Origin of the sequence: Acinetobacter sp. WU_MDCI_Abxc222, from assembly GCF_025514755.1 — a bacterium.
In the GTDB taxonomy this organism is placed as follows: domain Bacteria; phylum Pseudomonadota; class Gammaproteobacteria; order Pseudomonadales; family Moraxellaceae; genus Acinetobacter; species Acinetobacter geminorum.
Window position 1 is genome coordinate 115,344 of the sequence record NZ_JAHPVG010000008.1, and the last position, 57,671, is coordinate 173,014.

Consider the following 57,671-nt stretch of genomic DNA (forward strand, 5'->3'; position numbering starts at 1 on the left):
TGCTACTAAATTATTGAGCGTCGGGCAGGGTAATCCATATTTAATTATGCTTTATATTGGAAGTATGGCTGTGGTTGCAATTATATCGACGACATTTATGCCACGCGATTGGAGTCCTAAAACTGATGAAGCTTATTATAAAAAGTCGAATTTAAATTTAAAAACCAAGATTGATTGATAGTCCTTAAGATTCTTGGTCATATTGCTACGTGACTATATAAAAATTGGGACTCATGCAGAAAATATGTAGGAGTCCCAAATAAGCAATTAAACATCTATCAGGCATGCAAACATAGAATATCCATCAATCGTCATGGGTGGGCCCGCGCGATGGGCCCGAAAACCCGCAGCACGTAATAAACGTTCTACACCAAGAGGAGAGGTCGTAATAAGTTTTTTTGCGCCTTGTTCTCTTGCAAAGTTAATAGCTTCTTGCAGAATGGCAATAGAAACTGGCGATGACACTGCTTGGCTCGCTGTGGTAGATGGATTCGAGAAATCTACAGCTGAAAACCTTGAGAGTTCCCAAATTTCTGGCGAGCAGGGAATAGGCATTCCATTCATTAATTGAGGAAATATTTCACCCAGTAAATAGGGTTGAGTCGTGGGTAGTAATCTGGCACAACCAATAATATTAGATTCTCTATCTTGAGCGACGACATAAGCTGTGTCGACTTTATCAAATTGATCTAGTTCTTCATTGTTTGGACAGTTCAACTCCCATCCCAAATGCTCAACAAATACCTTGTAACGGTAACTTTTAAATTTGGTATACAAGCCTTCTGAAAAATTGTTTTGAAATCCAGCAATAATATTCATTACAAGTGCTTCCACTTATTTTTCAAGCGACTTTACTGAACAGGTGGAAAGGCGGTAACTGTAAGAATTTACAGGTTTCTAAGAGATGGTTTGACTTAATTAAGACTGGATTAATGACGTATTGATTTGGGCATAAATAAACGGTTCCCAGAATAAAGTATCTATTTTTTTCTTGAGGAATGTTTCATTAGTATCAAACCCGATATCTATACCAGATATATCAACAATCATGATATTGCTTCGAGGCAAACCTACTCGTTTTACGGTAGTGATGCCATTGTACTCAATAAATTCCCAATCCCATCCGGTACTTAAAGCTGGAGTTTTTAACGTTGCCCATTCGGTAAAACCATAATAGAGAATTTTAGAATCTTCAATTTGTGTTGATTCAACAATAGAGATGATGTGTTGGAGAGGATAACTCATGAGTTGGTTTTCGTTCATTCGAATAAAACCATCTGTTGAGATAGAGAAATGAGGGAGTATGCTAACCATGCTACCTGCTTAAGTACCCTAAATTAAGATTTAGTGAATAAATAACATAAATTTTTGCCAATAAAATACTGTTATATTTAACAGGTTAACTATAATTTGATGGTGCACCTTTAAGCTATTCTTATCAGAGATGTTTTTGGGTAAAAACTCTTTTTTTAAAGAGACTAGCTCGATAGAATCTATTAGATAGTCAATAATTTTAATACTAAAATAATAATTACAAGTATGGGGAGTTTTGCTGTAATTGTTTGGTTTTTAAAATATTATAATTATTTTTAGTTTTTTTATATAAAAACAGGGGAATTGGAGGTATTGAATAATTGAAAGGCAATATTATTTAATTAAATTAATAAAAACATGCTCTCAAGATTAAGTGATCGAGTTCTCTATAAATTAAAAAAATATATATTTTGGAATAAAATGCATCCTGTAAATTTTAATTTTTAAAGCATAATCTGCGCATGAAATATAACAACCTTGAAAGCGTTCAGACATATAGTTTATCTGAATAATTTGCAATCATTCCGGGCTTAAAAGTGTTGTTAATTGGATAATGAATTCAAAATCTGTAATTGAGGGCTCTAATAGAAGAGCAGGTGCCGAAAATATATTTAGTAACCTAAGAGTGTTTTAGATTATTGATGATCTTTATTGAAATTACGGTAAAAGATTAGGCTTACACTTCAATTTGATTACTTTGGATTCACAATATGCAACCGAACAAAAAATAGTTTGTGAATGGAGTCTAATGAGAGCAAATGGAAAGTTGGCAAGAGGATTTATTATCAGCATTTTTGGTGGTAAAAAATGAATACCAGTTGTTTGAGATCGTTAAATCTACAGCATTAAAGCTCGGATTTGACTATTGCGCTTATGGTATGCAATCACCCTTATCTATTGCTGAACCAAAAACGATTATGTTGAATAATTATCCAGAAGCATGGCAGAAACGTTATGTGGAACGGCAATATGTGAAGATAGATCCGACAGTGCAGCATTGTATGGTATCACTTCAACCTCTTGTTTGGTCGAGTCAATCTGCAAAGACACAGGCCGAAAAAGATTTTTGGGAGGAAGCGCGTTCTTATGGTTTAAATGTCGGTTGGGCTCAGTCAAGCCGTGATTTTATTGGGACCAGAGGAATGCTAACACTAGCAAGATCCAACGACCAATTATCAGAAAAAGAGCAAAAGGCACAATATACGAATATGTACTGGTTGACTCAAACAGTGCATTCTAGCATTGCTAAAATGGTGAATGATGCAGAGTTTGCTCAATTCAATCTTTATTTAACGAACAGGGAAAAAGAGGCGCTACGTTGGACTGCTGAAGGTAAAACGTCAGCTGAAATAGCTCAAATTCTTGGAGTAACTGAAAGAACCGTAAATTTCCATCTCAGTAACTCCATGCAAAAGTTAAATGTAAATAATAAAATTTCAGCAGCTATTCGGGCGGTAATGCTAGGGCTTTTATAGAGATTATAGAAAATAGAGGAATTTAATATTAGAATTAAGAAAAAATAAATATTTTAATATTTGTATGTTTGGTTTAAGGGAGCTAAATTTTATTATTAAAACATAATATAAGTCTTTTTGTTTATTAATATCTATGTTGTGCTATTATATAAATATAATAGTTTTATTTTATAATTTTTATAAAACAATTTAATCTAAAGTTAAAAACAATAAAAAAGAAACTTTTAAGAGTAAAAAGCCTTTGAATCTTGGCTTATGAGTATCTAAATTAGAAATGGGTGAGGCTTTAATTTAAAATAATTATAAGAAATTAAAAATATATAGTTGCTCAAAAAATGATTTACATAAAGGATTTAGCTTATTAATTTTCGATAAGTGACCACTTACCTGTAAATCCTTACAGGTGTAACAAATAACATTCATAATTAAAATATAATGTGAATTTATATTTTAAACAAAAAGTATATTCATTTTATTAAAAGCCCTAGCTAGAAATGTAATTTCTGAATTAGCGAATTTCAAGGGTGAATTATAATTAATCGGAGTAATTTATGGCTGTAATGGATACGGATAATATCATTGCAACATTGGAATCCCACGCAAATTTAAATGGAAGTAAGGTTGCTTTCGAGTATTTAGGGCGCCAATCAGGTGGCATTCATTCTCTTACGTATGAAGATTTGAATACGCGGGTTCAACATCAAGCTCAGATATTAATGAACCTTGTAGATAGTGGTGATCGTGCAGTGTTGTTGTTCGAGCCTGGGCTAGACTTTATCGTATCGTTCTTTGCTTGTCTAAAAGCTAATATTATCGCAGTACCAGTTAGTTTGCCGTTTAATCGTAATGGTTTTTCTAATATTTTGAATATTATGAATGACTGTGAACCAAAGATCGTACTCACAACAAAAAAGATTCTTGAGCTATCGGGTCTAATCACATTAAAAGCTCAAAATGAAAGTTTAATACTACATGCTGTTGACGCCGAATTTCAGCGTGACTTGGTCGAAAAAGATTTCCCGTATATTGATGCAGATGATGTTTGCTTCCTTCAATACACTTCAGGATCAACGGGTTGGCCTAAAGGTGTAATTGTCACCCACAAAAATATTATGGCAAATGAAGCCATGATTGCTGAAGCCTTTTGTACACAACCTGATGATATTGGCCTGACATGGCTGCCTGTTTATCACGATATGGGATTAATTGGCTCAGTTTTGCAAACCGTTTATGTAGGGCTGACTTGTTATGTCATGTCGCCGCTGGACTTCATTCGAAGACCTCTTAAATGGCTACAATTTATTAGCGAAAGAGGCGTCACGATTAGTGGTGGGCCAAACTTTGCCTATGAATTGTGTCTGCATCGCATCACTGATGAGCAGGCCGCATCGCTTGATCTAAGCCGTGTACGTGTCCTGTTTAACGGAGCAGAGCCAATCAAAGCTCACGTCATGCAGCGTTTCATGGAGAAGTTCAATACTCAATCGAAATTGAAGCTAGATACTTTCTTGCCATGCTATGGCTTGGCAGAAGTGACGCTTTTAGTTAGTGGTGTGACAGGCCCTCTCAATGCGATTTCGCTTGATCGTGACAAGTTAAATGCTCACTTGGTAGAGAAAAGTCAGGATCAAACTGCGGTACAAGTGGTGAGTTGTGGCAAGATCTCGGCACACATTGATTGCCGCATTGTTAATCCACATACTCGTAAAGAAGTAGCGGCTCATGAAGTTGGTGAAATCTGGCTAGCAGGAGAGAGCGTTACAGCAGGTTACTGGCAGAAGCCAGAGGTCAATCAAGAAACCTTTGAAGCAACTATCCTTGATGAGGCAGGTCAGCCGAGTAAAGAATATTACTTAAGAACGGGTGATATGGGCTTTATTAAAGATGGAGACCTGTATGTAACTGGCCGTCTTAAGGATGTGATTATTATCCGTGGTAAGAACTATTACCCACAAGACATTGAATGCTCTGTTGAAACGGCACATCCTGCCGTCCGTAAAGGCTGTGTTGCAGCAGTAAATTTTGCTGATTCTGATGGCGTTACAGTTGTACTTGAGATTAAGAAGAAGTCCTTAGACAAGACACTTAATTTTGAAGCCATCAGAACTCAGGTTAAAGAACAAGTTGCAGCTGATATTGGCTTACCTGTAGATGGCGTCTATTTATTGCATCAAGGCCGAATAAATAAGACCACTAGCGGCAAAATTAGAAGAAGAAAAATTAAAGAGCAGATCGAACGCGGTCAACTGGTCTGTTTAACCCATCCAAACCGTAGAACGGTGATTGCTCGAAACTATGTCAAAAACGGCTTAGAAGTCATCCGTGATCGTGAGCAGCGGGGGCAGCTGATTCGTTATAGCTCCAATCTACTCAACTCAATGATCAAGGAACGTGAAGTACGCACGCTGATTTTTAATCGTCTGAAAAGTGCTTTGTTTTAACCCTTACCCTTTAATCATTTGAGTGAAAATTCATGTCACTTACGTCCAATTTGCGGCAGTTTCAATCTGCTGCTCGTCTGGAGCAAATTTTAGGCTCCGTACACGATACCAATAATGATTTTTCTTGGTCCGCTGCCATCGAGCGTGATGAGAAAGAGCAGTACCCTCAGCGAGCTGTTGATTTCCTGAATGCGGTGGGTATGAACCGTTTTTATGTACCTTCAGAACTTGGAGGTCGTATGGAAATTGGTGAGGAGTTGCTATATCTGCATCGTGTGTTAGCACGACGTGATCTAACCATCAACTCGACCTATAGTACGAATGCTTGGTCTGTGATCGTATGGATCGGTGGTAATGCGAACCAATGCCAAAATATCGCTAGTCGAATTTTGAGTGGTGCTGCTCCAGCGCTGGCTTATAGCGAGAAAGCCCATGGTGCCGATCTGCTATCTAGTGAAGTAACTGCACAATCTGCCGAGAGCAAATATGTCTTAAATGGTGAAAAATGGTCGATCAATCGTGCCACTTTAGGTGACTCTTTAAGTCTGATTGCTAAAACATCGAATGATCGTGGACCACGTAGTTTAAGCGCATTTTGGCTCGATAAGCGCCACATGGCTTCTAAAGGAACTTATAGCCTGAACCGTCTGCCAACAGTTGGTATGCGTGGGCTAGATATCAGTGGTATTGGCTTTAACAATGCTGAAATTCACAAAGATGCTCTAATCGGTGAAGAAGGCCAAGGGTTAGAGCTTGGTCTCAAGACTCTACAGGTAACGCGTGCATATTGCAGTAGTTTCTCTCTGGGAGCAGGCGATACGATGCTACGCATCGCGACCGAGTTTGCTATTGAACGCGAGTTATATAACAAAAAAGTAATAAGCATTCCGTTAGTACGTGAGCAACTCGCTACAGCCTATGCTTATCTTTTAGCGGCTGAAGTGTTATCACTCGTTGGTGCGCGTGGGTTACACGTTTGTATCAATCAGTTCAGTACATGGTCACCAATCGTGAAGGTGCTAGTACCTGAGTATGTCGAGTCGCTTGCAAAGATCACTTCCTCGGTGCTTGGGTCACGTTTTTTCTTAAGAAATGCCTATGCTGATGGAATGTATCAGAAAGCATTCAGAGACCATCTAATTGTTAGTGTGTTTGATGGTAGTAGTACCGTCTGTCTAGATAGCCTGAGTTTCCAGCTCAAATCTGCCAATAAAGGCCGTAGCAAAAAAGCCGAACATCTCAACCACGTCCAAGCTAAAGCGCGTTATCGCCAGTTGTATGACTTGCAGGTAGAGACAGGCGCTATTGATTTTCGTGAGCTTGAGATTTTCAACCGCGATGGTGACTTGGTGATGGAGTCACTAGGAACAATCATCGAAATGCTCAACGATGCTGATGTCACGGCTGGGTTGTCTGCTGAGACACTCACTACGCTACGTGAACAGGCAAACCAACTTCTGGTTGAACAGCATTCTTTAGATCAAAAAATTCAGGATTACTTCTCAAATTCTGAGCAGAGCAAAGAGTTTGAAACGTTGCGCTTTAGTCTTGCTCGTAGCTATGCCGAGTTATTTGCTCGCATTGCTGTACTGGGTTTCTGGGTCTTCAATCGTCATGGCTTAAGACCTGCTTTACAGGATGGTGCATGGCTGATCATTTTTTTAAATGCCGCTGAAGGGCAGACAGCTCCTCCTATAACGTCATTACGTGAAAGCACATTGGCAGATTTGCTAGACCGAATTTCAAACAATCACATGTTATCTGTCATCGATTTTGCACTGGCACCACGTGATGCCAAACCCGTTAAAGAGGAGATTATCCCATGAATAAAGATAAAGCTTACTGGAGCGCAATTATTCGTACGCTAGTAGCCAAAGAAATGCGCGTAGAGCCTGAGACGATTGATCCAGACCAAAAATTTACCAGTTATGGTCTTGATTCAATCGTTGCTTTGTCTGTATCTGGGGATCTAGAAGATCTGACAAAACTGGAGCTTGAGCCAACACTGTTATGGGATTATCCAACAATCAATGCTTTGGCTGAATATCTGGTTTCTGAGTTGCAGCAGGGAGTTGCTTCATGAACAACCTTGCACGACTAGAACCAGAGGTTCTGTCGCGTCATGCGATTTCTGCAGAGCAGCTCGGCATTTGGTACATCCAGCGTCTTGAGCCAGCTTGCAGTGCTTACAATATGGTGGTCGCCTTTGATGTCAAGGTCAACCAACCATTAGGCAACAAGCCGATGGAGATTCTGGAAGCAGTAATGCATGATTATCCGCTGTTGCGAGTAAGCATGCCTGTCAATGATCAGGGGATTGAACAACTGATCTGGGACCGAGTTTATCCGAATATTATCTTTTCTGATGCTCGTCATATAGAAGCTTCTGATTTGACGCAATTGGTTGAACAGGACACTAAGCAGCCGTTTGACCTGACTCAGCCACCGTTGTGGCGTATTCATTGTTATGAGCGTGGCCAAAATCACTATGTGATTGCAGTCGTGATTCATCATGCCCTCATGGATTTCTGGTCGATTGGTCTCTTGCTGCGCGATGTCGGCAAACGTTTTGGACTAGTTACAGAGTCGGATACAGTGAATGGAATCGAGTTCGCACAGTATGCCGATAAGCAGCAGAGTACTGCTATTGAGGATGCTGATGAGAGTCTACTTTTCTGGAAAAAAGCGTTACAACATGCACCACACGTGCATAGCATTCCGCTTGATTACCCTCGACCAGCTGTGCAGCAACACAAAGGTAGCTCACTGGTGTTCCGTGTGCCTGAATCAGTGTCGTCTGGACTTGTGAACTTAGCGAAAGATTATGAGATCACATTGTTCGGACTTGTGCTATCTGGCTTTTATGTTCTGCTGCATAAACTCTCTAATGAAAATAATCTAGTCATTGCTACACCTGTAGCTGGTCGACTTGAACGTTCTTTGCGTAATGCATTGGGGCAGTTTGTCAATACGATTGCTATTCCCATGGATATCGATGCTGACCAGACTTTACGTCAATTTACACAGCAGGTGCAGGAACAATTAAGACAGAGCCTCAAGCATCAAAAAATTGCCTTTTCCAGAGTAGTTGAAGCTGTTTCACCAAAGCGTGATGGCAGTATTAATCCATTAGCTCAGGTGGGAATGTTTTGGGAACGTCTAGGTGGCATGGATGAGTTTAAAGATCTACTCTTGCCAATCCAGACCCCAGCGACTTTGGTCGGCCAAGACCTGAGCTTAGGAAGTTTTCCAGTTCGCCAGCAAGAGGGTCAATTAGATCTTACGTTGGAAATGGGCGGTGAATACCAAGGCGAACTGGTTGGTGTGTTGAAATATAACACTGAGCTATTTTCTGCACAGTCTGCCGAAAATATGGTGCAACTGTTGCAAGCTGTACTATCAGAGATGGTGGCTCATCCTGAACGTAAGATCGTTGAGTTAGATATCGCACCTGATTATAAGGATGGTATCCAGTTCGAGGCTCTCCGTGGACAGGCTACAGATTATGCTCAGCATGATCTATTCGCAATGATTCTAAAGCAGATTGATGAGCGTGGTGAAAATCATGCTTTAACCTCAAAAGATCATACAATTAGCTATCGTGAGTTAGGTCAACATATTGCTGGTATTGCTGAATATTTGCGTGTACACGGTATTGCACGTGGTGATCGTGTAGGTCTGATGTTAGACCGCACGGCGTTATTACCAGCAGCAATCCTTGGGGTCTGGGCGGCAGGTGCAGCTTATGTGCCACTGGATCCTAATTTCCCAACTGAACGTCTACAGAACATCATTGAAGATGCCGAGCCTAAAGTCATCTTGACTCAAACCGAGTTAATGGATGCTCTTAACGTGTCTGTGCCAAGCTTAGATATCAATCAAGCTGGTGTTGTATCCCTTGAGCAAGTGCGCGAGAAGCTTGCCTTTGGCGACATTGCTTATGTGATGTACACATCAGGCTCGACAGGTAAGCCTAAAGGTGTCCGTATTGGGCATCCTTCAATCATCAATTTCTTGCTATCTATGAATGATAGATTGCAAGTGACTGCTGAGACTCAGCTATTAGCAATCACTACTTATGCTTTTGATATTTCAATTCTTGAGTTGCTCATTCCGCTGATGTACGGCGGTGTAGTACATGTTTGCCCACGTGAGGTATCACAAGACGGCAATCAATTGGTGGATTATCTAAATACTAAATCTATCAATGTTTTGCAGGCAACACCAGCTTCTTGGAAAATGCTCTTAGATAGCGAGTGGAGCGGCAATGCAGGATTGACTGCACTATGTGGAGGCGAAGCGCTAGATACTATTCTTGCAGAAAAACTATTGGGTAAAGTCGGCTGTCTATGGAATGTGTATGGACCGACTGAAACTACAGTGTGGTCTAGTGCGGCTCGTATCACTGATGCAAAGTATATTGATTTAGGTGAACCCTTAGCGAACACTCAGCTTTATGTTCTTGATGAGCAGCAGCGTTTAGTTCCGCCAGGTGTTATGGGTGAGCTTTGGATTGGTGGTGATGGTCTGGCAGTTGATTACTGGCATCGACCTGAGCTGACAGATGCACAATTTAGAACATTGTCATCTCTACCAAATGCCGGTCGACTCTATCGAACAGGAGATAAAGTCTGTTTGCGTACAGATGGACGCTTGACTCATCACGGACGTCTGGACTTTCAGGTCAAGATTCGTGGGTTCCGTATCGAACTAGGCGAAATCGAGAATGTCCTCAAACAGATCGACGGTATCACAGATGCAGTAGTGCTGGTTAAGACCACAGCTGGCAATGACCAGAAACTGGTGGCGTATGTCACTGGACAAGAGCTTGATATTGCTGGTTTGAAAAAGACCATGCAAATCCATCTTCCAGCTTATATGGTGCCAAGTGCGTTTATCCAATTGGATGAGTTTCCAATGACGGCCAACAATAAGTTGGATCGTAAGGCATTTCCTGAACCGATCTTTGAGCAGAACAATGATTATGTTGCACCGCGTGATCCGATCGAAATCGAATTGTGTACTACATTTGAACAGATCTTGTCAGTCAAGCGAGTTGGTATACATGATGATTTCTTCGAACTAGGTGGGCATTCACTATTAGCTGTGAAGCTTGTCAACCATCTTAAAAAGGCTTTCGGTACCGAACTGTCAGTTGCTTTGTTGGCACAGTATTCGACCGTAGAGCGTTTGGGTGAGATCATTCGTGAAAATAAAGAAATTAAGCCATCCATCGTAATTGAACTGCGCCGTGGAACCTATGAACAACCGTTGTGGCTGTTCCATCCAATTGGTGGCAGTACTTTCTGTTATATGGAGCTTTCGCGTCATCTGAATCCGAACCGTACCTTACGTGCTATTCAGTCTCCTGGTCTGATTGAAGCAGATGCTGCGGAAGTGGCGATTGAAGAAATGGCGACGCTCTATATTGCTGAAATGCAAAAGATGCAGCCTCAAGGCCCTTATCTCCTCGGTGGTTGGTGTTTTGGTGGAGCGATTGCCTACGAGATTAGTCGTCAGTTGCGTCAAATGGGACAACAGATCACAGGTATTGTCATGATCGATACTCGTGCCCCAATTCCAGAAAATGTGCCTGAAGATGCCGACGATGCGATGCTTTTGTCTTGGTTCGCCCGTGATTTGGCTGCACCTTATGGCAAAAAATTAACGATCCCAGCGCAATACTTGCGTGAATTGAGTCCAGATCAAATGTTGGATCATGTACTTAAAGAAGCCAAGGCCATCAATGTTCTGCCTCTAGATGCAGATCCATCAGACTTCCGACTTTACTTTGATACCTATTTGGCGAATGGCATCGCACTTCAGACCTATTTCCCAGAACCTGAAGATTTTCCGATCCTCTTGGTTAAGGCCAAAGATGAGCCGGAAGATTTTGGGGAAAGCTTAGGTTGGGATCAACTGGTCAAAGAAACGTTTACACAGGTGGATTTGCCTGGTGACCATTCATCAATTATGTACGCTGAGAATGTCGTGGCTGTAGCCCAGACCATTGATCAGCTGTACCCAATTCCTGCATAAGAAATATAAGAAGGTAGAACCAATATGGTGACCATAGAACATGCTTTCCTCATACCAGCCGAGATTGACAAGGTTTTTAACTACCTTGCAAACCCGGCCAATGATGCAGGTTGGCAATTGTCATGTAAGCATTCTGAGCTTCTAGACAGTACTCCGCGTGTGGGTAGTAAGTACGAAATAGGTTTTAGCTTTATTGGTCGTGAAATGTCCTTTAAAGGTGAAATTACACATCTAGTACCGAACGAATTGTATGCGTTTAAAGTAGTGGAAGGACCCTTTCACTACACCGGTACTTACCGTTTCAAACCACATCCGGAAGGTACATGGATTGAATGGGTGTTTGAGGCAGAACCAGGTAGTTTTTTTGGTGTATTGCCGTCAGCGCTGCTAAAAAAGATGGTGCTCGCTCAGTTCAAAAAAGATGTCGATAATCTTGAGGCTCTGGCTCAGAAGGGTGAAGCTTATGAGTCGGTTAGCAATGAAAATAAACCAACTATCGAGACCAATAAACCACCTCGTAAGACTCAACAAATGATGGAGAAATACGCGCGTTGGATTCTTAGCAATCGTCGTATTGTCTTGACTGTGGTGATGCTCTTAACACTTGCTCTAGCGTATCTGGCATCTGGTGTAAAAATTATTATTGACCCAGATGCACTTGCGCCTAAAGGGCATCCTTATATCACCTCGACCAAGCTGATTGAAAAAAAATTCGGCTCCAAATATATGGTCGTGATCGGTATTACACCGAAGCAGGGTGATATTTATCAGCCGCAAGTGTTGGAAAAGGTCAAACGCATTACTGAAGAAGTGGATAATGCGCCTGGTGTAGTTCGCTCAACTATGATGAGTCTGGCTGCACGGCAGGCAAAGGGTATCGAGGCGAATGCAGAAGGATTCGATGCCAAGAAACTATTGCCGACCAGTTCAGTCACTCAAGATGATATTGCTCAGCTGAAAAAACTATTGGCACTGAATCCAACCTATATGAATTCAGTGGTATCTAAAGATCAACGAACTGCTGCGATTTTGCTTGAGCTTGAGGAAAGTCCAGAGGGCTTCCAGAAAATGATGGGCCCGATCAACAAAATCGTAGAGAGCGAACAATCTAAAGATATGACCATTAGTGTTGGTGGCAATCCTGTATATCTGGATAAAGCTGAAGACTACTCTAAGCGTATCAATATCTTGTTCCCGATTGCTGTATTAGTGATTGGTTTATTGCACTTTGAAGCATTCCGCAGCAAGCAAGGTTTGATTCTGCCACTCGTTACAGCTTTGTTGGCTGTGGCATGGGGTATGGGCATGATGGGCCTGTTCAAACAGCCGATGGATATTTTTAACTCGCCTACACCAATTCTGATTTTGGCCATTGCAGCAGGGCACGCCGTGCAGTTGCTCAAGCGCTACTATGAAGATTTTGATCGTCTGATTGCTCAAGGAATGGAGCCTAAAGCTGCCAATAGCGAAGCTGTGGTGCAGTCTTTGGTTCGTGTTGGTCCGGTTATGGTATTGGCAGGTGGTATTGCAGCGGCTGGCTTTTTCTCTCTGTTGACCTTCAACATTCCAACTATTCGTTCATTCGGTATTTTTACTGGTATCGGGATCATCAGTACTCTGGTGATTGAGATGACTTTTATCCCGGCACTGCGCTCAATGTTGCCACCGCCTTCGGCTGTGAAGGTCAAACGCAAAGGCTTACCGATCTGGGATTGGATTCCGAATCGTATTGGCGATGCCATTTTGTCAATTCGTCCGCGAATGATGTTAATGACTGCGATTGCGGCAATGGGCGTCTTTCTTGCTATTGGCACAAGCCGTATTGTGATTGATAACGATAGCCGCAACTTCTTCTCACGAGACCTACCGATGCAGCAAGACGACAGATTTTTAAATCAGTCTCTTGGTGGCACAAACAGTCTCTACATCATGGTCGATACCAAGGTTCGTGATGGTATTGAAAATCCTGAAATTTTAAAGGCGATTGATAATACTGAAAAGTTCGCAAACTCAATTCCTGAGGTCGGTAAAACAATCTCTATCGTGGACTATATCAAAAGGATGAATCAGGCAATGAATGCTGATCAGCCACAGGCATTTCAGGTTCCTGCAACCAAAGATGTCGTTGCTCAGTATTTGCTGTTGTATTCAATGTCTGGTGAACCGACTGATTTTGAATCCTACATTGATACCACTCAGCGCTATGCCAAGATTACGATTCTTCTGAAAACCGGCAGTAATCATCGTATTAAAGAAATCCTTGAGTCGCTAAAAACGTATATGGCGGGTCAATTGGGTGATAAGGCTGTAGTAAGTTTTGGTGGTGATGTGACGCAAACCATTGCTTTAACTGAAACGATGGTTCACGGCAAGCTAATGAACATTCTACAAATTTCATTTGCCGTATTCTTTATTTCAGCACTGGTCTTCCGTTCGATTTCAGCGGGACTGATTGTTCTTACACCACTTCTATTCTCAATTCTTGCCATCTTTGGTGTGATGGGTTGGCTCGACATTCCACTCAATATTCCGAACTCACTCATCTCGGCCATGGCTGTGGGTATTGGTGCGGACTATGCCATCTACTTCCTCTATCGCTTGCGTGAAATCTTGCGCGAAGAAGGGGGCGATATCAAAGATGCTATTCGTAAGACTTTAAGTACTGCTGGTAAGGCTTCTCTTTTTGTCGCGACTGCGGTTGCTGGAGGGTATGGCGTATTGTCTTTATCACAAGGCTTCCACGTCCATCAATGGCTCGCGATGTTTATTGTCATTGCAATGCTTTTCAGTGTATTTGCAACCTTAATTATGGTACCTACAATGATTCTAATATTAAAACCTCGTTTTATCTTTTCTTCGAATAAGAAGAGCATTCCTGTTGCACAAACAGTTGTGACAAGCCTTTTGTTAGGTACGGCGCTCACTTTTTCATTACCTAAAACATCTCATGCAGATGAAGTTCAAGATATTGTTAATCGTAGTGATGACGCCTCTAAGTTTTTATCTTCAACGGCTAGTGCCAAATTTATTTTGACCTCTAAAAATGGTGAGCAGCGCGTACGTTTGACCAAAAATATGACTAAGCTTGCTGGAAATACTCAGAACAATATGCGTTTGACCGAGTTCATCTCGCCAGCAGATGTCCAAGGAACCACAACGCTGTTAATTGAAAATGCAAAAGGCAGCGATAGCATGTTTGTCTATTTGCCTGCATTGAAAAAAGTACGTCGTCTTGCATCGGCGAATAAGGGTGATGCTTTTATTGGTACGGACTTTAGCTATGGGGATGTACTTGGCTATAAGCTCAGTGACTGGAAGTACACGAAACTTGCAGATGGCAAATTTAATGGCAAAGATTGCTACATGATTGAAGCAACGCCAATCAATAATACGGTGAAGAGTGACTTTGGTTATAGCAAACGTCGTATGTGCATACTCAAAGATAACTTTGTTACAGCAACCATCGACATTTGGGATACAGCAGGTAAGCCATTAAAACACATTGAATTCACCGATATCCGTCCTTACGGCAAAGTCAAACCAAGATGGCAAGCCATGAAATCTATGGCGAAGAATTTGCAAACTCAACATATGACGCAAGTTATCGTTAATGATTTTGTCGCAGAAAAAACCTTATCCGATAAGCTCTTCTCACCACAGAGTCTTGAAAAATGACGCAAGGTGCCTCTTGGGTATTTGCATGCTGCAGTAGCTTTATGCTACTGCAGCATGCTCATGCAGATGACAGCGAAATTAGTTTTGTGAGTCAGAACTCAGCCAGACTCGATGTGTGGTCATCAGATCGTGATTTAAGTTCGTTAAAAAACATTGGACAAGCAAGTTTCTGGTCCAATGGTACGCTCAAGTTTAACCCTGCATTTAAGCTGCATTACGACATAGTGGTTGGAGACGAAACAGACCATACTGTAAACCCAGATCAGGTGAGTAAGATAAATCGTAACTTACGTGAGTTGTATGCCTCCTATAACTGGGATCAGACATTTTATCTCGATGTTGGTCGCCAGGTTGTCGTCTGGGGGAGAGCTGATGGGATTAATCCCACAGATAACCTCTCGCCTCGTGACTATACGCGTCTAGTACCAGATGAGACAGATCAACGTCTTGGAAATGATGCACTCAAATTGACATATATTCCTGAATCAGGAACCAATAAATGGACTGCATTGTGGTATCCGCGTAATCGTTCAGATGTGATTCCATTGCGTCAGATTGCTGGTGTTCAGTATGACATAGACCGTAAGAGCCGTCCTGCATTTGCAATGCGCTGGGATTATTCCGTAGATGGTCTAGATGTTGGGGCATCGTATTTCTCAGGCTTGGATCACATGCCTGATCTGTCAATTCTTTCTGTATCTCCAACTGGGGAGGCAACATTGCAGCTGAAAAATAATCCTATGTCCGTCTATGGATTTGATTTCAGTTATAACCATAACGATCTCGTGTGGCGCGGTGAAGCTGCATATACAAAGACTGACTCAAATGGCAGCGAAGATCTTACCCATAAGAAAAATAATTTAACTGTAGTTATGGGACCGGAATGGTCATTAAAAAATTCTACGCTGAGTTTAGTAGGCGTGTACAAGCATACAGAGGACTTTAAATCTGCCGATAGCCTAACAAATCCAGCATTGAGCGCAGTCTATCGTTATCAGCAAACAATCAGTAACCAGTATCAGCAAAATCAGTATGGAGCTATGCTGCGCTATGCACTTAACCTACTGAATGATAATCTGAAATTAGAAGTAACAGGATTCTACTTTGCACCAGAGCCTAATGAATTGTTGAGAGTACGCATTAACTACAACCTCAATGATCACTGGCAGTTAAATGCAGGTGGAGATCGCTTCTGGGGCAAAAATGATACGGTGCTAGGACAATTTAGAGATAACAGTCTGGTGTATGCCCAGGTTCGATATAACTTTTAAGATAACTCGCTTCTAAACAATGCTGGAGTGCCCAGCACCTAATAAGGTGATTTATGGATAATTTAAATAACGCAAAAAAAGATAATTTTTCACGGAAGACCATATTAGTAACAGGTGCAGCAGGTTTTATTGGCAGCAGATTGATCGTTGAACTTCTGCATGAAGGTCATCAGGTGATTGCTGCACTGCGTAATGCCGCAACCAAGAAAGATAAGCTATTAGATTTTATTGCAACCCAAGGGCTAGCCGATCCATCTATTTCGTTTGTTGAATATGATTTAAGTCGCGATTTTAAGCTGGATTCTCTGTTAGCAGATGCCCAGACAAAGATCCATGTGATTTATCATCTTGCTGCATCCTTTAATTGGGGTATTAGCAAAGCTGAAGCTGAGCGTACGAATATTAAGTCAGGGCTTACTTTGATTAAATGGGCTGCAACATTGAAGCAGCTTGAACGATTTATCTGGATTGGTGGGTATCGTGTCGCTACGCCGCCGCAAGAGTCGGCTGATGAGTTGTATTGCAAACATGGTGGTTATGAAGCTTCAAAAATTTTAGGTTATCAAGCTTTCATTGAGGCCTGTAAGCGTTTAAATGTGCCATGGACTGCAATAAATCCAGCGACGGTCATTGATGGTTTTTATAACTATGGCGATATGCAATATATCGGTATTGCTGACATGATTGATAAGCTCTATCAGGGACGTCTGCTGGCATTGCCAGGTGGGCGTGACACCTTCCTGCCCCTATGCAATATGCAGTATATCGTGAGCTTTTTGATCCGAACGATGTCTTATCCTGAGACCATTGCTCAGGAGTATATGCTGCTTGATCCTGCGACGCCGAAATTTCATCGTCTGGTTCATCTCGCTGCTGAACACTTGGGAGTCAGCTCACCACATTTGCAAGTACCCAAGGTTCTATTGGAGAAATTGCCTGAGGTATTGCTTGACGGTTCTAAAGAGCAACTCTCATTCATTTCTACCGAGCACTATCATGTTGCGGGGGCAGAGGCGATGGCAGTGAAGATGGGCATCGCGGACCTGATCAATATCATTCCTTATTTTTCTCGCTGGATTGATCGTCTAGTACTTACACGCTTTGGTCGTATGCAAGTACCAACACCTAATTCTTTTAGCTATCAGAACCGATATTGGACAGAAATCTATACTAAACAGCCAGTTGGTTCAGAAAAATCTTCCGCACTGTTTTTACACGGCATTCCATTTGATAGCAAATGCTGGTCTCCAATCATCAATAAAATTACCTATGATCAGGTTGCTATGATGGATCTGCCAGGACTTGGGCGTTCAGGTAGTTATGAAATGATAGAAGATAATAACCATCAATTTATCGACACTGCTGCAAAACTTTTAGCGCCAAATAGTGTTGTTATTGCACATTCGTTAGGTTGTCTCTTTGCATTAAATCTTGCAAAGAAATATCCCGAAAAAGTTGCACGCCTCATCCTTATATCGCCTTATTTTGTTCAGGCGCAGGCTGCTAAAATGTTTCAGATACAAGCAATATCTAAACTAATTTTCCGTTTTGTGCCGAAAGATGTGATTGCTAAAGACTTGCATCCAGATGGGCAACAGAATCCGGCGGTTGGTTATGCGATGGATTCATTACGTCGAGTGTCGGTAGCCAAGCATATTAGTGAGTATATGCATCGGATTAGTTTGCCAGAACAGCGTGTAACTCAAACAGCTTTGCTCAATGAGCTTGGATCTAAAGTTGAAATCATTGTGGGAGATAAAGATCCAATTGTTACCACAATAAGCGCAGATATCCCTATACATATTATCGCTGGTGCAGGCCATAATCCGCACGTTACACATGTAGATGCGGTTTCTGACTATCTCGCGCCTGTTCTGATGAAATACAACAGCACTACCGCTTCCTAATGTCTGATCGTGCCCAAGTGCAGGTTTATGTCTGCCCAGTTTCACGGGTACCACAAGATCATTTGGTATTGAGTCATTATCTCGGCTTTCTCAGTTCGGCAGAGAAGCTGAGATATGATCAATATCATCCTAAGGCGGCTCGTCTTTTCTTGATCTCTCGCGTATTAGTGAAGACTGTCTTGGCAGATAAGCTAGGCATCTCACCTCATCAAGTTAATATTCAATTACATCCCAACGGCAAGCCTTTTGTACAAAGCAGCAAGGCTGTGTATTTTAATCTTAGTCACTCAGCAAACATTATTGTTCTTGCGGTGACTGAAGCAGGGGAAATAGGGATTGATGTTGAGCGACTGGATCGTGAGTTCGAATGGAGACGTGTCGATAGTGTGCTAGCATCGAGTGAAATTGAGTGGATTAAGCAGAATGAACTCATTGATCCATCCACTGTATATCAACGGTTTTTTCAAATATGGACCTTAAAAGAATCTTATATTAAATGTACTGGCGAAGGAATGAGTCGTCATTTAAAGAAGCTCAACTTTCATGTGTTAGCTGAACATATAGAGTTTCTCGATTCAACTCGTGATATTCAAAAGACAGAAGAATATTATTTCCAAAGCTATGTCTATGATCATAACTTTATCTTTTCAATCTGTTTACAACAGCTTCTTGCCCAAGAAAAATTGGATCTGGATTGTTTTCAATTAGTGCCATGCATATCTACGCATCGCATAACGCCAGTACTCTGCAAATATAACTAGATTAACTCGATACAATTAGTAGTTTAAAAATCTGAGTCTATTAATGAAACACTCGGGCTTGAGTCGAGCTATCCTCAAAATATGCTGTGAATCGATAGAACGTAAAATCATGGGTCGATAAAAAGAAAAAAGCCCCAGTCTTTCGACTAGGGCCTTTTAAATTTGGAGCGGGAAACGAGACTCGAACTCGCGACCCCAACCTTGGCAAGGTTATGCTCTACCAACTGAGCTATTCCCGCGTGCCGCTTATAATACATTAAGCAAAACAAGGGTCAACAACTTTATGCAAATAATTATGCTGATTGCATAAAATAAAAACAGAAATGAGCATTTAGCGGTATTTCTATTGTTAAGTTGCCGAATAAATAGACATTTTGTTTGAAGTCAAAGCATACAAGAGCAACTTTTGTTTGTGTGTAGACAAGGTATACTAGGTTCAAATATACGAATAATCGTAAAAGGAAAAGCTATGAGCCTTGAACAACAGTTGATTGAACGGTTACAAACACTTGCACCTAGCCATTTGGAAGTTATTAATGAGTCTGCTGGGCACGGTGGTTATTTTCCAGGTAAAGAATCTCATTTTAAAGTGATTATAGTGAGCGAAGAGTTTAATGGATTGCGTTTGGTTCAACGTCATCAAAAAGTATACGCGTTAGCTTCTGATTTGATGAATCCGGGCCAAATTCATGCTTTAGCGATTCATGCTTATTTGCCAAGTGAGTGGCAAGGTCAAGCTCCTGCTAGCCCAGAATGTGCACATGCACCTAAAAGCTAAGGGTTAATTTCATGGATGCACATTTACTCACTAAAATTATTCATATGACTGCGGTAGCTGCCGCACTTATGGTCTTTGTTTTACGCGCTTCAACTCTGTTTATAGGTGTTCAAGGTGAACAACCCAATCCAGCAGGGCGTAAAGTATTAGTTGCCTTACAACATTTGTCATTTACCGTGGTTTTCATTACGGGTGCAATTTTGTTAGTCATGAAAGACTTTCAAGTACAACCGTGGTTTTACGCTAAAATTATTCTATTTTTAGTGTTGTTATCTTCCCTGATGAAAGCCTTTAAAAAAGATGACACTCTTTTATTGGCACAGCGCCGTGCAGGTTTGGTCATTAGTGCGATTGCATTTATTGCTATTATTATCTTAGTGATTGTGAAACCTGTTTTTGCTTAATTGTTCTACATTCTTTGCCTTTTTGATTAAGCTCTAGGTTAAACTGCGTACAGTAAAATAATATGCAGAGGGAAACATGTTAACTCGTGTGGTGTTTAACCAAAAAGGCGGTGTAGGGAAATCAAGTATTACTGTAAATTTGGCTGCAATTAGTGCCAAACATGGCTTAAGAACATTGGTGATCGATCTTGATCCTCAAGCCAATTCTAGTCAGTATCTTTTAGGTGATGAAGCAACCTATTCTGCTGAAAAATCAATTTTAGAGCCAAATATCGAAAATTTCTTTGATGATGTGTTGGGCAACAATCAACAAAAGGGTCTAATCGGTAATGCATTAGGTTCAATTTTAAAAGCTCCAAGAAATAAAGATCTCGACAGTTTTGTTCATTCAACTCCTTTTACAAAATTAGATGTGCTTCCAGCAAGCCCGACACTGGGCGCGCTTGAACATGCGCTTGAAAGTAAACATAAAATTTATAAATTACGTGATTCGATCCAAAACTTAGTCGGACGATATGACCGTATCTATATAGACACACCACCAGCATTTAACTTTTTTACTCTCTCTGCTCTGATTGCGGCAGATAAAGTACTTATTCCTTTCGACTGTGATGTTTTTTCAAAGCGTGCGTTACAAACATTGATTGAAAATGTTCTCGAAACGCAAGATGATCATAATGATCGCTTGGAAATTGAAGGAATTGTGGTGAATCAATTCCAATCCCAAGCAAAATTACCTCGGGAAGTGGTTCAGCAGTTAAAAGATGAAGGGTTGCCTGTACTCAATAGCATGTTACCCCCTTCGATTTTGATGAAAGAATCGCATCAGAAAAATTTACCTTTGGCCCATTTGGCACCCGAACATAAATTGACTCAAGCGTATGAGACATTGTTTGGTGAGATTGAGCCAAAACGATAAGAGAAAAATGATGAAAGGCTTATATATTGCGCCTTTAGTGGCAGCCACTTTACTTCTTGGCGCTTGTGCTACAACGGTAAAACCGACTTATGTGTCTCCGACACAATATCAATCTTTGAGTTGCCAACAGCTACAAAGTGAATATAACCGTATTCAGCAATATATCGACAATGGAGTGCAAACTCCAAAAAGTACAGGTATGGGTGTTGGTCTTGGACTCGGCGGTGGCTGGGGACGAGGTGGTTGGGGATTCGGTCCATCTATTTCTGTAAATATGGGGCAATCTTCTTCAACGAAAAACACCGAACTTTCACGTGTTTTAGGCCAACAAGAAGCAATTGTTCAGGCTGCTCAGTTTAAGAATTGTCCAATTATTGTTCGCAAAAAGACCAATTAATAGGCAACTTTGCATCACAATATGCTAATTAAGGCATGTTGTGATGAATAAAGTTTAGCAAAATGTTTCATAATAAAATCAATATAAATAAATTAGTTATTAGTTTTTAAGCTTCTAAAATCCTGTATTTTCTGTAATCAATAAGCCTCATAAACTTGCTATATTTTGCCTGTTTCGTTTAAGGTGGCCCCATCTTGGATATTATGGAAACTTTATGATTGAGAGTTGGTTTTTTGTATTAGCAATGTTGGCTGTTTTGCTCATTCCGGGGCCGACAAATGCTTTACTTGCAACCGCAGCTCATTCTCAAGGTTTATCTAAAGCTTTTTGGCTTATTCCAATGGAATGGTTAGGCTATGCTTATGGCATTAGCTTCTGGGCTGTATTCATTCATTTGGCAGCTCCAGTTTGGCCTGCGCTATTGCTCATTTTGCATATTACAAGTGTGGCATATGTGTTCTGGATGGCATTCCGATTATGGAAAACTACCCATTTACAACAATTTAGTCAAACTCACCGTAATATTCGACCACGTCAATTATTCTTCTCAACCTTAAAAAATCCGAAATCCTTACTTTTTGCAGCAGGTATTTTTCCAGCCGAAACATGGAATTCGCCTGAAAATTGTCTAATTGTATTTGGTATTTTTACATTGACGCTCATTCCAGCTGCAAGTTTCTGGATGTTTTTTGGGCGTGCATTATTGACGGGCCCAGTACAGAAAATAAAAGCCGATCATTTATATAAAGGATCGGCTATGTTGCTTATTTTATGTATGCTTCCAGTGGTATTCCGCTTCTTTTAAACCAATCTCAAATCTTGGCTTTTCGGTTTTTTAGTTTTTCACGAATAAAGCCGATGATCCCTGGTAAAATGCTAATAATAATGATGCCAAAAATAAGATGAGTGAAGTTATCTTTAACGATTGGCATATTTCCAAATAGATATCCCAACGCTACAAAAGAAGCGACCCAACAAAATGCGCCAATCACATTGTAAGTTAAGAAAAACTTATAGTTCATGCTGCCAGCGCCAGCAACAAAAGGGGCAAAGGTGCGGGCAAATGGAATGAAACGGGCAAAAATAATTGTTTTTCCACCATGGCGAGCAAAGAATTCTTGAGTTTTAATTAAATGCTGCTTATTAATGAATCGGGAATTCATTTCAAACACACGTGGACCGATAAAACGTCCAATATGGTAGTTCACTGTGTCACCTAAAACGGCAGCAATGAAGAGTAGAGCCCCCAATAACCATGGATCCATCGCACCTGTAGATGCTGCTAAAGCACCAGCTGCAAATAGTAAACTATCTCCGGGTAAAAACGGCATAACCACTAAACCGGTTTCGACAAAGATAATTAAAAATAAAATGCCATAAATCCACGTCCCGTAATTTGTAATAAACTCGGCGAGATGCTGATCAACGTGTAGAATAAAATCAATAAGTTCCATGAGATGATTAAGTGGTAAACCGTTCTCAAATCCTAGCAGTGAGCCTATAGAAAGTCAGTATAAAACATCAAAAATATACAAATTGATCATCCTGTTTGTGCAACGATATATATGGATTTTGAGTATTTAATTATCAATGTCCCAAACCTAGAATGAGCTCATCAATAAATAAGCATTTAAATAAAGGTGGCAAAATGTTTAATCCAAATGTAGTGGTCAAAAATATCGTAACGCAATCAGGCGCGGACAGTTTTATTAGCCTTGTTGCTCGTCTTCTTATCGCCTATATCTTCCTTGTTGCAGGTTGGGGGAAAATTACTGGTTATGCAGCAACTGCTGGATATATGGAATCAATGGGGGTTCCGGGTGGAATTCTTCCATTAGTTATCTTGGTTGAGTTTGGTGGTGGTTTAGCTTTATTGTTTGGTTTCCAAGCACGCTTTGCAGCTTTTGGTCTTGGTATCTTTAGTATTTTAACTGCATTCTTGTTCCATCAGGGTGGGGCTGATGCAGCTGCACAATACAATAATGGCATCCATTTTATGAAAAACTTAGCAATGGCAGGTGGTTTATTCTTCTTGATGCTTCATGGTGCTGGCCGTATTAGTTTAGATCATGCAATCGAAAAATAAGATGTAAGACAAAATAAAACCGGATGAGCAATTCATCCGGTTTTTTTACTTCTTTATTTTAAAAATTAAAGCATAAATTGGATTTGCAATTCCCCAACCACGAACCCAAGAACTGCGCCGACTGCAATCAAGGCCCACTCATCTTCTTTAAATGCAGGACGTAACATCCCTTCAAATTCAGAAGGTGTTAATTTTTGCATACGTTCAATGAGTGTGCTACGAATATTCATTGCATCTTCTGCATAAGACTCTACATATTTCATCGTTTCTGGAAGCTGTTGCATAATACGTTCAGCAACTTGTGATTTCATATTCTGATATTTTTCTCCGCCAATTGCATATACAACTAACGGACGAATAACCCCAGCTTGCATATCAATTTCTTGTTTGACATGACGGTTAACCAGATCAATAACACGCGCTGAATGTGTACCCGAAAATAACTCTTCCATCATGTGACGTGAAGTTAAAAGCTGTTTAGAAATTAAAGCTGCATAGTCAGCTGCAACTTCATTTTGACGTTTAATAAATAGACCTTGCCATGTGTAACCCAATATCTTTTTAGGATAAAGTGGTCTAAACATCATTTGCAGTGCAATCCAGTCACTAAAGAAACCCACAAAGCCACCAAACAAAGGTAGCATCCAAGGATATTTTCCTTGAGTGACAATCCAGCACAGCATCTGAATCACACCGATACCGAAGCCAAATACGAAACCCACATTACTGAAAAATTTAAATTCTTGTTTCCCTACACGTTTAAAAATATTGTTGAGTAAACGTTTATCTTTAAGCAAGTTGCTGATAACAAGATGTTTAATATCAAAGTATCGATTCACATCACGCTGTACTTCGCTCATGATGTGTTCAACGATTTCGGGTGCTTTGGATTGCACACGACGGATGAGTCTTTGGCGAGCAAATTCTGGCATGCCTTCCCATAAACCGGGCTGATACTCTTGAGCAACGTCACGGGTAATATCTTCAGCCGCTGCAAGTAGAGGTTTTTCTATTTCTTTGGCAATACGTTTAGGATCTAGGCGTGCAAAAATTTCTTCAGGTTTAATCAGCTTTGCTGTCATGAGATCAACAGCAATGGTTGCCATTTTCTCGGCTTTGCGAGGCACAATGCCTTGCCAACCCAAAAATGGTTTAATACCTTTAAATTCAAGTGGTGAAAACATCATCTGGATGGCAACCACCTTGGTGATATAGCCAATTAAACCACTCATAAAAGGAATAGAGACATACAACCAAAAATGTTGCTGGAAATCTGCAATCATAGTTTGAAGCATTGTTGTTCCTTAGATTTCTATTGATTTTGATAGGGGGCAACAAGCCATAAAAATGGATAATTGTTTAAGCACAGACAAATATCGCTTATGGTATTTACCTTTCCATGGTAATGCCTGTTTTATCGGGTCATCTTAACATCAAATCCAAGACGATGTTGGATAGAATGTGATGAATTTATCAATACACATGGAGTTTTTAAGCGTAACCCATACAGTTGATAAATATAAGTAAATTTTGATTTATATCAAACAATTCAATTATAGAAATGATTCTGATATGAAAAAAATAAGATATATGATGATTTGCGGTGCGTCGAAGCGCGAAAAATGTTAAAATGGCGCGCTTAATTCTTTTGCCATTTAGTGGTTTGTCATGACTACCAATACTCAAATTACTGAAGATCGTATCCTGATTTTGGATTTCGGCTCTCAATATAGTCAGCTCATTGCACGTCGTGTGCGTGAAGCTGGTGTTTACTCTGAAATGTATGCTTTTGATATGTCTGAAGAAGACATTCGCGCTTTTAAGCCAAATGGCATTATTTTGTCAGGTGGACCTGAGAGTGTGCATGAAGAAGGCAGCCCTCGTGCACCACAAGTGGTGTTTGAGTTAGGCGTTCCAGTATTGGGTATTTGCTATGGCTTGCAAACCATGTCTGAACAGTTAGGCGGTAAAGTTGAGCCTGGTACTGTGCATGAGTTTGGTTATGCCGAAGTTGATATCGTTAAACGCGACCAACTGATTGGCAACTTACAAGACCGTGAAAACCAACTTCATGTTTGGATGAGTCATGGCGATAAAGTTAGCCAAATTCCAGAAGGCTTTACGATTACTGCAAGCACACCAAGTTGTCCAGTTGCTGCTGTAAGTGATGAAGCACGTCGTTTCTATGGCGTGCAATTCCACCCAGAAGTAACACACACGGCAAAAGGTGAAGAGTTACTTGCGAACTTCGTTCATAAAATTTGTGGATGCGGTGGTCTTTGGACACCTGAACACATTATTGATTTACGTGTAGAACAATTACGTGAACAAATCGGTAATGAAAAAGTTCTTTTAGGCCTTTCAGGTGGTGTTGACTCATCTGTCGTTGCTGCTCTTTTACATAAAGCAATTGGCGACCAGTTAACATGTGTATTTGTTGATAATGGTTTACTTCGCTTAAACGAAGGCGATCAAGTGATGCAAATGTTTGCTGAAAACATGGGTATCCGTGTTATTCGTGCAGATGCTGAACAACGTTTCTTAACTGCATTGGCTGGTGAAGTTGATCCAGAGAAAAAACGTAAAATCATTGGCCGTGAGTTTATTGAAGTATTTGCTGAAGAAGCACGTAAACTTGATGGTGTGAAATTCTTGGCACAAGGTACGATTTACCCAGACGTAATCGAATCTGCTGCAAGCAAACAAGGTAAAGCACATGTAATTAAATCACACCATAACGTGGGTGGTTTACCAGAAGATTTAGCATTTGAATTGGTAGAACCTTTACGCGACTTGTTCAAAGACGAAGTTCGTAAATTAGGTACTACACTTGGCTTGCCACATAGCATGATTTACCGTCATCCATTCCCGGGCCCTGGTTTAGGTGTTCGTATTTTGGGTGAAGTGAAGAAAGAATATGCTGATATTCTTCGTCTTGCTGATGACATCTTCATGCAAGAGCTTCGTGACAGTGGTTGGTATGATAAAACTGCTCAAGCATTTGCTGTGTTCCAACCAGTTAAGTCAGTTGGCGTAGTAGGTGACGGTCGTCGTTATGCATGGGTAATTGCGCTTCGTGCAGTTGAAACGGTTGACTTTATGACAGCTCGTTTTGCACACTTACCATACGAATTGGTTGATAAAATCTCAACGCGTATTATGAATGAAATTAAAGATGTATCACGTGTTGTATATGACGTGTCATCTAAACCACCAGCAACGATTGAGTGGGAGTAAAATTGGAGTTTCAAAATGCAACGCATTTTGCCAGTTTTACGCCAAGAGCTATGCTCGCGGCAGTGACATTTTAGAATAGATTAAGAAAAAGCCGACTTGGAAGAGTCGGCTTTTTTCTTTTTTAATTAATCACTAACTCTGATTGAAGTTATAGAATATGCAAACTTATAGCTTTATCCCTTACTCTACATGCAATTTAGATACGATATAAATGGACTAAGAGCAATTGCTGTTCTTGCAGTGGTCATTTTTCACTTTACTCCAAAATGGTTACCAGGTGGATTTGTAGGAGTAGATGTTTTCTTTGTCATTTCTGGATTTCTAATGACAGCTATTATTTTTAATAGCGTGCAAAAAAACACTTTTAATCTGTTCGAATTTTATATAGCTCGTGCCAATCGTATCATCCCTGTTTTAGCTACAATGTCTGTTGTGCTTTTAGTATTTGGCTGGTTCTACGTATTACCTACAGAGTATAAAGATTTGGGACAACAAATCGAGAAAGGCTCTTTATTTACTTCAAATCTTCTTTTTGCAAAAGGTGGTGGATATTTTGATACTGCAGAGCATACAAAATGGCTACTACATACATGGTCTTTATCAGTTGAATGGCAATTTTATATATTTTTTCCAATTGTTATTATTATATTAAAAAAATATTTAAGTTTTAAAAATATTAAACATGTGATTATAACTTTATTTTTGATAAGTTTTATATATTGTATTTATGCTACTTATAAAGACAGTAAAACAGCTTATTTCTTGTTAACAAGTCGTGCTTGGGAAATGCTTTTAGGAGGGGTGGCATTTCTTTATCCATGGTCATTAAAGAAAAAAGATATTAAAATTATTACTCAATGTCTTGGTCTAATATTAATTTTGGTGTCTTATTTCTTAGTTTCTAAAGATATTCTCTGGCCTGGTTATATGGCTGTAATCCCTGTATTAGGTGCCTACTTGATTATCTCAAGTAACTATCAAAATAATATTATAATAAGTAATCCGATTTTTAGCTATATTGGTAAATGGTCGTATTCTATCTATGTATGGCACTGGCCTTTAGTTGTTTTTGGATTTTATTTTGATTTAGTTAATTGGTGGATTTATGGAGTTCTACTTTCAATCTTACTGGGTTTTTTGAGTTATGAGTTCATTGAAAAACTTAAATTCACGCGCTATTCATCATGGAGAGAGATTTATAAAGTTAAACCTCTTTATATCTTCTTATTTATTTTTGGATGTGTATATATAATTCAAAAAATGGATGGATTTACTTCACGGCTACCCAGTAGTGTAAAAATTGCACAAAATGAAATGCAGAACTCTAATCCTTATAATTGTAAAAAAAATGAATTATATGAATGTATTATTGGTAATAAAAATAATATTAGAGCAATCATAATAGGGGATAGTCATGCTGATTCTTTAACAACTTCTTTAGCTTCCATTTTTAACTTAAAATCGCAAGGAATTATTTCTTTAACAACATCTGCCTGTCCGTTAATAACTGATATCAAATTTTATAGTGGTATAAATATTTGTTCAAAGATTAATGAGGAGCGTTTTAAATTAATTAACTTAAAAAAATATGAAAATATTCCTATTGTTTTAGTGGCAAGATATCCAAATTATTTAATGGGGGAGAATGACCCGGATCGTATGTCTAACAATGATCCAAGACCATTAATTTATTTTGGAAATAATTCAAATTTGTCTAATGTAGATAGATTTATGTTATTTGAGAGAAATTTAAAAAATACTTTATGTAAAATTTCTAAAAAAAATCCTGTTTATATTATTCAACCAATTCCAGAATTGGGTTTTAATGCTCCAAAGAGAATAATTAAAAATAGATTTCATAATTCTAATAAAGAAACATCAATTTCATATAGAGATTATTTATTAAGATCTGAAAAAACTCGTAAAATTATTAATAGAAGTGCGGTTGATTGTGGTGTAACAGTACTAGATCCTTCAAAAATTTTATGCAAAACAGGAAAATGTATTTCCGAATATAAAGGACGACCTATTTATCGTGATGGAGATCATTTAAGTGAGTATGGTAATAAACTTTTAAAGCCTATGTTCAGAGAGGCACTTGAAAAATATTGATTTAATATATATTTTATATTTAATGTAATAGATATTTTATTAAATATAAAGGTAACTTTTAATATAAGAAGTTTGCTTTATAAATAATTTTAATACCCCATTTCAACAAAAAGAGCAGCCGATTTGCTCTTTTTTATTACTTTTACTTGATAAAAGATATATTAAGATATATCTTAATATATATAAATTAAACAGATTCGAGAATTTTTAAAGATGAAACAACAATCAGAACATCATCATATTGAACACAATGAACATCACCGCTTGGGGCGCCGTGGCAGACTTTTTGAAGCTGGACGTATGAAACTTTTAGTGCTTCATCTCATTCAGCAAAGCCCAAAACATGGTTATGAAATTATTAAAGAAATAAGTGATTTGGTGGGCGATGGCTATACGCCAAGTGCAGGAACAATTTATCCGACGTTAACTAGCCTTGAAGAAATGAATTTAATTAATTTGCTAGACGTAGAACGTAAGCAATATCAAATCACGGAATTTGGGAAAGCTTACTTAACTGAACAACAAGACAAATTGAACGAGCTATTAGAAAAACTACGCTTAAGACGAGAAATCCACAGTAATGATGAATTAATCGAAATTCATCGTGCCATGGAAAACCTAAAAACAGCCTTACGTTTGAAGTTGAACTCTGCTGGTTTCCAACAAGAGCAGATTTTTCAAATTGCCGAAAAAATTGACCAAGCTGCGGTTGCGATTGGGCGCCTATAAGTCGACCTTAAGCAAATTGAAATTATTCAAAGTTATTAATTTTTAAGAGAGAATTTTTATATGAAACAACATCAATATCATGTCACGGTTCAACACTTAAAAAATGCGAAAGGAGAGGCCTCTACCTATACTGAACGTCTTGAATTCTATACGGGAAATCATGACGATATTTTTGAAATTGTCGAGCGCTTAAAAAAAGCAGATTTTTTTGATGATGAAACAACAAAATCTTTTGGTGTTGGCTTGAAGTTATTTAGTGAAGTCATGTTAGAAAATCGAGACCATCCACTATTTCAAGAGTTTCTCCCACAATTCGGACAATTCATGAAAAACCTAAAACAGCTCGTTAAAACTCAATCAACTTAAGCTGCTCAGTGCAGCTTTTGTTTTTCTATAATTAAAAAAATGGATTGTCTCATTCATAGCACCCTGTGTATTACTAAAAGACTATATTGAATAATGAATGTATTGTTAAGATCAATATAACAACTCATTGCAAAAGCATAGGTAAAAGAGAGTAATATCATGAGCAATAATAATGATTACGATATTTCTGATTCAAAGGATTGCGAGAAATTTGCCAATCAGTTTATTCAGGAGTTTCCAATTCGCTCTGCTGAAATTGGACAGGGGACAGTCATTAAGCGGGCTTTACCTAGCCGACAAAAACGAATGATTGGTGCGTGGTGTTTCTTAGATCATGCCGGCCCAGTGACCTTCCCTGCGGGTGATGGTTTAGATGTTGGTCCTCATCCTCACATTGGTTTGCAAACCTTCACGTGGATGATTGAAGGCACCATGATGCATACCGATAGCTTAGGCTCAAAACAATTAATTCGTCCTAAGCAAGTTAATTTGATGACAGCGGGACACGGAATTTCGCATACAGAAGTTGCACCTGATACAGAAACTCAAATGCATGCTGCTCAGCTCTGGATTGCTTTACCAGATGATAAGCGCAACATGGATCCGAAATTTGAACATTATCCTGAACTGCCTGTGGTTGAGAAAGACGGTCTAGAATTTACCGTGCTTGTGGGTGAATATTTGGCAACTACTTCCCCAGTCTTGGTACATACGCCATTAGTGGGTGTTGACTTAATTGCTACTGAAGATACTAAAACCCGCATTCCATTAAATCCTGAGTTTGAATATGGTTTTATGGCATTAGATGGTGTTGCCCATGTGAATGGCCATGAGTTAACGGCTGACAATATGGTGGTATTAGATACGGGTCTTAGTGAGATCGAAATTGAAGTAAAGAAAGGGAACCGTGTGCTGTTAGTTGGTGGTGAACCGTTTGAAACTCCAATTTTACTGTGGTGGAATTTTGTTGCACGTACAATGGATGATTTAAAAGAAGCCCGTGAGCAATGGATTAACCATGATGCACGTTTTGGTGAGATTCCAGATTATGTTGGTGCACGTTTAGAAGCCCCTGTTCTTCCAGATCAAATGAGAGCATCAAAATGACAGCAGTAATCGCAAGTAGTAAAGCAAAGCCCCTTACTGAACAATGGAAGGGCGAAATTACCAGTGGTCGCCACCAATATTTTTGTGATGAGCCAGAGAAGTTAGAAGGGCAAGATCAAGGCCCAGCACCATATGATTTGCTTACTGGAAGTTTAGCAGCGTGTACGCTTATTACTTTAAGAATGTATGCAAAGCATAAGGGTTATGATTTTGGTGAGTTTTCGGTTGAAATTGATTTTCATACCAATCGAGAGCATGAAGAACATATAGAACGTCGTATTGTTTTTAAAGACTTGCCAAACGAAGAGCTTCAACAAAAAATCTTAGCAGTATGCAGTAAAACCCCAGTCACTAAAACTTTGTTACGTAGTTTAGACATTCATACTGTGCTTGTTACAGCCTAAAAATGCTATTTTGTTGAGGTGGATGATTTTATATCCATCCCACAAATGGAATAAAGCAGCATGTTCACATGCTGTTTTTTATGTAAAAAGAAAAATAAAAGCAGGCAATAATATGATTAGTGTACACCACCTGGAATGTTCGCGTTCATTTCGAATTTTATGGGCTTTAGAAGAGTTAGGGTTGGATTATGATATTCACTACTATCAACGCTTACCTAATTACTCTGCTCCAGAAACATTGAAATGTATTCATCCATTAGGTAAAGCTCCAATTTTGACTGATGATGAGCAAGTCATCGCAGAATCTGCTGTGATTTTAGAATATCTGCAGCAGCATTATGATCAAAAGCAACAATTTAAACCTACACAACCTCAAGATTTACAGCAATATATTTACTGGATGCACTATGCTGAAGGTTCGCTTATGCCACTACTGGTCATGACTTTGGTCATGAATAATGTAAATAAGCATGTGCCATGGTTAATTCAGCCAGTAGCAAAAAAAATCACAGAAGGAGTGAAAGCAAATTTTGTTCGCCCGCGTATGAAAGATCATATTAGTTTTTTAGAAAACTATTTGGCAGAGCATGAATATTTTGCAGGTGACTTTTCCTTTGCTGATATTCAAATGAGTTTCCCTTTAGAGGCTTTGCAAACGCGTTTGCAAGGTAAGTATCCTCATATTCAGGCTTTTTTACATCGTATTCGGCGAAGAGTAGCGTTTCAAAAAGCGAAAAAAAAGGGAATTGGTTCCAATGAAAGGAATTGTGCTGATACTTAAAAGAAAAGGAACAAATATTTGTTCCTTTTTTATTTTCACTTTACTTGCGTTTGATCACAATAGAATCAATACCGCTGTGTTGTAAGGTTTGCTGCGCAGCCAAAGCAGCGTCTTGAGTGTCATATGGTCCGGAAATAACACGATACCATGTTTGTCCGTTTTCAGTACTTTTGACTACATCAGCAGATAAGCCATTTAAAATGATTTCTGCACGGCGGGCATCAGCCTGATCAGGATCGTTATAACTACGAACTTGTAAAATATAGGTAGGTTGCTGAGGAGTTGTAGCTGACTGATTTGGGTCAATTCCTACACTTTCAGAGGCAGCTGGTTGAGTGGTACTTGGTGCCTCAACGATCATAGCAGTGCCTTGATTTTTGCTTTCAGGGATCGCTTGTTCAGGAATAGGGGTAACCTGTTGTTGAGGCAATAGGTCGTAGAAGCGATAATCTTTATTAGTATCTTCTTCTTGATAATGTTCAGAAGTAATCTGATTTTTCGCAGGAACAGGTTGCCAAGGTTTCCAAAGCATAAGCATTACAGCGATACATAAGACCGCCAAAATAGCGACAAGTGTCCCTAACCATTTGGGAATTAGGGGCTTTTTAGGCTTGTTAGGTCTTTCAGATACACCGCGTTGCGTTTTGCCAAACACGTGGATTATTCCTCTGTATTTTGATTGTTTTTTAATTCGAGTTTGATTCTCGTCTTACGATGCTAAAAACAGTGGTCTGTATTCGCTATCTTAATTATACAAACCACCGCTTACTATATATTGCATGACCTTTGTTTTGCTGTCATGCAATATATTTATTACATAGATTCTGGTGCAGATACACCAAGTAATTCTAAACCATTACGAAGCACTTGTTGTACATTGATTGAAAGCAATAAACGGGCTTGTGTAAGCTCTGCATCATCGCTTAATACTTTATGTTCATTGTACCAACCATGGAACAGGGCAGCTAACTCTTTTAAGTAGTTACCAACCTGATGAGGTTCATATGCATTTGCAGCACGTAATACCGCGTCTGGGTATGCTGCCAGTTTAGCAAGAATCTCAGTTTCTGCATCAAGAGACAAGCGAGCTGCATGTGGACGAGCAGCGTTTACATTGAAGTGTAAATCTGTGCTTGCTGCTTTTTCTAACATACGACAAATACGTGCGTGTGCATATTGAATATAGTACACAGCATTGTCTTTACTTTGTGAAACAGCAAGGTCAAGGTCAAAGTCGATGTGTTGTTCGCTCTTGCGCATTACGTAGTAGAAACGAGCTGCGTCATTGCCCACTTCTTTACGCAAGTCACGTAAAGTTACGAACTGGCCAGAACGAGAAGACATTTGAACCATCTCGCCACCACGCCATAAACTTACGAACTGAACTAAAAGAACAGTCAATTTCTTAGAGTCGTAACCCATTGCATCAATCGCCGCTTTTACGCGAGAAATATAGCCATGGTGGTCAGAGCCCCAAATATCGATTAAGTCCGTATAACCACGTTGTAGTTTATTTAAGTGGTATGCAATGTCAGATGCAAAGTAAGTCGTTTGGCCGTTACGACGCTTAACAACACGGTCTTTTTCATCACCAAATTCAGTTGACTTGAACCAGATGTTGCCATCTTTTTCATAAAGGAAGCCACGTTGATCTAACGTTTCTAAAGCTTCATCAATTTTTGCACTAAGTGATGCTTCACTGAACCATTGATTGAACGTTACACCAAAATCAGCAAGGTCATCTTTAATATCATCTAAAATGGCGTGAAGGGCAGCTTGATGAAATACGCGGTAGCCTTCACCCAATAATTGTTGTGAGTTGGCAATAAGGCCATCAATATGCTTTTCTTTATCACCAGATAACACAACTTTGTTGCCTTCGCTATCTAGCTCTTCAGCATATTGCACATCTTCTGGGACATCTTTATAAACATTCGCAACTTCACGAACGTAAGCATCACCATCTTTATCAATGATGCCTTGTGCGATTTCTTTAACGTAATCGCCTTGATAAGCATTTTTAGGGAATACAAGGTTTTGTCCAAGTAGTTCCAAATAACGTAAATAAGTAGAAGTCGCCAAAATATCCATTTGACGGCCAGCATCATTCACGTAGTACTCGCGGTCAACTTTAGCACCCGTTGCTTCAAGTAAATTAGCAACAGTCATACCATATGCCGCACCACGTCCATGACCTACGTGTAGGCTAGACGTTGGGTTTGCAGAAACAAATTCGACTTGAATCTTTTTCGCTGCATTTGCTTGGCTACGACCAAAAATTTCTTTTTGTGCTTGAATTTGATCAAGAATAGCAAAACGCTGGTCTGCATTTAAAAAGAAGTTAATAAATCCGGGTCCTGCGATTTCAGCTTTACTGATATCTGCCACTTCTGGTAATGCAGCTAGAACTTTCTCAGCTAAATCGCGTGGTTTCATACCAGCAGCTTTCGAGCCGATCATAGCAATATTAGAAGCAAAGTCGCCATGGCTTCGGTCTTTGGTGCGTGTTAAGTTGCTTGTGTTTTTCCAGTCGGAAGGAAGCACCCCTTCTTGTTGAAGAGTTTGCACTGCATGGTCGAGAGCTGCTTGTATTGCCGTATTCATATCAATCGAAAATAGATGTCGCAGAAAAACGTCAAATATAGCAAATTTCCGATGACTTAGGGGAGGGGATTTAATATTCCAATAATTCTTTATGCAAATTACTGATGATTATTTTTTAAATGAATGTTGGTTGATGAATCCCCTTATTATTCTGAAAATAAAGAATTACAAGCCTTTTGGGCAGTTTTTGTGAGTAAATTATGTGTTTAATTTAATGCTATTTTCTGAGGAAATACCTGTTGCCGCTAAATCATATAATTATTGCTTTTAAAATTGAGAAAATAAAAGAAATTTTTAAAATTATAAAAACATTAATACGCTGATTTTTATCATTTATTTTTAAACATGTTTTAACTAAATAGTGTTCAATTTTAACATCACGGTTTAAAATATCTATTTTGATCGAATTAGGCTTAAGCTTATACACACAAAGAGTTTTAGAGACCATACAAAACGTGTTTTTCTCTACTCTAAGCTGGAAAATGAGATAGGCAATGATATCAGGACACCCAAGTAAACATCCCCTTTATATCCCATATGCAGGTTTTACACTTTTAGAGTTACCACTTTTAAATAAAGGTTCGGCTTTCACTGAAGAAGAAAGAAGTAACTTTAACTTACACGGTTTACTCCCCCATATTATTGAAACTATTGAAGAGCAGAGCCAGCGCTCTTATCAGCAATATTGCGCTTTTACTGATGATATCAATCGACATATCTATTTGCGTAATATCCAAGATACCAACGAAACCTTGTTCTATCATTTAATCGAAAATCATCTTGAAGAAATGATGCCGATTATTTATACCCCAACAGTGGGTGAAGCATGTCAGCGTTTCTCAGATATCTACCGTCGTCATCGTGGTGTTTTTATTTCATATCCAGATCGAGATGTAATTGATGATATTTTGCAAAACGTAAATAAAAATAATGTAAAAGTGATCGTGATTACTGATGGTGAGCGTATCTTGGGTCTTGGCGACCAAGGCATTGGTGGTATGGGTATTCCTATTGGGAAACTTTCACTTTACACCGCTTGTGGTGGAATTAGCCCAGCCTATACATTACCAATCACAATTGATGTGGGGACGAATAATCCACAATTACTAAATGATCCGATCTATATGGGTTGGCGTCAGCCACGTATTAGTGGTGATGAATATTATGCATTTGTCGATATGGTGATTGAAGCTGTAAAGCGTCGTTGGCCAAAAGCATTAATTCAGTTTGAAGATTTCGCACAAAAAAATGCGATGCCACTTCTAGAAAAATATCGCGATAAAATTTGTTGTTTTAACGATGATATTCAAGGAACAGCAGCGGTATCTGTAGGTAGTTTGATTGCTGCTAGTCGTGCAGCAGGCAAGCAATTAAAAGATCAAACAATTGCTTTCTTAGGCGCGGGTTCTGCGGGATGCGGTATTGCGGAACAAATTATTGCTCAAATGGTTGCTGAAGGTCTGACTGATTCTGAAGCGCGTGCTCGCGTTTATATGGTAGACCGTTTTGGTTTGATCACTGAGAATCAGCCAAACTTGCTCGACTTCCAACGTAAGTTAGCACAAAAAGCTGAGGTGGTTGATCAGTGGGGCAATATTGAAGAAGTGATTTCACTACTTGATGTTGTTAAAAATGCGAAGCCTACAGTGTTAATTGGCGTTTCTGGTCAGCCAGGCTTGTTCACAGAAGAAATCATTAAGACCATGGCGGCGAATTGTGAACGCCCAATTGTCATGCCATTGTCTAACCCAACTTCACGTGTTGAGGCTGTGCCAGCAGATATTGTAGAGTGGACTGAAGGTAGAGCGTTAATTGCAACAGGTAGCCCGTTTGCTCCTGTGAATCATCACGGCAAGCTTTATAATATTTCTCAGTGTAATAACTCGTACATTTTCCCGGGCATTGGGCTGGGTGTGGTGGCATCGGGTGCTAAACGCGTTACTGAAAATATGTTAATGGCTTCAAGTAGTGCTTTAGCGAATTGCTCGCCATTACTAAAAGATCCGCAAGCTGATTTATTGCCACCTTTGGGTGAAATTCAGCAAGTCTCTAAAGTGATTGCATTTGAAGTTGCCAAAGCTGCAATGGCAGATGGCGTGGCAGTAACGATTAGTGATGATTTGCTACAGCAAAAAATAGATCAATCATTCTGGAAGCCAGAATACCGTAAATATAAGCGTATTCCTTTCTAAGATTAAGAACGTAAAAAGAGGAGCTTAAGCTCCTCTTTTTTATTTTAGTCTTCTAAAACTTCTTCTAGTAATTCTTCACTTGGTGCAAAGTAATATGCGCCGTCTAGTGGTGTCACGAAATGCAATAGGCGATCATGGATACCATCTCCACTTGTACCAAACATACGCTTTAACATGGCATCAATAATGCTCAGGTCTTTAGTATAAGCAATGAAGAATAAGCCTTGATCGCCTCGGCCGTCGCCATAAGGCAGACTATGACGCAAGATTTCCATTTCTTCGCCTTCGTCATCTTCAACGACAGTACGGGCAACATGGGCATTTTCTGGTTTAACGTCATCATCAAGTTCAATTGACTCAAGCTTAGTACGACCCATGACATTTTCTTGAGCATCAACTTTTAGTTTTTTCCATTTTTCTAAGTCGTGTGCATAGCGCTGTGCAAATATGAAACTACCATCTGCAAATACTCCAGCACTTTCTGGGAGTAGGGCTGTTTCCGCGCGGTCATCTGGAAATTGAGGGTTTTCAGTACCATCTATAAAGCCAGTAATATCGCGACCATCGAAATAACGGAAGCAAACACGCTCATCAAGAACTTCAACTTTATCTTTAATACCTTCAAAAAATGCTTGGCTTAATGCAAAACAAATATCAGAACGCATACTAGCAATATGGATGAGGACATCAGCGGGAACAGCTGGCATGTTGAATGCGCCGTTTTCTGGTTCAAGTTGTTTAAAGCCAGCAGGAGATTGACTGTAAAGTTGCTTCCAAAGTTCTGGACCAAAAGCGACTGCTGTTTTAATTTGCGCGTCTGAATGCTGAGTAATGAGACGGTCGCGTGTTTCAAACAACGCTTCGAGTTGTTCTTTTAATTCATCAATTGATAAGTCTTTTAAACGAAGAACAATAAATCGGGCATGATCTGATGGCAACGGCAAAATGACAGATTGAGCAGTCATTGGAAGGTATCTCCTCAATTATAATTTAGTATGAGCTTTAATTATTGTGCCTGATGCGAAGAGCGGTTAGTAGTCTATTTCTTGATTTTATTGTTTGAATTCTCATCAAGATAGTTTTATAAAACAGTATAATTCCACTTTTATTGTCTATTTTTACTATGTCTTTGCAAGTTTGGTTTGCCTATATGTTGGCCTGTTGGGTCATTAGTATCTCTCCGGGTGCGGGAGCTATTGCCTCAATGTCGAGTGGTCTAAACTATGGATTTAGACATGGTTATTGGAATGCAATCGGTTTGCAAGTTGCCTTGGTGCTTCAAATTATGGTGGTGGCAGCAGGTGTTGGGGTCTTATTTGCCACAACTCCTTTAGCTTTTCAGGCCGTTAAGTGGTTCGGTGTAGCCTATTTATTGTATTTGGCTTATTTACAGTGGACAGCACCTGTAAAAGATATAGAAATTCAACAAGAAAAAAGAGATAAGTCTGCTTTAGCTCTGCTATTAAATGGTTTTGTGGTTAATATTAGCAATCCTAAGGCGATCGTATTTTTATTGGCAGTTCTGCCGCAGTTCTTAGATTTGAGTAAGCCCCAATGGATACAATATCTAATTATGGCGGCCACTATGATTACGATCGATTTGATTGTAATGGCTGGATATACGGGGCTGGCATCCAAGGTTTTAAGATTACTTCGGTCCCCTAGACAGCAAAAATATTTAAATCGGGGCTTTGCTGTGATGTTTAGCTGTGCGGCTTTATTATTGAGCACAGTTCATCAGGCGGCCTAGTTTAGGACGCCTGTGTCTGATTTTTTAGTTTTTGAGTTATAAAAATAACGGCAAAACTTAATGCCATACATAAAACAATACTAAGACCTGTAGAGATATTAAGTGCTGCACTTGACCATAAACCGACACTAACACCGAGCTGGGCTAACACGAATGCCCAAATAACCATTTGCTTTGGTGAGTTTGCCAATAGACGAGCGCTTAAAGCTGGTATTACTAGTAGTGCACCCATTAGCAAAGAACCTACAGCACGCAAAGCTAAAACTGTAAATAAAGCTAATAACAGCATAAAAATAAGGCGTTGCCAGTTTGCATTCACCCCTTCACTAATTGCGATATCCGGATCAATTGCAAACTGTATTTGTGGCTGCCAAAAGCGGTAAAGAATTGCGAGTGATATTGCAATAATTAAAGTGAAAACAGGGAGGTCAGGCCAATCAATGCTGAGCAAGTCGCCAAATAAATAACTTAAAAGCTCTGGTCTTAAACTTGGTACATGTTGAATAAACAATAAACCACTACACAGTAATGTCGCTGAGCATAAGGCTAACAGAGCATCGTTGGGCAAACGATTGTCGTGTAAAGCCCATAATACGCCTACCAGTAAAACCGCTGTGCCTGCAACGCCAAGCCATAATGGAAGACTTAAGGCTCCTGCAATAGCAACCCCGAGTAGTGTTCCGTGCGCCATCGTGTCAGCAAAAAAAGACATGCGTCTCCAAAGCATTAAACAACCCAGAGGTGCAGTCAAAAATACCAGCAGGGTTCCCATAATCCATGCGGGCAACAATAATTGTAACCATTCCATCATGGCTTAAGCTTCCGGTTCTGGGTGAATATGAGGGCGGTCATTATGAGGGCAAGGGTGAGCAGCATCACCGTGAGCACAATGGTCATGATGATGTTGATAGAAGACCCTTTGGGTTCCAAATATTGCCTGATATTCAGGGTGTTGTTGAATATTCTCAGGTAGCCCACTACAGCAAATATGTTTATTTAAACACACTACGCGGTGTGTTCCTTGCATAACCCATTGTAAGTCATGAGAGACAATTAAGATCGCACAACCATATCGTTCTGGCAGGCTACGAACATAGTCATAAAGTTCCGCTTCTGACTGAATATCTAGACCTTGCATGGGTTCATCAAGAACTAAAATATCTGGCTGACGAAGCAGTGCACGAGCCAATAGTACTCTTTGGCGTTCTCCACCTGAAAGTTGTTGTACTTTTGATTGTTGTAACTTTGAAATACCTGTGTCTTGAATAATTTCGTGACGCAGGGCAGAGCTGCATTTCTCTAAATCAAGAAGGTCCTGAACACGTAAAGGAAGACTGTGTGAAGGATTAAACTTTTGTGGCACATAAGCCATTTTAAGTTTTTTATGATTGATAACACGCCCACTACTTGGCTGAAGAATACCGAGTAGAACTTTAATCAGTGTTGATTTGCCTGCACCATTGGGTCCAATTAAAGACACAATTTCATTTTCATGTAAGACAAAATCAACTTTTTTTAATATATCCCGATCATCACGATGAACAGAAACCTGCTCAAGCTGAATTAATACAGGATTTAAGGAGTTGTGCGGCACTGTTGGCATTTTCCCGAAATTTCAATAATGCTGTTTTGAGCCACGAAGTCATCTGAGGCTGCAAGCTGGTCAAGCTGGTGTGTGAGGCCTTGAGAAGAGGCTTCTTTAACCATATGACATTCAGTACAAATCAGGAATGCAGCTTGATGACCTTCACGCGGGTGGCAGCAAGGAATATACGCATTAATAGAAGTTAGGCGGTGAATGAGACCTTTTTCTAATAAAAAATCTAAAGTTCTATATACAGTTGGAGGCGCAGCAGGGCGATCAGTTTGACTTTTTATACGTGCCAATAAGTCATAGGCACCCATTGGACCCGAAGCATTTAAAATGAGTTCCAGAACTTCTTTGCGCAAAGGTGTAAGGCGTGCGCCAGTCGCAGAACATAAACTTTCTGCTTCAGCTAAACGACTTGCGACATTATGGTGATCATGCACACCATGCAAAGAATCATGATGTTCATGCGAGCAGGAACTCATAGGGGTAACCTCGAATTTTTAACGGAATATTAGCATGAAGCGATGCTTCATTCGATTAATCTTAGGTATTTTTGTAACTTTGTTATATTATAACATGCTTCGAGCTAATTTAAATTGATGGTCTGTCATGTTCCGTTTTTTTGTTTTCAGTATGTTCTCACTTTTGAGTACGTTAGGGTGGAGTCAGGGTTTGGTGGTTTCTACACACCCGATTTATCTGATTGCAAAAGAAGTCACTCAAGGGGTTGAAGAACCACAACTCTTATTAAAGGGACAAACTGGGCATGACGTACAATTAACTCCAGCGCATCGTAAAGCAATTAATGATGCGTCTTTGGTGATTTGGTTGGGTAAAGCGCATGAAGCGCCCTTAAATAAATTATTAGGTAATAATAAAAAGGCGATTGCACTATTAGATAGTGGCATTGTTTCTGTTTTGCCCCAGCGTAGTACACGTGGTGTAGCTTTACCTAATACAGTAGATACACATGTATGGTTAGAGCCTAACAATGCGGTTCGAATTGGTTTCTTTATTGCGGCTTTGCGCTCTCAGCAACATCCTGAAAATAAGGCAAAGTACTGGAATAATGCCAATGTATTTGCTCGTAAAATGTTGCAGGCAGCACAAGCTTACGATAGTTCAAGTAATGGCAAACCGTATTGGGCATATCATGATGCCTATCAATATTTAGAGCGTTCACTAAACTTAAAATTCGCTGGTGCTTTAACAGATGACCCTCATGTTGCACCAACAGCAGCTCAAATTAAGTATCTTAATGATAGTCGACCAAAAAATCAGATGTGTTTGTTGGCAGAGAGTTTTACCACTAAGGGTCAATACCAAAAATTAGGTAACATTACTTTTCAGCCAGTAGACGAGAGCATGAATAATGAGGATGATTTCGTCACTGCATGGAAGAAACTGGCTATAAAAACAGATAAATGTGTATTAAGTACGCAAAAGTAAGATAAAAAGTAAACAAAGGCTGACTGTAGCGTCAGCACCACCTGTCATGAAAAACCCCGACTAAAGTCGGGAAAAGATTGCATGTTCAGGGGTGTAACTCTATAATGCCTGCGATTAAAAGCGATCATCAGCTAAACTTGTCAAGCATTTATGCTGTGAGTGGATAAATAATGAGCCAAACTAGTCGCTTGATTGACCGACGATTAGCAAAAGCTTTGGTCTTCTTACAAGCATGTATGATCCCTGTTTCCGCACTTGTGGCGTGGAGCATAAAAGACATGACAGCAGCATTAAGTGCGGCACTTGGTGCGTTGGTCTGCTGGCTTGCGACGAGTTATTTTTCGTGGCAATCCTTCAGAACAGCAGGTGCACGAGCATCAAAACAAGTGCTGTCTAACATGTATAGGGGCATGTTAGGCAAATTTGCAATCATGATCGTTGGATTTATTTTGATTTTGAGCAATGTTAAACCTTTATCACCGTTAGCATTGCTGTTTGGTTTTATTCTCGTTCAGGCAATGTCGTGGGTTGCTCCATTTTGGGTGTCACGTCTACAAAAACGGGTGTAGAAACAAGAAGAATTGAAGATTTTTTGGAGGGCGGCGAGATATCGACAGTACGCCGATGTTCGTTTCCCTTCTTTTTAGTAATTGACATTGACCAGGTGTGATTTATGGCTGCTGAAGAACATGCCCTCACTTCGACAGAGTATATCAAGCATCACTTGACCAATATGACCTATGGCAAAATGCCAGACGGTACATGGAAATTGGCTGAGACTGCTGAAGAAGCTCATTCGATGGGGTTCACTGCAATTCACTTGGATTCAATGGGTTGGTCAATTGGCCTTGGTGTGATTTTCTGTTTGATGTTCTGGATCGTTGCGAAAGCTGCAAATGCAGGTGTTCCAACTAAATTCCAGTCAGCAATCGAAATGATCATTGAGTTTGTTGACTCAAGTGTCCGTGATACTTTTCATGGCAAATCACGTTTAATCGCTCCGCTTGCACTCACTATTTTCGTGTGGATTTTCCTCATGAACTTAATGGACTTGATTCCAGTTGACTGGATTCCTCAAGTTGCAGCGTTTGTAGGTGCAAACGTATTTGGTATGGACCCTCACCACGTTTACTTCAAGATCGTTCCATCTACAGATCCAAACATTACTTTAGGTATGTCTTTATCTGTATTTGTACTTATCTTGTTCTACAGCATCCGCGAAAAGGGTGTTGGTGGTTTCGTTGGCGAGTTGGCACTTAACCCATTTAACCCAAGTAATCCAGTTGCAAAAGCGTTGCTTATTCCAGTGAACTTGATTTTGGAATTGGTAACATTCCTTGCTCGTCCGATTTCATTAGCTCTCCGACTATTCGGTAACATGTATGCCGGCGAGTTGATCTTTATCCTGATTGCTTTATTGCCGTTCTGGATTCAATGGGCGTTGTCTGTGCCTTGGGCGATCTTCCACATTCTTGTAATCACGTTGCAGGCATTCATCTTTATGATGCTTACCATCGTTTACTTGAGCATGGCAAGCGAAAAACATTAATGGTATTGCCTAACTATCAAATGATGGTTGGGCTGAATTTTTTTAATTTAATTTGGTAATAACCTAACCTCTGAGGAATTTTTCATGGAACTCACTTTAGGTCTAGTTGCAATTGCATCTGCTATCTTGATCGCTTTCGGTGCTTTGGGTACTGCGATTGGTTTTGGTCTTTTGGGTGGTCGCTTTTTAGAAGCTGTTGCTCGTCAACCAGAATTGGCTCCACAACTTCAAACTCGTATGTTCTTAATCGCGGGTCTTCTTGATGCTGTGCCTATGATCGGTGTTGGTATTGGCTTGTTCTTCATCTTCGCTAATCCATTTGTAGGTTAATCATCTTAATTCCTAAATCCACTATTTGAGGAATTGCAATGAATATCAACCTCACATTGATTGGTCAAGCGATTGCGTTTGCATTCTTTGTTGCATTCTGCATGAAGTTTGTTTGGCCACCACTAATCAATGCGATTAGTGAGCGTCAGCGTAAAATCGCTGATGGCTTAAATGCAGCAGAAAAAGCGAAAGCTGACCTTGCCGATGCACAAGCGCAAGTTAAGCAAGAACTTGATGCAGCTAAAGCACAAGCGGCTCAATTGATCGAACAAGCGAACCGTCGTGCAGCGCAATTGATCGAAGAAGCTCGTACTCAAGCTGCGGCTGAAGGTGAGCGTATTCGTCAACAGGCTAAAGAAGCTGTTGATCAAGAAATCAATTCTGCTCGCGAAGAATTACGTCAACAAGTAGCTGCTTTGGCAGTAACTGGTGCAGAAAAAATCCTGAACCAGCAAGTTGATGCAGAAGCTCATAACGCCATGCTGTCTCAGCTGGCTGCTAAACTTTAAGCGAGGCGAATTATGGCTGAACTCTTGACGTTGGCACGTCCGTATGCCAAAGCAGCATTTGCTTATGCTTCTGAGCAAGGTGCAACAGACAATTGGTCGAATGCGTTACAAGTGCTCAGTGCTGCGGTGCAAGACGAAGCATTTTCCGCTTATTTAAATCGCCCTGAACTTACTCCTGCGGAGCAAGTGAAGCTTTTTGCTAAAGTTTTAGGTGAAGATCAATCTCAAGCAGTGTCTAACTTTTTGACACTTCTTGCAGATAACGATCGTTTAATGCTGTTACCTGAAATTGAAGCAGAATATGAACAGCTTAAATCACAGAATAACAACAATGTGGATGTCGTGATTGAATCGGCTTTCCCGTTAACTGCTGAACAAGAGCAACTGTTGAAATCTGCTTTGGAAAAGCGTTTTAACAGCACAGTAACTGTTTCAGTTGAAGTTAAACCTGAGCTTATTGCAGGTGTTGTAATTCGTGCAGGCGATCAAGTGATAGATGATTCTGCGCTTAACAAGCTTGAAAAAATGCGTACTCGTCTTCTTGCATAATGCAAATGATGAAGACTGAACTAATAAAAGATTGAGGAATAGCGCAATGCAACAACTGAATCCATCCGAGATCAGTGCGCTCATTAAACAGCGTATCGGAGATCTGGACACCAGCGCGACCGCTAAAAACGAAGGTACCATTGTTATGGTATCCGACGGTATCGTGCGCATTCACGGTCTTGCTGATGCAATGTACGGTGAAATGATCGAATTCGACGGCGGCTTATTTGGTATGGCACTGAACCTAGAACAGGATTCAGTGGGTGCCGTTGTTTTAGGTAACTACCTAAGCCTTCAAGAAGGTCAAAAAGCTCGTTGTACAGGTCGTGTATTAGAAGTTCCAGTTGGTCCTGAACTTCTTGGCCGTGTTGTCGATGCTTTGGGTAACCCAATTGATGGTAAAGGCCCAATTGATGCGAAATTAACTGATGCTGTTGAAAAAGTAGCACCAGGCGTAATTTGGCGTCAATCTGTAGATGAGCCTGTTCAAACTGGTTATAAATCAGTTGATACAATGATTCCTGTTGGCCGTGGCCAACGTGAGTTGATCATCGGTGACCGTCAAACTGGTAAAACAGCGATGGCGATCGATGCGATTATCGCTCAGAAAAACTCTGGCATTAAATGTGTATACGTTGCGATTGGTCAAAAACAATCGACAATTGCAAACGTTGTACGTAAGCTAGAAGAAACTGGCGCTATGGCGTATACAACTGTTGTCGCTGCTGCGGCTGCTGATCCTGCTGCTATGCAGTACTTAGCTCCGTACTCTGGCTGTACAATGGGTGAATACTTCCGTGACCGCGGTGAAGACGCTCTTATTATTTATGATGATTTGTCTAAGCAAGCTGTTGCTTACCGTCAAATTTCATTGCTTTTACGTCGTCCACCAGGTCGTGAAGCGTATCCAGGTGACGTATTCTATCTTCACTCACGTCTTCTTGAACGTGCTTCTCGTGTATCTGCTGACTACGTTGAGAAATTCACTAATGGCGCAGTAACTGGTCAAACTGGTTCTTTAACTGCATTGCCAATTATTGAAACTCAAGCAGGTGACGTATCTGCATTCGTACCAACGAACGTAATTTCGATTACTGACGGTCAGATCTTCTTAGAAACATCATTATTCAACGCAGGTATTCGTCCTGCTGTGAACGCGGGTATCTCTGTATCTCGTGTTGGTGGTTCTGCTCAAACTAAGATCATCAAAAAATTGTCTGGTGGTATCCGTACCGCTTTAGCACAATACCGTGAATTGGCTGCGTTTGCTCAGTTCGCTTCTGACCTTGACGAAGCAACTCGTAAGCAACTTGAACATGGTCAACGTGTAACTGAGTTAATGAAGCAAAAACAATATGCTCCTTACTCAATTGCTGACCAAGCTGTTTCTGTTTATGCATCTAACGAAGGCTACATGGCTGACGTAGAAGTTAAGAAAATCGTAGACTTTGATGCTGCGTTAATTTCTTACTTCCGCTCAGAATATGCTCCGTTGATGAAACAAATCGATGAAACTGGTGATTACAACAAAGACATCGAAGCAGCAATCAAAGCAGGTATTGAAAGCTTTAAAGCGACTCAAACTTACTAAGTTTAGTTTTAGTTAAGTTTGGTTCACGGATCAACCTTCGGAAGCTCGAAAGAGCTTTCGAATACTAGGTTAAGCGTATGGCAAATTTAAAAGAAATTCGCGCCAAAGTAGCTAGTATCAAGAGCACGCAAAAGATTACTCGCGCGATGCAAATGGTAGCTGCTTCTAAAATGCGTCGTGCGCAAGAGCGCATGGCTCAGGGCCGTCCGTATGCCGATAATATGCGCCGTGTAATTGCTCACTTGGTACAAGCAAACCCTGAATACAAACACCGTTATATGGTTGACCGCCCAGTTAAGCGTGTTGGCTATATTGTAGTGTCTTCAGATCGTGGTTTGGCAGGTGGCTTGAACATTAACTTGTTCAAGAAAGTTGTGCAGCATGTCAAAGCACAACAACAGCAGTCAATTGAAGTTGAATTTGCTTTAATTGGTCAAAAAGCGGTTTCGTTTTTTAAGAATTACGGCGGTAAAGTGCTCGGTGCAACTACCCAACTTGGCGATGCGCCGAGTTTGGAGCAGTTAACTGGCTCAGTCCAAGTTATGCTTGATGCATTTGATAAAGGCGAATTAGATCGTATCTATCTCGTATCAAATGGCTTCGTTAATGCAATGACTCAGCAGCCTAAAGTAGAACAACTTGTTCCTTTGGCACCGGCAGAAGAAGGCGATGATCTCAACCGTACTTATGGTTGGGACTATATCTACGAACCAGAAGCAGAAGAATTGTTAAATGGTTTGTTGGTTCGCTATATCGAGTCTATGGTTTATCAAGGTGTGATTGAAAACGTTGCATGTGAGCAGTCAGCTCGTATGGTCGCTATGAAAGCAGCGACAGACAACGCAGGACAATTGATTAAAGACCTACAACTCATTTACAACAAGCTGCGTCAAGCCGCGATTACTCAGGAAATTTCCGAGATCGTTGGCGGTGCCGCTGCCGTTTAACATTATTAAGTTTGAATTGAGGAGACAGCAATGAGTAGCGGTCGTATCATTCAGATCATCGGCGCGGTTATCGACGTCGAGTTTGAGCGCAATAGCGTTCCTAAGATCTATGACGCTCTCCAAGTTGACGGTACTGAAACTACATTAGAAGTTCAGCAACAGCTTGGCGATGGTGTTGTTCGTACCATCGCAATGGGTTCTACAGAAGGTCTTAAACGTGGCCTTAATGTAACTAGCACAAATGCACCGATTTCTGTTCCAGTAGGTCCAGCTACGCTTGGTCGTATCATGGACGTTTTGGGTCGCCCAATTGATGAAGCAGGTCCTGTAGCGACTGAAGAGCGTTTGCCGATTCACCGTCAAGCACCTTCTTATGCTGAACAAGCAGCTTCTACTGACCTTCTAGAAACTGGTATTAAAGTAATTGACTTACTTTGCCCGTTTGCAAAAGGTGGTAAAGTTGGTTTATTCGGTGGTGCCGGTGTTGGTAAAACTGTTAACATGATGGAGTTGATCAACAACATCGCTAAAGCTCACTCAGGTTTATCTGTGTTTGCTGGTGTTGGTGAACGTACTCGTGAAGGTAACGACTTCTATCACGAAATGAAAGATTCTAACGTTCTTGACAAAGTAGCAATGGTCTACGGTCAGATGAACGAGCCACCAGGTAACCGTTTACGCGTAGCGTTAACTGGTTTGACTATGGCTGAATACTTCCGTGATCAAAAAGACGAAAATGGTAAAGGTCGTGACGTATTATTATTCGTCGACAACATCTACCGTTATACACTTGCGGGTACTGAAGTATCAGCATTGTTAGGTCGTATGCCATCTGCAGTAGGTTACCAACCTACACTTGCAGAAGAAATGGGTGTTCTTCAAGAGCGTATTACATCTACTAAGTCTGGTTCGATCACATCGATCCAAGCAGTATATGTACCTGCCGATGACTTAACAGATCCATCTCCTGCAACTACATTTGCTCACTTAGATGCAACAGTAGTATTGAGCCGTGACATCGCATCTTCTGGTATCTATCCAGCGATCGATCCACTTGACTCAACTTCACGTCAGTTAGACCCATTAGTTGTTGGTCAAGAGCACTATGAAATTGCGCGTGCAGTACAAAACGTATTGCAACGTTATAAAGAGCTTAAAGACATCATCGCAATCTTGGGTATGGATGAGTTAGCTGAAGAAGACAAATTGGTTGTTTACCGTGCGCGTAAAATCCAACGTTTCTTCTCTCAACCATTCCACGTAGCTGAAGTGTTTACTGGTGCTCCTGGTAAATTAGTACCGCTTAAAGAAACTATTCGTGGCTTTAAAGGTCTATTAGCTGGTGAATACGATCACATCCCAGAACAAGCGTTCTATATGGTTGGTGGTATTGACGAAGTGATTGCTAAAGCTGAGAAACTCTAATTTAAGGAGATCATCTCATGGCGACTATGCAATGTGATGTCGTAAGTGTTAAAGAGTCTATTTACTCTGGCGCAGTAACGATGTTAATCGCGAAAGGTGCTGGTGGTGAGCTTGGTATTTTGCCAGGACATGCTCCACTTGTAACTTTGCTTCAACCGGGCCCGATTCGTGTTCAGTTGGAAAATGGTACAGAAGAAATCGTCTATGTATCTGGCGGTGTTTTAGAAGTTCAACCTCATGTTGTAACGGTTCTTGCAGATACTGCAATCCGTGCTGACAATTTGGATGAAGCTGCAATTTTGGAAGCACGTAAAAATGCTGAACAATTGCTTGCGAACCAAAAGAGTGATTTGGACTCAGCAGCTGCATTGGCATCTCTATCAGAGATTTCAGGTCAGCTTGAAACTATCCGTAAGATGAAAAACCGCGCACTATAATTGCCGGTTTGAGATTGGAAAAGCCACCGTAAGGTGGCTTTTTTATTTTCAGTTTTAATTATTAGAATAATATTTATATTTCAAATAATATGTTTTTAATGTAAATTTGCGCTTCAAAACCTAAATCATCATAAATAAGAGATACTTAAAATGAAATTTAAATATTGGTTGCCGCTCCTTATGTCTACTGCTTTTGTTGGGTGTGTATCAGTACCGCAGGCTAATCCACAGTTAGCCCAGCAAGCAAAGCAATTAACAACTCCAACAAACGGAAATGCGATAATTTATGTATACCGTTCTAATAATGTAGTTGGTAGCGCTTTGAAAAAAGATGTTTGGGTTGATGGAGAGTGTCTAGGGGAAACGGCACGTGGTATATTCTTTTATAAAGAAGTTTCTGGTAATCAAGAACATACAGTTTCAACTGAATCAGAATTTTCACCAAATCATTTAAAATTCAAAACTGAAGCTGGGAAAAAATATTTTGTGCAGCAATATATTAAACCCGGCGTTTTTGTTGGTGGTGCTAATTTAAAATTAGTAGATGATACACAAGGTCAGAAAGCAATCAATGAATATCATTTAGCTGAGGCAGGTAAATGTAGTAAAGCAACTATAGCACTTGTGAATTAACTCATAAAAAAAGCCACCGTAAGGTGGCTTTTTTTATGAGTTAATTTTTAAGATTCAGTTTTGGAATCTGATTTTTCATCTCCTGCCATAATCATGGCAGCAAGCTTCACCATATCCATTTGAATGGTATTAAGTTGCTTTTCAATTTGGTCAAAGTCAATTTGATCCAATTTCCCATTTAATAAAGGCATACTTAGAGCTTGTTGATTGGCATGTAATAAGCTTTGTCGAATATTCTCAATTTCCTGACTTTTGATATCTAAAGTCAAAAGTGCTTGATTTAAACCTTCTAGTTGCTGTTTTAAAGTAGTGACAGTAGTTTTTAGTTCATTCTGATTTTTATCTTGGATGGCTTGTTCAACATCAAGCTGAGTATCTTTAAGTTGTTCAACGTAGTCACCAGCTTTAAGCTGTAAATTAGCAGCATCGCGGACCATATAAAAAATGTTGCCGCTTTTAAATTCGGTTTTGTTGGGGGCAATATCTGACTCATTTTGTTCAATAGCCTGATCGGATGCCTGTTCAGTTATTTCGGTTTTTTCTTGTTCTGTCGCATGATCCTGTGCCTGATCACATCCAAGCAAAAGCATGCCTGAGGCAAAAATTACAAAAGGAAGAAATGCACCTTGTAAAACTTTTTTCATAACTAACAACAACATCAAATAAAGCAAATAGATACTATAGGCATAAAATATGAAGAAAAATTGTATTGTTGCAAACGAACAACATTTCGAGGAGAGGATAAAAAAGAGCGTATAAAACGCCCTTTCTCACATTTCAAAATATTATTTTGCTAACTCTGCTTCAACTGCTTTAACGATTTGTTCATCGTCTGCTGTTAGGTTCGGAGCAAAGCGAGCTACGACTTCACCATTTTTATTAATTAAAAACTTTTCGAAGTTCCATAAAACTTCTGGAGCAGGGTTGGTCGGAATACCTAAGCCTTCTAAACGCTCACGGAAGGGTCCTTCACCAGTGCGTTCCGGCTGAGCCGTTGTCAAAGCTTGGTAAAGTGGATGCTTATCTTCGCCGACTACAGAAACCTTAGAAAATAAAGGGAAATGAACATCATAATTTAATGAACAGAACTGTTGAATTTCTTCATCAGAACCTGGTTCTTGCTCTTTAAAGTTGTTTGCTGGGAAACCTAAAATTTCAAGACCTTGATCTTTTTTTGCTTGATACAGTTTTTCTAAGCCTTCGTATTGTGGAGTTAAACCGCATTTAGAAGCAGTATTTACGATAAGTAAAACTTTTCCTTTGTATTGTTCGAGGTCAACCGTTTCGCCTGAAATGGCTTTTACTGGGATGTGATATACAGATTGTGTCATGAGTCTTTCCTAAAGATTGTAATTGATATCAAGTAACGCATTTGTTTTAACTGCTATTAAGGAGCAGTGCAATAATATTCGTGTTCAAAAAAGGAAAAGTTTTTAAAGATAAACTGAATTCTAGTTATTTCTGATTTGGATAGGTGTTTGCCCAGTGTAACGTTTAAAAAACTCAATAAAACTTGAGCTATGTTGATAACCTAAATCGTATGCTAAACGCTTGATAGGCGTCCCTTGGCGAATCTGATGAATGGCATAAACAATTTTGGCCCGATTTCTCCATTCGGACAACGAAAGCTGAAGCTCTTGTTGACTCAAACGTAATAAGTGACGATCACTGACCGAAAAGTTTTGTAGCAACTGCTGTAAAGAGTGATCAAAAAGTAATGGATCTGAAAGTTTTTCTAAAATAGGCAATAAAACAGGATGCCGTGTTTGCGGCAAATAATGCGAATATGCAGGAGCTTGTTTAAGTTGATCGAATAGAACTTGTAAAAGATGTTCTAAGTATTCAGGGTGTTCGGTTTGTTTTTGCTGCTCTAGAATTTGTAAAACTAAGGTTCGAAAGAAAGGTTGGATACTAAAACATTTACAGATATCACCTAAAATAGAACAGAGGCGAGGGTGTAGTCGAATACAGATATAATGAATTTCATGGTCGATATGGGTTGACTGATGAACAGTTTGGGGTGGAATCCAAAGACCATAGCTAGGTGGAGAAAGATATAGCTGTTCTTCAATCTCTATTTCTAATATGCCATTTAAACTGAAATTAAAATCTCCCCAAAGAGATGCATGAGGACGAACAATATCTTCTTTTTGGTATAGAAATTCATGAACTTCTATACTGTTTAATAATGAAAATTGCTGATCCTCATTGTTCATCTATATGCTCTGACTCATATTTTAATTTTCACAAGTAGCTTTAGGGTTATTAAGACCTTTCGCTAAGGTAAATGTACTCAGTAATGCTAGGGCAACGAAGCTTAATACTCCATAAATTAAAGTATTTTCATTGAAATGATCAACCACATATCCCCCTAATAATGAACCTGTCGCAATCATCACCTGAAACATACCTACAAAAAGCGGCATACCTTTTTCAACAGCATGTGGTGCGTGGACAAACATCCAGATATTTGCTGAGGTAGGGAAAGCGCCAAATGCAAATCCCCATAACGCGGTTAAGACAATAGCACCAAACTCATGAACGGCAAAAAGAGGAAATCCAAAAAATACGATTGCAAAGCATGTGCCCACAAAAGCTAATGTATAACGGACATTTAGGTTGCCACTATATCCGGCAAAAGCATTCCCGAAAATACCTGCAATTCCATAGAGCAATAATAATGAACTAATGGTTGTCCCGTTAAAACCGGCAACATTTTTAAAGAAAGGTGCTAAATAGCTATAGGCACAAAAATGAGCGAGTCCGATCAATAAAACAATCAACATGCCACTACGTGCTTTAGGAGTGCGTAATAGTGCTGGCAAATCTTTCATATGAATTGCCGAGTCTGGTACAAGTTTAGGTAAAAAGATTAATTGTAAGATTAAAACAACTAAGCCAATGCCTGCTGTAATTCCAAAAGCACTACGCCAGCCATAAAACTCGCTTAACCAAGTTCCAATCGGTACACCTAGAACTGTAGCAAAAGTCACACCTGCCATCACGACCGCAGTTGCTTTAGCAATAGGAAGGTGTGAGGGAGCTAATTTTCCACTTAGAGCAATGGCGGTCGCCCAGAAACCACCAATTGAAATACCTAAAATTAAGCGGCTTAACAATAAAATATGAAAGTTTTCAGCAAATGCGGTAATGGCATTGGCAATAACCATAATAGCTGTCAGCAAGATAAGTACATAACGCCGATCAAGTTGTTTTACAGATACAGGCAATAGAGGGGCTGCAATTGCTGCCATAATGCCGGGTACCGTAATAATCAGACCTGCTGTACCTACAGAAATATTTAAATCTGTTGCGACACTATTTAAAACACCAACGGGTAAAAATTCACTTGTAACTAAGGCAAATGCTGCGATAGAAACGGCCAAAATGGCAAACCAGCTTCCTTGAGTGGAGGTCGTGGGTCGCGCTTTAGAGATAGACGATTGGTCCATAGGAAATCCTTACTTGGCTAAATTTGGAGTAAAGAAAGACAATTTATTAATTAACTAACGATCATTATGAAAATAAAATAGTTGATAAAAAATCGAACGTCAATTAATTTAATAACGATTGTTATAAAAATAGATGTGATCTTTATGACAAATAGGCATGAAACGAATTTAGCTGCTGCAGAAGATGCGCTGAAAAAAAAGCGCGGACGTCCTAAATGCTTTGATGAACAAGAGGTTCTGCAAAAAGCAATGTTGCTCTTTTGGGAGCATGGCTATGAAGCAACGTCTATTAGTGATTTAACGCAAGCTTTGGAAATTACAGCACCAAGCCTATACAGTGCCTTTGGTGATAAGGCGGGGCTGTTTTACAAAAGTGTTGATTATTATTTAGCTCATGAAGGATGTCCGATTGACACTATATTTGTAGAAGCAAAAACTGCAAAAATTGCTGTTGAGTTATATCTTTATGACATTGTTAAAAGATTGGTTCAGCCCAATAAGCCAGCAGGTTGTATGGTGGTCGTTGCGGCTATGAATTGCTCTGATGCCACTCAAGATGTACAGCAAAATCTATTAGATAAGCGCATAAAGACAAAAGAAAAATTATTAAAACGTCTTCAGCAAGGGGTAGAGCAAGGGGATTTATCTTCTCATGCACCTTTACAGGAAATGACTGATTTTTATACCACTGTCATTCAAGGCCTTACCATTCAAGCAAGAGACGGTGCGAGTAGCGAGCAATTACATAAAGTGGTAGGTCATGCCGTGAAAGCTTGGACATTATTCTAAAAAGGATAATGTCCTAAGTTCGATATCAATGTCGGAAATACGATATTTCAATTTATTAAGACATTCTTCAAAATAAAATCTCTTTTGTAGATGGTGTATTGCTATGAGTCAGGTCATGAAATATCACAAATGGGCGTTTATTTTTCCCATTTTGGCAGTATTGATTTGGTCTTTAAATATTGTAGTCACCCGCTATGTCTCGGATTATATCTCTCCGGTAAGTATTAGTTTTTATCGGTGGTTAATCGCTTTTATTATTTTGACTCCATTTATGTTTATGTCTGTGTGGAGACAAAGACGACTAGTCATACCCTATTTACCTAAGCTTGCTGTGTTAAGTGCATTTGGGATGGTGCTTTATCAAGGCTTAGCTTATACGGCTGCCCATTATACCAGTGCAACCAATATGGGAATTGTGAATGCATTTATTCCCATCTTTACGATCTTTGTTTCGCTTGCCATTTTAAAAGATGTGCCTAATCGCTTTGCAGTTTTTGGCAGTATTCTATCTTTTGCAGGTTTGTTATATGTCATGTCCCAAGGAAATATTAATAAGCTTTTAAGTGGTGGCGGACACCTTGGTGATGCTTTGATGATTATTGCCGTATTCTTCTATGCATTTTATGGAGTATTCCTTAAAAAATGGCAGTTGCCACTACCAATTATGACAAGCTTATATGTTCAGATTGGATTTTCTGTCATATTTCATATTCCTTTAATTCTCTGGTTTGGACTTGATGCTTTAAATGTACAAAATGCACCAAGTGCTATTTATGCAGGTGTATTTGCTTCACTTATTGCGCCTTTAGTTTGGATGTTAGCTGTTCAACAACTCGGTCCTAATAGAACAAGTATTTTTATGAACTTGGTGCCTGTCTTTACAGCAGTTATTGCAAGCGTCTGGTTATCTGAGCAGTGGACCATTTATCACACGCTAGGTGGGATTGTTATTTTGATTGGTATTATTATGGCTCAGAAGAAGGTGAGTCCTAAAAAGAGCGAATTGATGCAAGAACAAAACTAAAGTTGCTAAAAAAACTATGGCATATTTTGAAAAAAACTCATAAAAATATGCCAATTTTTTCTTAGTTAAAGGTTTTCTATATGATTTATAAATAGTTTATAGAAATAGGTTGTAATATAAATATTAAAAAAGCCGAGTAAAAATATTAATATAATTTTAATTTATAGGCAAAAAACCGCAAATTCCCTACACTTTTCATGCTTTTTTTAGAGAAATAATATATTTCTCTCATTGAATCTCTTACCACATAATAGCGGCCACTACGAAAGGCGCTCTTTTCTTTGTAAATTACCTTTCGTTCCACAGATATCCAAACCCTCTGGATGTGGTATATACCCATCCTTTTTTATGCTCAGTTATCCCTATATAACTGAGCTTTTTTTTGTTTGAAATTAGGCGCGAATAATCTCTCTGGTAAGAGCGTTAATGATTCGGCTTGGTTGTTGACTCTGGCCTAAGTCACCATTCAGATAGTTTAATTGTGAACCAAAGTATTGGCAGGCATCCTGTAGTGAGTGCGCAGGTTCTTGCCCACTTGGGTTCGCACTAGTCGAGACAATAAAGCCATGAAAAGCATTGCATAATGCCACACATAAAGGATGTGTAGTGACTCGAACAGCGACAAGTGGATGCTCACCTTTAATCCATGAAGGAATATGTTCACCAGCAGGTAATAGCCAAGTTGTTGCTCTTTCTGAAGGTTGATGATTAGTCCAACAATCAATAATTTCTTGTTGAGTTGTTTGAGGTAGAGAAGTTAGTAGGTGCTCAACTTGGTTAATATGACCTGCTAATAAAATTACACCCTTTTCAATAGGCCTTTGCTTTAGTTCAAGAATCTTTTGAAAAGCTTGCTCATTAAAAGGGTTGCAACCTAGCCCCCAAACTGCCTCAGTTGGATATGCCAAAACTTGACCTTGTTGTAAACATTGGGCTGCTTCGGTAACTGAGGTGGTAATCATGGTAATACTCTTCCTTTCAATCAGACAGAATTGCTATTGTGCGCTCCAATACTAAGAACGACAACGTAAATACAATCCTGATTGTTGCATACATAAACCAAGTAGTTCTAGTTCCATCAGTGAAGAGGTGAGTTCTGCAACAGGCTGAGAGTGATGTAAAACAAGCTGATCAATATTTTGTCCGACCCAGTCTAAAGATTGATAAAGGTTAATTAAATGCTCAGGAATTTCTGGAGTACTAGAAACTACAGCCTCCTCGGTGGAGTTCTGTTGCTGACTTTGCCACTGAGTGGGTAAAGCAAGGTCTTCAATAATTTGTTCAGGATGATCGACTAAAATTGCTCCCTCACGAATAAGTTGATGGCAACCTTGATGAAACTCACTGTAAATATGACCAGGAATGGCAAATACAGTTTTACCTTGTTCGGCAGCTTTGTTCGCAGTGATGAGAGAACCACTTTTTAATGTAGCTTCTACCACTAACACGCCTAAACTCAAACCGCTGACAATTCGGTTTCTACGTGGGAAATGTTGTTGTAATGGAGGTGTCCCAGGCAAAAACTCAGTAATGATGGCGCCGTTTTGAGCCAAAATATGTTCTGCAAGTTTTTTATTTTGAGCAGGGTAGGTACTGTCTAAACCTGTTCCTGTCACAGCAATCGTACGTTGATGTGCTGATGCTCCTTGGTGAGCAGCTTCATCAATGCCATATGCTAAGCCACTACTCACATAAAAACCTTTTTCACTTAAGTAATAGGCAAAATCATAAGCAACTTGGCGACCATGCGGGCTTGGTTTTCGACTGCCGACAATCGCAATTTGCGGTTGCAATAAAGCTTGAGCTTGGCCTTTTCCAAAAATTATAGGTGGATGGTCTGTATAAGGTAATAACTGAGTGGGATAGCCTGAGTCATCTTTCGTTAAAATAAAGTCAGTATGTTGATGGATCTGTTGAATTAGTTTTTCAAACTGAGCTAGACCTTGAGCGGTTTGAAACTCAGCTACGCGTTTTAAATGATTAGCATGTAACCCGAGATTGCGCCATTGAGATAATCCAGCAGGTTGGAGCGCCTTTTCACAGCTACCAAAATAATCGACAATCTTTTTAAAGCTGACTAAAGAGTGTTGCACCAAATACCACACTTTAAGCGTGTGGTAATGGTGTGAAGAAAGTTGGGTAAGCATTGTAAAAGGTACATCCAGCATTAATCATTATAGCGGGGTGGCTGAATGCTTGAACCAACTTTAACTGGTAAATCGCTTTCTAATACGTAGGCATAACTCAACTGATCAAAAGTTCTAAAGACCATCAGACTACCAATTTGTTGTCCTGGTAACTGTATTGGTTCTTTGGTTTTAGGATCTCGAATGGTTTCACCTTGTTGCGTAATATCAAAAACTTGTCCTACTTGAATACCTTGTGCCATACCTCGATCTAAAGTCACTACACTATTTTTGGCAGCAGTACCAATTGATCCCATTACACGAATAATTTTGCCGCCATCGGTCACCTGAGTGGCATCTACTGGATAAAATAAAGTAGGCAATGTTGCTTCTTCTTCTGGCATTACCCGATCACCACGACGTACTTCAGAATTGTAGCTATCAGTTAACTCAAGCGTGGTAATGTCTTTTTCAGAAGAGATCGCGATCCCTGAGGCAACTTGTTGTAACTCAATACCTAG

55 protein-coding genes and 1 tRNA gene (2 of these 56 cut by a window edge) are annotated in these 57,671 nt (G+C 39.8%); 38 read left to right on the plus strand and 18 right to left on the minus strand.

The annotated features are described in order from the left end of the window. Positions 1-178, plus strand: partial view of an MFS transporter gene (locus KTJ10_RS13290; RefSeq protein WP_202724736.1) — the 3' end only. The gene continues 1,175 nt to the left of window position 1, outside the view; only the last 178 of its 1,353 coding nucleotides appear in the window; its start codon lies beyond the left edge, outside the window; its stop codon occupies positions 176-178. A gap of 89 nt (positions 179-267) precedes the next feature. Here the strand turns inward: KTJ10_RS13290 and abaI are convergent, their stop codons facing one another. Continuing rightward, positions 268-834: an acyl-homoserine-lactone synthase AbaI gene (gene abaI / locus KTJ10_RS13295; RefSeq protein ID WP_262442192.1), complete on the minus strand. Its 567-nt coding sequence runs from the start codon at positions 832-834 to the stop codon at positions 268-270. Between the two features lie 84 nt (positions 835-918). After that, positions 919-1,314, minus strand: coding sequence for a DUF4902 domain-containing protein (locus KTJ10_RS13300; RefSeq protein WP_086376399.1), 396 nt, complete (start codon positions 1,312-1,314; stop codon positions 919-921). 758 nt (positions 1,315-2,072) lie between these two features. On the opposite strand from KTJ10_RS13300, the gene abaR reads away from it, so the two are divergent. From abaR to KTJ10_RS13345, 9 genes are all read left to right on the plus strand, one after another. Next, positions 2,073-2,789, plus strand: a complete 717-nt coding sequence (gene abaR / locus KTJ10_RS13305) for a LuxR family transcriptional regulator AbaR (protein ID WP_151748379.1) — start codon at positions 2,073-2,075, stop codon at positions 2,787-2,789. 551 nt (positions 2,790-3,340) lie between these two features. Continuing rightward, complete coding sequence (locus KTJ10_RS13310) at positions 3,341-5,230, plus strand: fatty acyl-AMP ligase (RefSeq protein ID WP_262442193.1); 1,890 nt, start codon at positions 3,341-3,343, stop codon at positions 5,228-5,230. A 50-nt stretch (positions 5,231-5,280) separates the two neighbouring features. Further along, positions 5,281-7,056, plus strand: a complete 1,776-nt coding sequence (locus KTJ10_RS13315) for an acyl-CoA dehydrogenase (RefSeq protein ID WP_262442216.1) — start codon at positions 5,281-5,283, stop codon at positions 7,054-7,056. Further along, positions 7,053-7,313: an acyl carrier protein gene (locus KTJ10_RS13320; RefSeq protein ID WP_001030690.1), complete on the plus strand. Its 261-nt coding sequence runs from the start codon at positions 7,053-7,055 to the stop codon at positions 7,311-7,313. Before KTJ10_RS13315 ends, KTJ10_RS13320 begins: the two co-directional genes overlap by 4 nt. Continuing rightward, entirely contained in the window at positions 7,310-11,269 is a 3,960-nt protein-coding gene (locus KTJ10_RS13325; protein ID WP_262442194.1) for a non-ribosomal peptide synthetase, read from the plus strand. The genes KTJ10_RS13320 and KTJ10_RS13325 overlap by 4 nt, the downstream gene beginning before the upstream one ends. Positions 11,270-11,293: 24 nt before the next feature. Beyond that, on the plus strand, positions 11,294-14,944 hold the full coding sequence (locus tag KTJ10_RS13330; RefSeq protein ID WP_262442195.1) for an outer membrane lipoprotein-sorting protein: 3,651 nt from the start codon (positions 11,294-11,296) through the stop codon (positions 14,942-14,944). Further along, a complete protein-coding gene (locus KTJ10_RS13335) occupies positions 14,941-16,215 on the plus strand; it encodes a DUF1302 family protein (protein WP_262442196.1) in 1,275 nt (424 codons plus the stop codon). Before KTJ10_RS13330 ends, KTJ10_RS13335 begins: the two co-directional genes overlap by 4 nt. Before the next feature lie 53 nt (positions 16,216-16,268). Then, complete coding sequence (locus KTJ10_RS13340; RefSeq protein ID WP_262442197.1) at positions 16,269-18,122, plus strand: alpha/beta fold hydrolase; 1,854 nt, start codon at positions 16,269-16,271, stop codon at positions 18,120-18,122. Then, on the plus strand, positions 18,122-18,883 hold the full coding sequence (locus KTJ10_RS13345) for a 4'-phosphopantetheinyl transferase family protein (protein ID WP_262442198.1): 762 nt from the start codon (positions 18,122-18,124) through the stop codon (positions 18,881-18,883). The genes KTJ10_RS13340 and KTJ10_RS13345 overlap by 1 nt, the downstream gene beginning before the upstream one ends. Positions 18,884-19,046: 163 nt before the next feature. Here KTJ10_RS13345 and KTJ10_RS13350 read toward each other — a convergent pair. Beyond that, positions 19,047-19,122 (minus strand) — tRNA-Gly (locus KTJ10_RS13350). A gap of 230 nt (positions 19,123-19,352) precedes the next feature. On the opposite strand from KTJ10_RS13350, the gene KTJ10_RS13355 reads away from it, so the two are divergent. From KTJ10_RS13355 to KTJ10_RS13375, 5 genes are all read left to right on the plus strand, one after another. Next, complete coding sequence (locus tag KTJ10_RS13355) at positions 19,353-19,661, plus strand: BolA family protein (RefSeq protein ID WP_063097921.1); 309 nt, start codon at positions 19,353-19,355, stop codon at positions 19,659-19,661. Between the two features lie 11 nt (positions 19,662-19,672). Continuing rightward, on the plus strand, positions 19,673-20,065 hold the full coding sequence (locus tag KTJ10_RS13360) for a SirB2 family protein (protein WP_005071964.1): 393 nt from the start codon (positions 19,673-19,675) through the stop codon (positions 20,063-20,065). 76 nt (positions 20,066-20,141) lie between these two features. Then, complete coding sequence (locus KTJ10_RS13365; RefSeq protein WP_069121938.1) at positions 20,142-20,984, plus strand: ParA family protein; 843 nt, start codon at positions 20,142-20,144, stop codon at positions 20,982-20,984. A 10-nt stretch (positions 20,985-20,994) separates the two neighbouring features. Then, positions 20,995-21,381 carry a hypothetical protein gene (locus KTJ10_RS13370; protein WP_002114091.1) on the plus strand — a complete coding sequence of 129 codons (387 nt, stop codon included), beginning with the start codon at positions 20,995-20,997 and terminating at the stop codon, positions 21,379-21,381. A 214-nt stretch (positions 21,382-21,595) separates the two neighbouring features. Beyond that, positions 21,596-22,186 (plus strand): LysE family translocator, encoded by a 591-nt coding sequence (locus KTJ10_RS13375; protein ID WP_063097923.1) that lies wholly within the window; start codon positions 21,596-21,598, stop codon positions 22,184-22,186. Positions 22,187-22,193: 7 nt separating this feature from the next. Here KTJ10_RS13375 and KTJ10_RS13380 read toward each other — a convergent pair whose 3' ends face one another. Continuing rightward, the gene (locus KTJ10_RS13380) at positions 22,194-22,835 is read right to left on the minus strand and encodes a DedA family protein (protein ID WP_199978261.1); all 642 of its coding nucleotides are present in this window, start codon (positions 22,833-22,835) and stop codon (positions 22,194-22,196) included. 194 nt (positions 22,836-23,029) lie between these two features. Between KTJ10_RS13380 and KTJ10_RS13385 the strand changes: the two genes are divergently transcribed. Beyond that, positions 23,030-23,467: a DoxX family protein gene (locus tag KTJ10_RS13385; protein WP_063099663.1), complete on the plus strand. Its 438-nt coding sequence runs from the start codon at positions 23,030-23,032 to the stop codon at positions 23,465-23,467. 65 nt (positions 23,468-23,532) lie between these two features. On the opposite strand, the gene KTJ10_RS13390 is transcribed toward KTJ10_RS13385, so the two are convergent. Continuing rightward, positions 23,533-24,750 (minus strand): DUF445 domain-containing protein, encoded by a 1,218-nt coding sequence (locus tag KTJ10_RS13390; protein WP_262442217.1) that lies wholly within the window; start codon positions 24,748-24,750, stop codon positions 23,533-23,535. Between the two features lie 385 nt (positions 24,751-25,135). On the opposite strand from KTJ10_RS13390, the gene guaA reads away from it, so the two are divergent. From guaA to KTJ10_RS13425, 7 genes are all read left to right on the plus strand, one after another. After that, positions 25,136-26,704 carry a glutamine-hydrolyzing GMP synthase gene (gene guaA / locus KTJ10_RS13395; protein ID WP_002114136.1) on the plus strand — a complete coding sequence of 523 codons (1,569 nt, stop codon included), beginning with the start codon at positions 25,136-25,138 and terminating at the stop codon, positions 26,702-26,704. A gap of 189 nt (positions 26,705-26,893) precedes the next feature. Continuing rightward, complete coding sequence (locus tag KTJ10_RS13400; protein ID WP_262442199.1) at positions 26,894-28,816, plus strand: acyltransferase family protein; 1,923 nt, start codon at positions 26,894-26,896, stop codon at positions 28,814-28,816. Positions 28,817-29,029: 213 nt separating this feature from the next. Beyond that, positions 29,030-29,545, plus strand: coding sequence for a PadR family transcriptional regulator (locus KTJ10_RS13405; RefSeq protein WP_262442200.1), 516 nt, complete (start codon positions 29,030-29,032; stop codon positions 29,543-29,545). A gap of 60 nt (positions 29,546-29,605) precedes the next feature. Further along, positions 29,606-29,911 carry a DUF3861 domain-containing protein gene (locus tag KTJ10_RS13410; protein WP_086266226.1) on the plus strand — a complete coding sequence of 102 codons (306 nt, stop codon included), beginning with the start codon at positions 29,606-29,608 and terminating at the stop codon, positions 29,909-29,911. Positions 29,912-30,070: 159 nt separating this feature from the next. Next, positions 30,071-31,018, plus strand: a complete 948-nt coding sequence (locus tag KTJ10_RS13415; RefSeq protein WP_206222305.1) for a pirin family protein — start codon at positions 30,071-30,073, stop codon at positions 31,016-31,018. After that, on the plus strand, positions 31,015-31,422 hold the full coding sequence (locus tag KTJ10_RS13420) for an OsmC family protein (protein ID WP_262442201.1): 408 nt from the start codon (positions 31,015-31,017) through the stop codon (positions 31,420-31,422). The genes KTJ10_RS13415 and KTJ10_RS13420 overlap by 4 nt, the downstream gene beginning before the upstream one ends. A gap of 112 nt (positions 31,423-31,534) precedes the next feature. Next, positions 31,535-32,203, plus strand: a complete 669-nt coding sequence (locus KTJ10_RS13425) for a glutathione S-transferase (RefSeq protein ID WP_262442202.1) — start codon at positions 31,535-31,537, stop codon at positions 32,201-32,203. A gap of 40 nt (positions 32,204-32,243) precedes the next feature. On the opposite strand, the gene KTJ10_RS13430 is transcribed toward KTJ10_RS13425, so the two are convergent. After that, on the minus strand, positions 32,244-32,858 hold the full coding sequence (locus tag KTJ10_RS13430) for an SPOR domain-containing protein (protein ID WP_005804763.1): 615 nt from the start codon (positions 32,856-32,858) through the stop codon (positions 32,244-32,246). A 158-nt stretch (positions 32,859-33,016) separates the two neighbouring features. Next, on the minus strand, positions 33,017-34,807 hold the full coding sequence (gene argS, locus KTJ10_RS13435) for an arginine--tRNA ligase (RefSeq protein ID WP_262442203.1): 1,791 nt from the start codon (positions 34,805-34,807) through the stop codon (positions 33,017-33,019). A gap of 494 nt (positions 34,808-35,301) precedes the next feature. Here argS and KTJ10_RS13440 point away from each other — a divergent pair, with 494 nt between their 5' ends. Then, complete coding sequence (locus KTJ10_RS13440; protein WP_005079543.1) at positions 35,302-36,999, plus strand: NAD-dependent malic enzyme; 1,698 nt, start codon at positions 35,302-35,304, stop codon at positions 36,997-36,999. Positions 37,000-37,043: 44 nt separating this feature from the next. Here KTJ10_RS13440 and KTJ10_RS13445 read toward each other — a convergent pair whose 3' ends face one another. Next, positions 37,044-37,964: a Dyp-type peroxidase gene (locus KTJ10_RS13445; protein ID WP_014208122.1), complete on the minus strand. Its 921-nt coding sequence runs from the start codon at positions 37,962-37,964 to the stop codon at positions 37,044-37,046. A 158-nt stretch (positions 37,965-38,122) separates the two neighbouring features. Here KTJ10_RS13445 and KTJ10_RS13450 point away from each other — a divergent pair, with 158 nt between their 5' ends. Further along, complete coding sequence (locus KTJ10_RS13450; RefSeq protein WP_002114069.1) at positions 38,123-38,749, plus strand: LysE family transporter; 627 nt, start codon at positions 38,123-38,125, stop codon at positions 38,747-38,749. 1 nt (position 38,750) lies between these two features. Here KTJ10_RS13450 and znuB read toward each other — a convergent pair whose 3' ends face one another. Genes znuB through KTJ10_RS13465 form a run of 3 tightly spaced genes read right to left on the minus strand, consistent with a single transcriptional unit; the run spans position 38,751 to position 40,822 of the window. After that, positions 38,751-39,560, minus strand: coding sequence for a zinc ABC transporter permease subunit ZnuB (gene znuB, locus KTJ10_RS13455; RefSeq protein ID WP_016802488.1), 810 nt, complete (start codon positions 39,558-39,560; stop codon positions 38,751-38,753). Between the two features lie 3 nt (positions 39,561-39,563). Next, positions 39,564-40,352, minus strand: coding sequence for a zinc ABC transporter ATP-binding protein ZnuC (gene znuC, locus KTJ10_RS13460; RefSeq protein ID WP_262442204.1), 789 nt, complete (start codon positions 40,350-40,352; stop codon positions 39,564-39,566). Beyond that, positions 40,325-40,822, minus strand: coding sequence for a transcriptional repressor (locus KTJ10_RS13465; protein ID WP_262442205.1), 498 nt, complete (start codon positions 40,820-40,822; stop codon positions 40,325-40,327). The genes znuC and KTJ10_RS13465 overlap by 28 nt, the downstream gene beginning before the upstream one ends. A 127-nt stretch (positions 40,823-40,949) precedes the next feature. On the opposite strand from KTJ10_RS13465, the gene KTJ10_RS13470 reads away from it, so the two are divergent. The 11 genes from KTJ10_RS13470 (at position 40,950) to KTJ10_RS13520 (ending at position 49,759) form a co-directional block, all read left to right on the plus strand. Next, entirely contained in the window at positions 40,950-41,789 is an 840-nt protein-coding gene (locus KTJ10_RS13470; protein WP_005804756.1) for a metal ABC transporter substrate-binding protein, read from the plus strand. Positions 41,790-41,959: 170 nt separating this feature from the next. Continuing rightward, a complete protein-coding gene (locus tag KTJ10_RS13475; RefSeq protein ID WP_002114124.1) occupies positions 41,960-42,358 on the plus strand; it encodes an ATP synthase subunit I in 399 nt (132 codons plus the stop codon). 104 nt (positions 42,359-42,462) lie between these two features. Next, a complete protein-coding gene (gene atpB, locus KTJ10_RS13480) occupies positions 42,463-43,338 on the plus strand; it encodes a F0F1 ATP synthase subunit A (protein ID WP_002114072.1) in 876 nt (291 codons plus the stop codon). Between the two features lie 84 nt (positions 43,339-43,422). After that, positions 43,423-43,668 carry a F0F1 ATP synthase subunit C gene (gene atpE, locus KTJ10_RS13485; protein ID WP_000424060.1) on the plus strand — a complete coding sequence of 82 codons (246 nt, stop codon included), beginning with the start codon at positions 43,423-43,425 and terminating at the stop codon, positions 43,666-43,668. Positions 43,669-43,706: 38 nt separating this feature from the next. Further along, positions 43,707-44,177 (plus strand): F0F1 ATP synthase subunit B, encoded by a 471-nt coding sequence (locus KTJ10_RS13490; protein ID WP_001024691.1) that lies wholly within the window; start codon positions 43,707-43,709, stop codon positions 44,175-44,177. Positions 44,178-44,189: 12 nt separating this feature from the next. Further along, complete coding sequence (locus KTJ10_RS13495) at positions 44,190-44,726, plus strand: F0F1 ATP synthase subunit delta (RefSeq protein ID WP_002114070.1); 537 nt, start codon at positions 44,190-44,192, stop codon at positions 44,724-44,726. A gap of 46 nt (positions 44,727-44,772) precedes the next feature. Next, the gene (gene atpA, locus KTJ10_RS13500; RefSeq protein ID WP_002114049.1) at positions 44,773-46,317 is read left to right on the plus strand and encodes a F0F1 ATP synthase subunit alpha; all 1,545 of its coding nucleotides are present in this window, start codon (positions 44,773-44,775) and stop codon (positions 46,315-46,317) included. A 77-nt stretch (positions 46,318-46,394) separates the two neighbouring features. Continuing rightward, the gene (atpG, locus tag KTJ10_RS13505; protein WP_002114131.1) at positions 46,395-47,264 is read left to right on the plus strand and encodes a F0F1 ATP synthase subunit gamma; all 870 of its coding nucleotides are present in this window, start codon (positions 46,395-46,397) and stop codon (positions 47,262-47,264) included. A 30-nt stretch (positions 47,265-47,294) separates the two neighbouring features. Then, positions 47,295-48,689 (plus strand): F0F1 ATP synthase subunit beta, encoded by a 1,395-nt coding sequence (gene atpD, locus KTJ10_RS13510; RefSeq protein WP_002114045.1) that lies wholly within the window; start codon positions 47,295-47,297, stop codon positions 48,687-48,689. A 17-nt stretch (positions 48,690-48,706) separates the two neighbouring features. Beyond that, on the plus strand, positions 48,707-49,126 hold the full coding sequence (locus KTJ10_RS13515; RefSeq protein WP_003655525.1) for a F0F1 ATP synthase subunit epsilon: 420 nt from the start codon (positions 48,707-48,709) through the stop codon (positions 49,124-49,126). Between the two features lie 150 nt (positions 49,127-49,276). Next, positions 49,277-49,759, plus strand: coding sequence for a DUF2846 domain-containing protein (locus KTJ10_RS13520; protein WP_262442206.1), 483 nt, complete (start codon positions 49,277-49,279; stop codon positions 49,757-49,759). A 47-nt stretch (positions 49,760-49,806) separates the two neighbouring features. Here KTJ10_RS13520 and KTJ10_RS13525 read toward each other — a convergent pair whose 3' ends face one another. From KTJ10_RS13525 to KTJ10_RS13540, 4 genes are all read right to left on the minus strand, one after another. Then, on the minus strand, positions 49,807-50,403 hold the full coding sequence (locus KTJ10_RS13525) for a hypothetical protein (RefSeq protein ID WP_262442207.1): 597 nt from the start codon (positions 50,401-50,403) through the stop codon (positions 49,807-49,809). Positions 50,404-50,544: 141 nt separating this feature from the next. Beyond that, entirely contained in the window at positions 50,545-51,090 is a 546-nt protein-coding gene (locus KTJ10_RS13530; RefSeq protein ID WP_016144051.1) for a glutathione peroxidase, read from the minus strand. Positions 51,091-51,210: 120 nt separating this feature from the next. Beyond that, positions 51,211-51,975 carry an AraC family transcriptional regulator gene (locus tag KTJ10_RS13535; RefSeq protein WP_262442208.1) on the minus strand — a complete coding sequence of 255 codons (765 nt, stop codon included), beginning with the start codon at positions 51,973-51,975 and terminating at the stop codon, positions 51,211-51,213. A 21-nt stretch (positions 51,976-51,996) separates the two neighbouring features. After that, complete coding sequence (locus tag KTJ10_RS13540; RefSeq protein ID WP_262442209.1) at positions 51,997-53,211, minus strand: MFS transporter; 1,215 nt, start codon at positions 53,209-53,211, stop codon at positions 51,997-51,999. 135 nt (positions 53,212-53,346) lie between these two features. Between KTJ10_RS13540 and KTJ10_RS13545 the strand changes: the two genes are divergently transcribed. Continuing rightward, entirely contained in the window at positions 53,347-54,000 is a 654-nt protein-coding gene (locus tag KTJ10_RS13545) for a TetR/AcrR family transcriptional regulator (RefSeq protein ID WP_081035512.1), read from the plus strand. Positions 54,001-54,103: 103 nt separating this feature from the next. Next, on the plus strand, positions 54,104-55,024 hold the full coding sequence (locus KTJ10_RS13550; RefSeq protein WP_079380978.1) for a DMT family transporter: 921 nt from the start codon (positions 54,104-54,106) through the stop codon (positions 55,022-55,024). A 392-nt stretch (positions 55,025-55,416) separates the two neighbouring features. Here KTJ10_RS13550 and KTJ10_RS13555 read toward each other — a convergent pair whose 3' ends face one another. The 3 genes in view from KTJ10_RS13555 to KTJ10_RS13565 are tightly spaced (at most 51 nt apart) and all read right to left on the minus strand, a layout consistent with a single transcriptional unit that may run on beyond the window. Then, positions 55,417-55,986 carry an L-threonylcarbamoyladenylate synthase gene (locus tag KTJ10_RS13555; RefSeq protein ID WP_262442210.1) on the minus strand — a complete coding sequence of 190 codons (570 nt, stop codon included), beginning with the start codon at positions 55,984-55,986 and terminating at the stop codon, positions 55,417-55,419. Between the two features lie 51 nt (positions 55,987-56,037). Continuing rightward, the gene (gene dprA / locus KTJ10_RS13560) at positions 56,038-57,171 is read right to left on the minus strand and encodes a DNA-processing protein DprA (RefSeq protein WP_032063701.1); all 1,134 of its coding nucleotides are present in this window, start codon (positions 57,169-57,171) and stop codon (positions 56,038-56,040) included. Between the two features lie 20 nt (positions 57,172-57,191). Next, positions 57,192-57,671: the 3' end of a LysM peptidoglycan-binding domain-containing protein gene (locus KTJ10_RS13565; protein WP_032063700.1), read on the minus strand. 675 nt of this gene lie beyond the right edge of the window; the window shows 480 of its 1,155 coding nt (coding positions 676-1,155); its start codon lies beyond the right edge, outside the window; the stop codon is at positions 57,192-57,194.

Coding starts and splice junctions, on each gene's coding strand:
- KTJ10_RS13520 (WP_262442206.1), top strand. CDS start 49,277: ATGAAATTTAAATATTGGTTGCCGCTCCTTATGTCTACTGCTTTTGTT.
- KTJ10_RS13405 (WP_262442200.1), top strand. CDS start 29,030: ATGAAACAACAATCAGAACATCATCATATTGAACACAATGAACATCAC.
- KTJ10_RS13360 (WP_005071964.1), top strand. CDS start 19,673: ATGGATGCACATTTACTCACTAAAATTATTCATATGACTGCGGTAGCT.
- znuB (WP_016802488.1), bottom strand. CDS start 39,560: ATGATGGAATGGTTACAATTATTGTTGCCCGCATGGATTATGGGAACC.
- KTJ10_RS13535 (WP_262442208.1), bottom strand. CDS start 51,975: ATGAACAATGAGGATCAGCAATTTTCATTATTAAACAGTATAGAAGTT.
- KTJ10_RS13420 (WP_262442201.1), top strand. CDS start 31,015: ATGACAGCAGTAATCGCAAGTAGTAAAGCAAAGCCCCTTACTGAACAA.
- KTJ10_RS13300 (WP_086376399.1), bottom strand. CDS start 1,314: ATGGTTAGCATACTCCCTCATTTCTCTATCTCAACAGATGGTTTTATT.
- dprA (WP_032063701.1), bottom strand. CDS start 57,171: ATGCTTACCCAACTTTCTTCACACCATTACCACACGCTTAAAGTGTGG.
- atpA (WP_002114049.1), top strand. CDS start 44,773: ATGCAACAACTGAATCCATCCGAGATCAGTGCGCTCATTAAACAGCGT.
- KTJ10_RS13410 (WP_086266226.1), top strand. CDS start 29,606: ATGAAACAACATCAATATCATGTCACGGTTCAACACTTAAAAAATGCG.
- KTJ10_RS13495 (WP_002114070.1), top strand. CDS start 44,190: ATGGCTGAACTCTTGACGTTGGCACGTCCGTATGCCAAAGCAGCATTT.
- argS (WP_262442203.1), bottom strand. CDS start 34,807: ATGAATACGGCAATACAAGCAGCTCTCGACCATGCAGTGCAAACTCTT.
- KTJ10_RS13370 (WP_002114091.1), top strand. CDS start 20,995: ATGAAAGGCTTATATATTGCGCCTTTAGTGGCAGCCACTTTACTTCTT.
- abaR (WP_151748379.1), top strand. CDS start 2,073: ATGGAAAGTTGGCAAGAGGATTTATTATCAGCATTTTTGGTGGTAAAA.
- KTJ10_RS13335 (WP_262442196.1), top strand. CDS start 14,941: ATGACGCAAGGTGCCTCTTGGGTATTTGCATGCTGCAGTAGCTTTATG.
- KTJ10_RS13450 (WP_002114069.1), top strand. CDS start 38,123: ATGTCTTTGCAAGTTTGGTTTGCCTATATGTTGGCCTGTTGGGTCATT.
- KTJ10_RS13530 (WP_016144051.1), bottom strand. CDS start 51,090: ATGACACAATCTGTATATCACATCCCAGTAAAAGCCATTTCAGGCGAA.
- KTJ10_RS13550 (WP_079380978.1), top strand. CDS start 54,104: ATGAGTCAGGTCATGAAATATCACAAATGGGCGTTTATTTTTCCCATT.
- KTJ10_RS13390 (WP_262442217.1), bottom strand. CDS start 24,750: ATGATTGCAGATTTCCAGCAACATTTTTGGTTGTATGTCTCTATTCCT.
- KTJ10_RS13340 (WP_262442197.1), top strand. CDS start 16,269: ATGGATAATTTAAATAACGCAAAAAAAGATAATTTTTCACGGAAGACC.
- KTJ10_RS13465 (WP_262442205.1), bottom strand. CDS start 40,822: ATGAGTTCCTGCTCGCATGAACATCATGATTCTTTGCATGGTGTGCAT.
- KTJ10_RS13345 (WP_262442198.1), top strand. CDS start 18,122: ATGTCTGATCGTGCCCAAGTGCAGGTTTATGTCTGCCCAGTTTCACGG.
- KTJ10_RS13555 (WP_262442210.1), bottom strand. CDS start 55,986: ATGATTACCACCTCAGTTACCGAAGCAGCCCAATGTTTACAACAAGGT.
- guaA (WP_002114136.1), top strand. CDS start 25,136: ATGACTACCAATACTCAAATTACTGAAGATCGTATCCTGATTTTGGAT.
- KTJ10_RS13325 (WP_262442194.1), top strand. CDS start 7,310: ATGAACAACCTTGCACGACTAGAACCAGAGGTTCTGTCGCGTCATGCG.
- KTJ10_RS13475 (WP_002114124.1), top strand. CDS start 41,960: ATGAGCCAAACTAGTCGCTTGATTGACCGACGATTAGCAAAAGCTTTG.
- KTJ10_RS13470 (WP_005804756.1), top strand. CDS start 40,950: ATGTTCCGTTTTTTTGTTTTCAGTATGTTCTCACTTTTGAGTACGTTA.
- KTJ10_RS13540 (WP_262442209.1), bottom strand. CDS start 53,211: ATGGACCAATCGTCTATCTCTAAAGCGCGACCCACGACCTCCACTCAA.
- KTJ10_RS13380 (WP_199978261.1), bottom strand. CDS start 22,835: ATGGAACTTATTGATTTTATTCTACACGTTGATCAGCATCTCGCCGAG.
- KTJ10_RS13320 (WP_001030690.1), top strand. CDS start 7,053: ATGAATAAAGATAAAGCTTACTGGAGCGCAATTATTCGTACGCTAGTA.
- KTJ10_RS13375 (WP_063097923.1), top strand. CDS start 21,596: ATGATTGAGAGTTGGTTTTTTGTATTAGCAATGTTGGCTGTTTTGCTC.
- KTJ10_RS13445 (WP_014208122.1), bottom strand. CDS start 37,964: ATGACTGCTCAATCTGTCATTTTGCCGTTGCCATCAGATCATGCCCGA.
- KTJ10_RS13425 (WP_262442202.1), top strand. CDS start 31,535: ATGATTAGTGTACACCACCTGGAATGTTCGCGTTCATTTCGAATTTTA.
- atpE (WP_000424060.1), top strand. CDS start 43,423: ATGGAACTCACTTTAGGTCTAGTTGCAATTGCATCTGCTATCTTGATC.
- KTJ10_RS13385 (WP_063099663.1), top strand. CDS start 23,030: ATGTTTAATCCAAATGTAGTGGTCAAAAATATCGTAACGCAATCAGGC.
- KTJ10_RS13400 (WP_262442199.1), top strand. CDS start 26,894: ATGCAATTTAGATACGATATAAATGGACTAAGAGCAATTGCTGTTCTT.
- KTJ10_RS13490 (WP_001024691.1), top strand. CDS start 43,707: ATGAATATCAACCTCACATTGATTGGTCAAGCGATTGCGTTTGCATTC.
- atpD (WP_002114045.1), top strand. CDS start 47,295: ATGAGTAGCGGTCGTATCATTCAGATCATCGGCGCGGTTATCGACGTC.
- atpB (WP_002114072.1), top strand. CDS start 42,463: ATGGCTGCTGAAGAACATGCCCTCACTTCGACAGAGTATATCAAGCAT.
- KTJ10_RS13415 (WP_206222305.1), top strand. CDS start 30,071: ATGAGCAATAATAATGATTACGATATTTCTGATTCAAAGGATTGCGAG.
- KTJ10_RS13440 (WP_005079543.1), top strand. CDS start 35,302: ATGATATCAGGACACCCAAGTAAACATCCCCTTTATATCCCATATGCA.
- atpG (WP_002114131.1), top strand. CDS start 46,395: ATGGCAAATTTAAAAGAAATTCGCGCCAAAGTAGCTAGTATCAAGAGC.
- KTJ10_RS13330 (WP_262442195.1), top strand. CDS start 11,294: ATGGTGACCATAGAACATGCTTTCCTCATACCAGCCGAGATTGACAAG.
- KTJ10_RS13365 (WP_069121938.1), top strand. CDS start 20,142: ATGTTAACTCGTGTGGTGTTTAACCAAAAAGGCGGTGTAGGGAAATCA.
- KTJ10_RS13525 (WP_262442207.1), bottom strand. CDS start 50,403: ATGAAAAAAGTTTTACAAGGTGCATTTCTTCCTTTTGTAATTTTTGCC.
- KTJ10_RS13310 (WP_262442193.1), top strand. CDS start 3,341: ATGGCTGTAATGGATACGGATAATATCATTGCAACATTGGAATCCCAC.
- znuC (WP_262442204.1), bottom strand. CDS start 40,352: ATGCCAACAGTGCCGCACAACTCCTTAAATCCTGTATTAATTCAGCTT.
- KTJ10_RS13355 (WP_063097921.1), top strand. CDS start 19,353: ATGAGCCTTGAACAACAGTTGATTGAACGGTTACAAACACTTGCACCT.
- KTJ10_RS13515 (WP_003655525.1), top strand. CDS start 48,707: ATGGCGACTATGCAATGTGATGTCGTAAGTGTTAAAGAGTCTATTTAC.